Genomic DNA, 49,963 nt, shown 5'->3' on the forward strand with positions numbered 1-49,963 from the left:
CCCGGATTCGCGCGACCGGTCCGAATGGAACCCAGGTCGTCCTTCGCCACCGAGACGGCCTTCTCCATCTTTTCCTCGGCGTCGAAGAGCGCTTCTTCAATCACGGCGTTTCCTCCACAGCGTCATTCGTTCTTCTGGCGGTCACGAACGGACCAGCGTGCCGATCTTCTCACCGGCGACCGCACGGGCGATATTGCCCTTCGTCAACAAATTGAACACCAGCATCGGCATCTGGTTGTCCATACACAGGCTGAACGCGGTGGCGTCGGCCACCTTCAGGCCTTGTTCGAGCACCTCTTTATGGGTGATCTCGGTGAACATGGTGGCATTCGGGTCCTCGCGCGGATCGGCGTTGAACACACCGTCGACCGCCTTGGCCATCAGCACCACTTCCGCGCCGATCTCCAGCGCGCGCTGGGCGGCGGTGGTGTCGGTGGAGAAGTACGGCATGCCCATACCCGCACCGAAGATCACCACGCGACCCTTCTCCAGATGCCGCTTGGCGCGCAACGGGAGATACGGTTCGGCGACCTGACCCATGGTGATGGCCGTCTGCACCCGGGTGTCGATCCCCTGCTTCTGCAGAAAGTCTTGCAGCGCAAGACTGTTCATCACGGTGCCGAGCATGCCCATGTAATCCGAGCGGGCGCGTTCCATACCGCGCTCCTCGAGTTCGGCGCCGCGGAAGAAATTCCCGCCGCCGATGACCACCGCGACCTGGACGCCGTCCTCGACGACCTCCGCGATCTGCTCCGCAACCGCCTGCACCACATCGGGATCGAGACCGACCTTGCCACCACCGAACATCTCGCCACCGAGCTTCAGGAGCACTCGGCGATAGCCCTTGCGGTCGGGGGCCGTATCCGGGTCCGTCATCGGTCTCCTTGTCCTTCGCGGTGATGCGTAGCCACGCACATGAAAAGACCATCCCGGCGCACGAGAATCGCACGGGACGGCAACAAACTTCTGTCTATCCTGCACCACGCACGGTCACGACGGTGCGGCGACCCTCTATACCGCGTCCGAATTCGTGACATTCGGTGACGGCCGCGCGCGGGCCAGCAACGTTGCGATGCGCTGCCCCGACACCGCATCGCGCGGCACCTGCACCACCAACAGCAGACCCTGATTCTCGACCGGGCGCAATTGGAACAATTCCAACTCGATCACCCCGATACCGGCATGGCGCACAGCCACGCTCGCGGGACGGAAACGATGGATCGGGTACTCGGACCACCAGCCGCGGAACTCCGGACTGGCCTCGGACAAACCAGACACCAAGGCGGACAGCACCGGATCGCCCGGCCGCCGCCCCACCGCATCACGCAACTGACTCAGCACCGCCAGCGCCGCCGACTCCCAGCGCGGCATACGCGCTCGATTGTCCTTGTCGGTGAACATCATCCACATCAGATTGCGGCGGGACGGCGGCAATTCCAGCGGATCATGACGCACCAGCACGTACGCGCGATTCCACACCAGATAGTCGAAATCCGGGTCGTAGACCACCGCCGGATTCGGCATGGACGCGTCCACCAGGCGCTGCAAACGCTGCCTGTCCGCGTCCGGACGCGGTTCATTCGGTTCGGCCAGACCCGCCAGAAAACGCAGGTGACCGTGCTGATCCGGATCCAGCCGCAGGGTACGCGCCAGGGCATCGATGACCTGCGCGCTCGCCGCCACATCCCGGCCCTGCTCCAGCCAGGTGTACCAGGTCAGCCCCACCCCGGACAGTTCGGCGACCTCCTCGCGGCGCAGGCCCGGGGTGCGTCTGCGCGCGGGATCGCCGTACGCCACCAAACCCACATCCCCCGGTTGCAGCATCGCCCGCCGGGCCCGCAGGAACTCCCCCAATCGCGCCTGCCGCGCCGCCAGCGGACCGGGATTGCCGTTGCCACTTACCATTCCGACACCCCCCGTGCAGAGCCTCTGGGTAGCAGTATCGCCACCAGGACAGGGACGTGCACGAATTCGTAGCGTGATTACCGGTAGCAAATCCAAATCCGCAGGGAATCAAGGGAGTACGCCATGTCCGAGCACGACGCACCGATCCTGGTCATCGGCGCCACCGGCCGCCAGGGCGGGGCCACCGCCACCGCGCTACTCGAACGCGGCTGGCCGGTAAGGGCTTTCGTACGCGACCCGGAAGCGCCCGGGGCTGTCGCACTGCGGTCGGCGGGCGCGGAGCTCGCGGTGGGCGACCTCGACGATGAGGACTCACTGCGCAAGGCCATGGACGGCGTGCACGGGGTATTCCTCATGCTGACCATGATGGACGGGGTGAACATCAGCCTCGCAGCCGTCGCGGATGAGCAGCGGCGCGGGCGGCGCATTGCCGAACTGGTCGGCGAACTCGGCATCGACCACCTGGTGTACAGCTCGCTCAGCGGTGCGGGCACGGACTCCGGTATCGAGTACTACCGGTCCAAGGAACAGATCGAGGACCGCATCCGCGAACTAGGACTACCCGCTACGATTCTGCGCCCGGTGCTGTTCATGGACAATTTCGCCACCTACAACAAGCCCACCCGCGACGGCGACGACCTGGTGCTGGCCCTCGCGGTCGCTCCGGACATCCCGATGCCGCTCATCGCCATCGACGATATCGGCCGCTTCGCCGCCATCGCCTTCGACCGCCCCGACGAGTTCCTCGGCCGCACCCTGGTCCTGGCCGGAGACGTCCTGACACCACCGAAGATCGCCGAAATCCTCAGCCGCGCAGCCGGATTGACCCCGCGCACGGTACAGATCCCGATCGAACAAATCCGCGCCTTCGACGAACAGGTCGCAAAGATGTTCGCCCACTTCAACACCCACCCCCCGGCCCCCGTCGATCTCGTCGCCCTGCGCACGGCATATCCGGAACTGCTCGACCTGAACGGCTGGCTGCGCGCCACCAACTGGAAACTCTGAAGTGCGAAACTCGATCCCACATTGCGAAATTCAATCTGAAATATCAACTGTTCACTAATGTGGCGGGCATGAACATCAAGTACCGGGCCGGGGTGGCTCTAGCCGGTCTGATCATGGCAACCGCCCTGACAACGACCGCGGGCCACGCCTCGGCGGATATCCCGCTCACCCCGCCCGCCGACACCTCACCCACGGCCACGGTCGCGGACGCCCCCAGCGGTTCGGGTGCGGGCTCGGCCACCGGCTCATTCAATCTCCTCGGACCCCTGCTCAACTCCGAAAGCGGCTGGGCCCAAGCCAATCACCTGCCCGACTTCAGTTCGTTCAGCGCCGAGGCGGCGGGAAGTTCTGTCGTGCAGTTGATCTGGCCGCCGATTCTCTCGGCACTGCTGTCGGGGTCGGGCATCTGCACCACCTGCGCCAACAACCACCAAGGCGCGTGAGCCGTGCAATCCAAACGACGCGCGCTTCGTGCCGGCATCGCCGCACTCGCCATCACCGTTGGGCTCGTGACTACCGCAGGGTCGGCCGTCGCGGAGGTGCCGTTGGACGCCGCGCCCGTGATCACCGCTGACAACATCTACACATCGGGCGAGACCATCAACCTCGGCTCGGTGACCATCCCGCGCACCACCGATCTACTCAGCTCGATGAGTGCCGCAGCCTCGGACGTTCCGATCCTGGCCGCCATATGGCGGCCGTTCGGGACAATCCTCATGATCCTGATATGCGGTGGCATCAATGGCTGCGCGCATTCCTCCGGTCAAGGGTAATCAGCGCGGATCGTGGGCCGAATATATTTGAAGTTTAGATGTTTCAAATAATGTGCGGATCATGATCAGCAGCACACACCAAGGGATCCGAATCGGGTTCGCCATCCTGACGCTCACCACGGGAGTGATCGCCGCGGCCGGACAGGCCGCGGCGAATGTCGCACTCGAACCGATCGATGGCGCCTCGGCCGTCGCCATCACCCCGGCGACCGGAAGCGCGAGCGGGAGTAATGCTCTTCCGCCGGGGAGCTCGGGCGTCAACGATGCCTTCTGGACATTGTGGGGGAAGTTCGGCGACGTGTTCATCTATCCACTCTTCAGCGGGTCGTTGAATGCACATGGCCCCGGCGTTTCCTAGTCGGCCGACGACAGGGCCGCACCGCGCACCGAGATACGTCGCGGAGCGGGGCCGTGCGGAATTCGGCAGGCGCCCAACGGAATTGGGGGCACGGAAACTGATTGAAATGAATACATTTCAAATAGCATCGACAGCTATGACACGCTTCTCAACCCGGATCGCCTGCGGTGGACTCGCCGCGCTGGCACTCACCTCCGCACTCGGCATCGGCACCGCCGCGGCCGACATCACCCTCACCCCCGCCGCCGACACCTCGCCCGCCGCGGTCGCGGACTCGCCCAGCGGTTCGGGCGCGGGCTCGGCCACGGGCTCCGCCAACCTCCTCGGCCCGATCATCGGCCCGCTACTGAACGCGGAAAGCAGCTGGGCACAGGCGAATCACCTCCCGGACTTCAGCTCGTTCAGCGCCGAGGCGTCCGGAAGCGCGGTTATGCAGCTGATCTGGCCTCCGATCATCACCGCGATCCTCAGCGGTTCCGGTGTATGCACGACCTGCGCAAGCCACTGACCACGGTTATCACCGCTTGACGACAGCCCCGGATATGGAAAGGCCCCTCGCTCATCGAAAATCGATGGGCGAGGGGCCTTTTCGGTGTGTCAGGCGAATTACGCCTGGCCGACCTCGAAGCGGGAGAAGGCGGTGACAACGGCACCGGCCTCGTCCAGGAGCTGCTTCACGGTCTTCTTGTTGTCGGTGACCGACGGCTGCTCCAGCAGGACGACGTCCTTGTAGAAGCCGTTGACGCGACCTTCGGTGATCTTGGCGAGGGCGGCCTCGGGCTTGCCCTCTTCGCGCGCGGTCGCCTCGGCGATCGAACGCTCCTTCTCGACCAGCTCGGCCGGAACCTCATCGCGGGTCACGTACTTGGCCTTGAGCGCGGCGACCTGCATGGCGGCGGCGCGGGCGGCCTCGGCGGCCGCTTCGCTGTCACCGGTGTACTGCACCAGCACGCCGACGGCGGGGGGCAGATCGGTGGCACGCTTGTGCAGGTAGGTGGCGACGGGGCCGTCGTACGAGATGACGCGACGCAGTTCGAGCTTCTCGCCGATCTTCGCGGCCAGCTCCTGCACGGCCTGATCGGCGGTCTTGCCGCCCAGGTCGACAGCCTTGAGCGCGTCCAGGTCGGCCGGGCGGGCCTTGGCGGCGGCGGCGACAACCGCGTTGGCCAGTTCCTGGAACTCCGCGTTCTTGGCGACGAAGTCGGTCTCGGAGTTGATCTCGATCAGCACGCCGTCAGCGGCGGTGACCAGGCCCTCGGCGGTGGCGCGCTCAGCGCGCTTGCCGACGTCCTTGGCGCCCTTGATGCGCAGGGTCTCGACGGCCTTCTCGAAGTCGCCGTCGTTCTCCTCGAGCGCCCGCTTGCAGTCCATCATGCCGGAGCCGGTGAGGTCGCGAAGCTTCTTCACGTCAGCGGCGGTGTAGTTCGCCATGGCGGCGAGCCTCCTCAGTGTTGGTCTGTGGGTTTGTCACACCATGCCGCCCGCTTCCGAACAGGAAGGGGCGGCAGGGTGAACTAACTGCTTGTGACTCGGCTCAGAAATCAGCCGGGGTGGTGGCCGGGGGAACCTCGGCGACAGCGGCCTCGGCCGCGGTCTCGACGGGGGCCTCAGCGGCAGCCTCGGCGGCCGGGGTGGCCGACGACAGCAGTTCCTGCTCCCACTCGGCGAGCGGCTCGCCGGCTTCGGGCTTGGAATCACCGGCGGCACGCGAGGCACGAGCCTGCACGCCCTCGGCGACGGCGGAAGCCACAACGCGGGTCAGCAGCGCGGCCGAACGGATCGCGTCGTCGTTACCCGGGATCGGGTAGTCGACCAGGTCGGGATCGCAGTTGGTGTCCAGGATCGCGATGACCGGGATGTTCAGCTTGCGAGCCTCACCGACGGCGATGTGCTCCTTGTTGGTGTCGACGACCCAGATGGCCGAGGGAACCTTGGCCATGTCCCGGATGCCGCCGAGGGTGCGCTCGAGCTTGTTCTTCTCACGCGTGAGCATGAGGATTTCCTTCTTGGTGCGACCCTCGAAGCCACCGGTCTGCTCCATGGCCTCGAGCTCCTTCATACGCTGAAGGCGCTTGTGCACGGTGCCGAAGTTGGTGAGCATGCCGCCCAGCCAGCGCTGGTTCACGTAGGGCATGCCGACGCGAGTGGCCTCGGCCGCGATCGACTCCTGGGCCTGCTTCTTGGTACCGACGAAGAGGACGGTGCCACCGTGGGCGACAGTCTCCTTGACGAACTCGTAGGCCTTGTCGATGTAGGTCAGCGTCTGCTGCAAATCGATGATGTAGATGCCGTTGCGGTCGGTGAAGATGAAACGCTTCATCTTCGGGTTCCACCGACGGGTCTGGTGTCCGAAGTGCGCGCCGCTGTCGAGCAGCTGCCTCATTGTTACGACAGGCATGGCCCCGTAACCCTTTCATTGCTGGTTGACGCAGAAATCGGCGATCTCTGCCCTGGCGCCCACAGCCCTCGGAACCCGCCAATGAAAAATCTGGGGGACCAGCCGACGACCCTCGATGTGGGCGCGCGAAGTCGGATTGCGTTCAAGCAAACCGCTGGATCAGTTTACGGTGCCGTCACCCCAGGCCGAAATCGGCCCTAACAGAAGGGGGCTGACCTGGCAATACTTACTTCCCGAGGATCGCGTATTCCAGTGCCAGCACGAACGCCACGGCAACCACACCGCCGACCGCCACCGCGACCGCGGCGATACCTCGATCCCCCTTGTTCCACGCGCCTTTTCGATGCGAATGCAATACCTGGCCCCGGCGCACGCACACGGCCGTGACCACCAGCAATGCGATCGTGGCCATGAACGCCGCCACAGTCACCGGACGCCAATCACTGCTGAACGCGGCCTTGAGGAACAGCACCGCGTTGGCCATCGACGCGATCGCGGTGCGCCGCCAGGCCAGGGCGGTGCGCTCGGCCGCCAGACCCGCCTCCGGTCTGGTCACGACAGCAGTAGGCCGATGCCCGCGAGCACCGCGATGATCGCGATACCGGCGGCCAGAATCGGCACCATGAGCGTGCGCGGCATCTTCGCACCGGCCTGCATGGCGGCCTGCACATGCCGCCAACGGCCGTACGCGCCCAGCGCGATGATGCCCGCGAGCACGATGCAGCTCATCGCGACGGCGGAGCGAACGCCGTGGTGGCGAAAGGGTTTCACCAGTTCGTGCACGGCGACGCCGCCCGCGAGCAGGCCAAGAGCGGTGCGCATCCAGGCCAGGAAGGTGCGCTCGTTGGCGAGCGTGAAGCGGTAGTCGAGTTCGGACTCCTCGACCTCGATGAGCTCTTCGATCCGGGCTTCGGTGGCGGCGATCTCGTGTTCGATCGCGGCCGGATCCGCGTTGGCGGAATTTCCGGACGGCTCGGCGGAGCCCATGCCAATTCTCCTTTTTCCATACGAGGCTGCCAATGCGAAACACCTGGTCCAGCCGGTTTCGAGCATGTCAATCACGCAGTATTCACATCGCGTGGGCTATCCACATTCGCCATTCACGGTAGTCCGGCGGCGAGCGTCGGCGCGCACAGTGAACGCATGCGCCCGCTCGTGTCGATCATTCTCGGCCGGCTTCCGGTGCGACGGCTCGGGCCGATCGCTGTCGGCTGGTCAGCTATGCGGCGGCTCACACCAATCGCCGTCGGCGGGTTGGTCCTGCTGCTGGGGCCGATCGTCTTCGCGCCGTCGTGTTTCGCGGCGCCGGGCGAATTCGACTGGCCGCTGCGGCCGCGCCCGGCGGTCGTGCGCGCCTTCGACAAACCCGAGCGGAATTGGCTGCCCGGGCATCGCGGGGTAGATCTGGCCGGAACGCCCGGGCAGCAGGTGCTCGCGGCGGGCGGCGGCAGGATCGCGTTTGCGGGGGTGGTCGCCGGGAAATCGGTGGTGTCCATCGATCATCCCGGCGGGCTGCGCACCACCTACGAACCGGTGACATCGTCAATCCCGTTGGGCCGCACGGTGAATCGCGGCACACCCGTCGGCGTGCTGGAGCGCGGGCACGACGGTTGCCCGGTGGCGGCCTGCCTGCACTGGGGAGTGCGTCGCTCGCATGATTATCTGGACCCGCTGGGCCTGATTCATCGAACGCCCATCCGACTCAAACCACTCGAGGCCAACTGAGGCCAGGATGTAGGACATGCCGCACGAACCCGCCACCATCCCCTTCACCTATCCCGATGTCGGCGCGACCACCGGTGATTTTCCGAAGGGCTATCACCACTTCCGAATGCGCCGCCGCATCGGCTCCGGCCGGCCCATGTTCAACCATGCGGCCAGCCAGGTTCTCGAATACGAGATGCAGCGCGGAACCGGGATTTTCGTCGCGGCGGATACCCCCACCGCCGAACCGGGGACCGAAATCACGATTCGACTGGGCGGCGTAGGTCCATTCGGAATTACCGCCCCGGCCCGAGTCGTCTACATCCTCGACGAGCCGAATCAGCGTGGATTCGCGTACGGCACCCTGCCCGGTCACCCCTTGATCGGAGAGGAACTGTTCGCGGTCGAATACGACCCGACCGACGAATCGGTGTACGGGATTATCGCCGCGTTCTCCCGGCCGGGAGCCTGGTACGTCCGCGCGGGCGGCCCGGCGGTTCGGTTGATGCAGCGCTGGTTCGCATGGCGGTACATCATGACGGTCCGATCCTGCGATCGGGCAGCCAAGCGCAAACCGAAGCCGGAGCAGGGAACCACCGCACACTGACCACGTGCCCGATACCTGGTCCGGGGGCGGCCCCTGAACACGACCGACCCGACTGAACCGGGGCAGCACCGAACCCAAAGCGCGGCGCGGAGTGGACCTCGCGTAGCTAAACGCCTGCGGGAGTAGCCTTCTCGCTCTCGGCGAGGTCGGACTTCCAGCGGCGGAAGCCCTCTTCGGTGCGGCCGCGACGCCAGTAGCCGGAGATGGACGACGCCCATTCGGCGGTGACGCCGCGCTCCTTGCGGATGTAGGGGCGCAGATCGTGCATGACCGCCTGGGCTTCACCGTGGATGAAGACCTGCACCTGGCCGTCGAGCCAGGGTTCGGCGCGCACCGCGGCGGCCAGCAGTTCACCCGGGTCGGCGTCGCCACGGTGGATCCACGTCATCTTCACGCCTTCGGGGTATACGAAGGCGAGTTCATCGGCGGGACCGGCGACTTCGACGAATACCCGGCCCACCGCGTCGGCGGGCAGCGCGGCGCAGGCCGCGGCGATGGCGGGCAGAGCGGAATCGTCACCGGCGAGCAGATGCCAGTCGGCGTCCGGGCGCGGGGCGTAGGCGCCGCCGGGGCCGAGCAGGTCGATGGTGTCGCCGGGTTCGGCGGCGGCGGCCCAGGGACCGGCCACGCCCTCATCGCCGTGATAGACGAAATCGATGGCGATCTCCTGCGCGGCGGTATCGATCGAGCGCACGGTGTAGGTGCGCATGGTGTCGCCGTCCGGGCCGGGGAAGGCCAGTTTCACGTAGGCATCGGTGAACGCGTTCGGCTCGAACGCGGCGAAGCCGGGACCGCCGAGGTGGACGCGAATCAGGTGCTCGGACAGGCGAATGGTGTTCTGGACGACAAAGGTTGTGCGGGCGCGAGCCAAGGAGCCACCTCCATTATTAGGATTACCTAACTCAACGTAGCACGGCTAACGATAGCTCGTCGATAGACTTCGATATGGCGTCGATTACGAGAGTTCATCGATCAGCGCGGCCAGCGCGATCGCCAGAGGTTCCAGACCCGCTCCGGGCGGCCCACCGGGTTCGCTCATATAGGTGTCCCGCCTGATTTCCAGCATTAACGCGATGACGCGCGCATCTGTTCCATACCGGTCCAGGGGTACATAGGTCCCGGCGAACGGACTGTTCACGCCGACGCCGCCGAACTCCGCGAAAACCTCGGCGGCACGGGCTGTGAGCCATGACGGTGTATGAAAGTCGTCCGTACCCAGGCAGATCGGCGGCCGATCACCATCACCATGCAACTCATAGGGCAGCGGAACGGTCGGATACGAGTGCACATCGATGATGACCGCCCGGCCCGTGGCGGCCAGCCGATCCGCGACCACATCGGTCATCGCTCGCGCATAGGGGCGGAAATAAGCATCGAGCAGCGGTTCCGAATCGAAATCCGCCGGACGCAAAGCTTTCCGATGCGTAGTCCGGGCGTACACCGCCCCCATACCCGCCGCGAGCATCTCCTCGCGCTCATCGGGGAAGCGTTCCGGGTCGACGACCAGACGGGACAACCGATTCACGAACCGCCAAGGCGAAACCTGCGCACGCTCCGCCGCGATGGCGGCGAGCCGCTCGGTATGCGCATCGGTGATCCGATCCAGCTCATCCTCGAGCTCCCGCTCATCGAGCAGAATATCGACCCGAACAGCGGCCGGGATCACCCGCGAGGAATGCGGAACATGCAGAATCACCGGCGAATTCGCGGCCCCGGCCAGCAGCCCGACCGACTCGGGAACCGGATCAACAGTCATGCGCGCGAACCGCCGACATCACGCGCCCGCCCGAGGTTATCGGCGGTTGGCGGCGATACCGCGCGCCGAAGGCCGGACCGCTCATGGCTGGCAGTAGTTACGTGCGAAGGTGCGGGCGGGTCGATGAGTCGCTGGAGGTTGTAGGCCGTCATGCGCGGGGGTGGGCTTGGTCGTGGGCTTTCTTCAGGCGGTCGATGGAGACGTGGGTGTAGAGCTGGGTGGTGGCGAGGCTGGCGTGGCCGAGGATTTCCTGGACTATGCGCAGGTCGGCACCGCCTTCGAGGAGGTGGGTGGCGGCGGTGTGGCGGAAGCCGTGCGGGCCCATGTCGGGGGCGCCGGGGATCGCGGAAATCACTTCGTGGACAACGGTTCTGGCTTGGCGCTGATCGAGGCGGCGGCCGCGGCGGCCGAGCAGCAGGGCGCGGCCGGAATCCGGGATCGCGAGCAAGGCGCGGCCGTAGCGCAGCCAGGCGTCCAGGGCTTGATCGGCGGGGAGGCCGAACGGGACCGCGCGTTCCTTGTTGCCCTTGCCGAGTACGCGCACCAGACGACGTTCTCGATCCACGTCGTCGATATCGAGGCCGCAGAGTTCGCTCACTCGAATTCCGGTGGCGTACAGCATCTCCACGATCAGCCGATCGCGCAACGCCATCGGATCATGCTGGGCCGCACCGGATTCCGCCGCATCCATGGCCGCCCGCGCCTGCTCTCGGCCGAGTACCGTGGGCAGCACCCGATGCGCCTTGGGCGATCCCAGTCGCGGGCCCGGATCCACCCCCAGCTTCCCGGTATGCGTCAGCCACGCGGTGAAGGTGCGCGCCGAGGAGGTGCGCCGCGCCATGGTGGTGCGGGCCGCACCGCCCGTTGACTGCTCCGCCAGCCACGACCGCAGCAGTGCCAAATCCACTTCCGCCACACCGGAATCCGCCGCCCGCGCCACCAAATGCTCCAGCAGCGACCGCGCATCCCCCACATAGGCTCGCACCGTATGCTCCGACCGATTCCGCCCCAGCCGCAAATGCCGCCCGTACTCGGTCAGCAAGGCCTCCAGGTCCTCGGGCAGTCCACTCATCCCCCCACGTTCACCCTCCCCCACCCGCAAAGCAAGTTCCCGCGCCGCCTATCCGATACCACCCGGAGTCATCGCAGGCCACGAGCCCGGCAATCTCCAGACCGGACAGCGTCGCCCGAACCGCGGGCATCGACAGGCCGGTCTCCGCGACCAACGACCGCGGCACCCGCGACCCGACCGCGGGCAGCGCCGCATAGATCAGCGCCTCCTCATCGGACAGGTTGTCCTCCGGCGCGGACGGCACCTTCCCCGGCAGTGAAAGTCGCAGCGGCCCAGCCTCATCGAGAATGTCCGCCGCGCTGGCAACCAGAAACGCCTCCCCCTCCCGAATCATGCGATGACACCCGACCGATGCGGCCGAGGTGATCGGCCCCGGCACCGCGAGAGCCGGACGCCCCAGTCGCCGAGTCCATTTCACGGTATTGCGCGCCCCACTGCGCGCACCCGCCTCCACCACGACCACGGTGTCCGCCAAGGCCGCGATGAGTCGATTCCGCGCCAGGAAATGATGCTTTCGCGCCCCGGTCCCCGGCGGATACTCGCTGACCACCAACCCCGTGGCAGCGATCTCCGCGAGCAGCTGATCGTGCTGCACCGGATACGGCCGGTCCACCCCGCACCCGAGCACGGCGATGGTGCACCCACCCACCGCGAGCGCCGCCCGATGCGCCATCCCATCAATCCCGAAAGCCGCCCCCGACACCACCGTCCAGCCCCGCACCGCGAGTTCCCCCGCAATCTCCCCCGTCGCGTGATTCCCATACCCGGTGCTGCACCGCGCACCAACGACGGCCACGGCCCGCTCAGTGCACTCCAACAGGGACCGCGGCCCCCGCGCCCACAACACCAGCGGCACAGCGGCAGCCTCATCCTGCTCCGGATCCAACTGCCGCAATCCCAGCATCCGCCACGCGGGCCACTCCGCATCATCCGGCGTAATCACCCGCCCCCCAAGCCGATCCATCAACGCCAGATCCGCCTCGGCCTGCTCGACCCCCCGCCGCGCTTCGGTCGGCCCACGCAACACCTCCGGCAGCGCACACGTACGCACCGCCCGAGCCGCCTCCACCACCCCCACCGACTCGATAAGCGAACTCAATGCCGCACAAGGTCCTTCGACCACCCGCGACAAATAGATCCACGCCAAACGCCGCTCATCGTGGCTCCGGTCGGATTCGGCTGCGGCGCATTGCGGTTCAGATGAGGGATCCGGTCCTGGCTCGGCCGGACCGTGGAGACGGTGGTCGGTCATGCGGCACCTCGCTGGCGGAAGTTCAAGGCTTGCAGGATGTCCTGGGCCGTCGGCAGGTCGCCGCCGCGTAAGTCGCAGACGGTCCAGGCCACTCTGATTGCCCTGTCCGCTCCTCGGGCGGACATGCGGCCGTGGCGGAGGGCGTTTTCGACGGGGGCGAGGGCCTCGCGGGGGAGGCGGAATTTTTGGCGCAGGATATGGCCCGGGACTTCAGCATTGGTGGATAAGCCCAGGGCGGACCAGCGTTCGGCCGCCGCGTCTCGGGCCACGGCTACTCGGGCTCGGACTGCCTCGCTGCTCTCGACTTCCTCGCCGCTGAAGGCACCGGCGGATTGGGCGTGCATCTGGACCGCCAGGTCTATGCGATCGAGCAATGGTCCCGAGAGCTTGCCGAGGTAGCGACGGCGGGCCAGAGGGGCGCAGATGCAGTCGATATCGCGGGCGGGTGCGCACGGGCAGGGGTTGGCCGCCAGCACCAGCTGGAATCTGGCGGGATAGCGCGCTACGCCGTCACGACGGGCAATGCGAACTTCGCCCTCCTCCAAGGGAGTTCGAAGCGCCTCCAGCACCTTGGTACCACCAAAAGTTGGTAACAGGAAGCATAACGCACCCTCCCGCCAGGAGACCAACTATGAGCACCAAAGATGCTGCCCCACAACCGATTCCACTCGGAGCCGATAGGGAATACACCGCCTGGCTCGGTCAGATCGATCACCTTCTTCGGACCCGCTTCGGCCTGAAGTTCGACGCCATCACCTACGACTGGCGCACTGACTACGACCGTGGCCAGTCCCCCGTGACCGCCGCCGCAATGGCGGTGATGTCGCGATGACCTACGCCGAGCTGGTTCACACGCAGGCCGAGAACTGCGTACGCGCGACGTTCGAATACCACGGAGCCTTCAACCAGAAGCAATTCCGCGTGCACTTCGAAACCCTGGTGGACTTCGCCTATCGGGACGAGTTCGCCGCAGCGATCAAAGCAGAAGAGCGCCACAGCAGCATGATTGCCCTGCTCTTCGCATTCGAAGGGGCGAAGAAATGAATCTCTTCACCAACCTGGACCCCGCGCTCATGGCCTCCCGGTCCGTCGCAGTCATCGCGGATTACGGTGCCGATTACCTGGAAGAGCCGGAGTTCCGCGCCGACTTCGACAAGGTATGGGCGTCGGCCGTCGTGCCGCCGGAGTTCGCCGCGCGGGTAGTTGCCGCCGAGCAGCAGAACGACATCATCGGCTGGTACTTCCGGTGCCGCAAGGAATTCGAGGCGCTGTGATGTTGAAAGCCACTGAAGAGCAGCTGCACATCATGCTGGCGACAACGGACGAACTCGAAGCCGAATACGAGCGCGAGGTGAATCCAGCCCGGAAGCTCCGACTCGGCCGGGCGATGGACGAGCGCAAGTTCTATCCGTCCGAAGGGTGCCAGCGATGACCACCGCCACCGAATACCAGCTGTCGCCCCGGCGGACCCTCACGGCTGGCGTGGCGTGCTCGCTGAAGCACCTGCGCGGCGTCTGGAAGTTCGTTCACGTCAGCACGTCCACGCAGGGCGCAGTGAGCCTCACGTTCGTTGGCGGGCCAGCTGGGCACCGCGAATACCGCTCTGTACGGCCGGACCGAATCAAGGCGATTCACCGGACACCGCAATGAGACATGTGGCTATTCAGTCCACTACTCCTTTGGATACGGCTCTATTCCCCTAGCCCTCTTACGTTCAGTAACCCGAGGCTTAAAGTATTCAACCAAGAAAGGAATGCCGCCGAACGCAACAACTATCATTGCAATGCAACCTAGGCCGCCAGTAAAGGCAAATAAACCTCGCCCTTCCTCGGAAGTGACATCGAGAATAATCGATTCTGCACCCATGAACGCGAGAACGCATAATACTGTAGCAAAAAATTTCACCAACAGGATTCGCCGGTTCTTTCGGAAGACAAATCTATCCAGTTCCACTTCAATTCCGCCGCCTACGGCGATATGCGGAAGGTTCGACAGCTGTTCCGAATATCGAATTTCAGCAAGAACTACCTCGATGGACAATCGTATCGATTCCTTGCCTGGCATATCCTCGGGCCAGTCCTTCAGGGCGGTAATGAGTGACACTAGCCGCTCATGAGGAGTCTTCTTCACGGCGCGCAGGGACACCCTGCCACTTATCAATGCCGCGATGACAACTCCTAATGGAACCCCAAGTGCAAGGTAGGGGATCCACCAAGGGACATCTGCCTGGGATGTGGCCGCCTGAGCCATCTGCTCAATCACCCATCAATGCTCCCAGGAAGCAGTACCTAGCGGACAAACTTGCGCAACGCTAGCCAGCTGTATGCCGATAAACGGACATACGACCAGATACCAGACGGGAGGCGGCTCGATGAAGGTCACGGTTACTTGCGTCGAGTTCGCCACCGGCCGGGCCGAAGAACACATCGTGGAGGCCGACGAAGCCCTTCGGGAAATCGTCCGGCGCATCCCGTCCGCCACCACCAGCGAATACGTGTTCATGACGCTGGCAAACGGTCGCCAGGAAGTGATCGTGTTCGAGCCCGAGCGCCGGTATCAGTACGCCTGGACGGGGTGAGGCCAGGAAACCAGCTCCAACCGGCCGATGCTTTGTCTGATGCTCAGAGGTCGCGTACTATCGCCGGTGGCTGAAGTTGTAAGTGTCCGCCAACTCAGCCCGTTCTCGCACTCCATGGATGAAACCTTGGGGGCCTGTTCACCAGCTTGTACAGGGGCGACGCGAGCAAGATAACGGCATTTCGAACATCCACGACGAGACCCCAACGGGTGCCCAGATCCCCGCTATATATGAAAGCCGGTAGTCCTTCACGGTGAGGAAGGACGCCAAGTTCCTCCTGGCTGGAGGTCGAATCTTGGCTCAGATCAAGCACATCCATCATTTGTGGATGTGGCATTGGTCGAGCTGAGGTTCGCGAATGCCCTCTCCTCGACCACAACCGAGAGAGGAAGAGCCCCCAGTGGCGTTGACCGATTACATCGAACCCGTGCTGTACACCCTCGGTGGTGGAGCTGTAGCCACGGCCGCCACCAAGATCAGCATTGTGTGGCTCGCCCTGCGCGAAGACGGCGTGGATGCCGACAAGCGCAAGGAAATCCTGGACGGACTGTCCAAGCTCCTGAAGCTCCGCAAGCAGGCGTAGTTGTCGGCCACGGAGCCACCCAGTCGATAGGGTGGCTCCGTGGCCGGACGCAAGCCAGACCCGAAGGCCGAGATGGCTTGGGTGCTGGAGCAGATCGAAGCCAAGGCAGCCAAGGGCGAAGACACTGCCGAGCTGGAGCAGTACGCGAACCAGCTGCTGGACAAGCAGGCAGACGAGCAGCTTCGCCGCGGTCTGGAGATCCGAGAAGAGATGCGCCAGCGGCCCCAGCCCGAGCCGGACGAGCACCACCCCGGCAAGCTGTTTTAAAACCGTCCCGTCTGGAGGATAAAGGCCGCACGCTGCGCCAAGTACTCGGTGTTCGCGCCAGAGGGTGACGGATCGCCCCAATCGTCCGGCCGACCATCCGAGCAATAAGCCGTGAAAATCTCACCGCTCCAAGAGATTACGTGGTCGTATGCGGAAAACGCGTTGGAGAGGTACCAACCCTCGTCCGCCCTCCCGTTATGAGTGAAGCGGAAGTTTGTCGGTATTTGATGCTTACGCATCGTCTCGGCGAACTCGCGCGCGGCTTGTTCAGTCTCCCGATCCCGCTGTTCACCCCGTTGCCAAGCGGCTCTGTTCTGGTTCAAAGCATCCTCGAAGGCACTCATAGGTAACCAGTATCGGCACCCCACCTCGCTTTCATAGCCGTATGCGATGATTCCCCCGGCAGTTCGAACTTCTCTGGGAGGGGTGCGGGTGGGCGTCAAGGGCTGGGCCGCTTGGCCTGTCGTCATCATTGGAGCGGTCTCGCTGGCCGCCTGCGGTTCAGGCGCTGACGATGCGGCTACCACGCAAGACGCGAAGTTCCTCGCGGCGATCAAGCACGACGGCCTACCGCACGACAGCTCTATGAACGTCTGGTCGGCCGCGAAGAAGGTCTGCGAACAGATGGACCAGGGTCAGACCGCCGAGTACGAGGCCGCGGTGGTGGCAGCCGTCCCCCGCGATCAGGTGACTGTCAATGACGTTGCGGCCCCGTACTTTACGGCTGAACAGTCGCGGGAGTTCGTCAACGAGGCGATTGCGTTCTACTGCCCGAAGTACAAGGACCAGCTGCTGAAGTAGACCCCCGGACATGCGGAAGCCCCCGGGCCGGTAGTCGACCACCCGGGGGCTTCCTCTACCCCCTTCCGGCTGCACATCGTGGACTAGGCACCGGGCGGGGAAGTCTTCAGGCGGGGTCGGTCCAGATGTTCCAGGAACCCCTAAGGGACACAACGTTATTCGAGCTTCGAAGCGTACGAGACTCGCGGTCAAGGCGGGCGAACCGCTTCTCGAAATACGCTCGCGCGGAACAGTTCTCGTCGCAATCGGCGTGAGCAGCCCGCCCCCTGCGCGCGACTTCCAGGCTCATGACCGGGTAGTCCGGCGGCTGGTGGCTGATCACCATAACCTCACCGCATCTCGGTCGGGCGCGGGTTCTGTTGCACCGCATACATTCCCGCAATGGCCTTGCGTGCGGCAATCAGTTTCGCGACGGCTTGACGCTTCTTCGGGCAAGCCAGGATCGAGCAGCATTGATGAACTCGTACGACACCTCGCGCATAGCTGAGAGACATCGCCGTGACTGCTTCGTGGTTCTCGATTGGGATACCCAGCATTGGGCTGCCCCCTTCATGCGAGTTCGTTGACATTGCCTCATCGCCCCCGGTGCTGGCCCCGGTATAGCCAACCCACCCGCGTCCCCTGCGCGGTTGCGGTGATGTCCAGGTATCCGCCTTCGGTACTGGCAAATCTGAGAGACCGAACATCACCGGCCGGGGCGTCGTCCTGGAAGTAGCCCGAGTAACCCCAGGCAACGATTGCCAGCAAGAAAGTGATGAGCAGAGCGATGAGTACCACTGCGTCCCAAGACATTTCAAAATCCCCTTGATCAACCTATGGTGTGGATCTTGGCTTGAATGCCCAGCGGCGGCCCGTTCCCAGTCCCTTGTCGTCGCCAGGTGCGATGGGTCCAGTAGACACCTAAATCGTTGCGAATAACCCGCCCCGGGCGGACTCGTTACGAAATACAATGGGTGTCCGCCAGGGACGTGTCCCCCACGGACATAGTCCCCAACGGGCACCGTCCGTGACGGACAATCCACAGATAGCGAGGCTAACGAAAATGGCCGAATTGACGGTCTCTCGCATGGATTTCGGCAAGTTCATGCAAGGGCTTCGACAGAAGGCACCGAGATCTTCAATGACCACCGCCGCGCTTCACATCGAAGTGACCCGGCAGGTTCTTGACCGACTGGAGCGCGGTTCGCCAGTGAAGCTAGGCACCATGCACATCAACGGCCTTCTGGACCACTACGAGGCCACCCCCGAAGAGCGGTCGGCCGCGCTATCACTGTGGACAGAGATCAAAGAGCAGGACAAAGCGGCTAAGGCGCAGGGGAATTCGAAGGGCTTCTGGAAGGCATACTCCGATCAGGTCGTTCCAAACTTCGAACGCTTCCTCCGACTGGAGAAGGTCGCAATCGGAATCACCGCGCACCAGCCGGTCATCGTCCCCGGACTGTTGCAGACCCCCGACTACCGCCGTGCGATCCTTCGCATCAACGAAACCAAGAGACTGTCGGCCGTCGACCTTGAACGCCGCGTGGAACTCAACGAGAAGAGACAAGCCCGTCTCGGCGATCCAGACTTCCAGCTGGAGACCTATCTCTCCGAAGCTGTCCTGCGGAATCGCGCCGGGGCTCCGCCGGTTATGGCCGGGCAACTTCACTGGCTTGCGGAGGTCGGCGCGCGCGACAACGTACGCATTCGGGTGATCCCCTTCACGGCCGAACCGCACGCCGGGATGACGATGCAGACCTTCACCCTGCTGGAACTGCCGACCGGAACGAGCGGAGCCGCGCTGCCACCAGTGGTGTACGCAGAGGGCGCGATTGGGAGCGTTTTCCATGAGCACGAAGAGGAGGTCTACCCGTATCGACAGGCCATTGACGGTCTGCGCGCGGTAGCGTTGAGCGAGAACGACACCCGAGACTTTCTGTCTCAAGTTGCGAAGGAGTACGCGGCGTGAAGAACCCGGTAAGGGGCGAGTGGTACAAATCGAGCTGGTCGGACGCCAACAATCAGTGCGTGGAGATTTGCCACGACGAAGGCCGGACGGGCGTCCGCGACAGCAAGAACCCTGGCGGGCCTGAGCTGTACTTCACGTCCGACCAGTGGTCACAGTTCGTCCAGTTCGTCAGCGAGTAACACTCCAGCACCGGCAGGGGTTGTCCGACCAGCCCTGACCGATCGTGCCAATCAGCGGGGAGCTTGGGCGTGGTGCCTGGGCTCCCCGTTCGCATGTAACCAGTCTCTCCGGGGTGCGATACGCATTGCACATGATCAGCTAGACATCAGCTCGTCACAGGAGATGACACATGCAAGCTCGGTCAAAGGTTGTCGCCGGTGCCATGGCGGCCGGATTCTTCTTCGGCATCGCGTGCGGCGTTGCGAAGGCAGATGGGGATACGCAGTACTTCAACATCGGTGGATTCAACTGCTCCATCACTGGTGCCGGTGTCGTCGGCTGCGACGTGAACCCGGCCGCTTCGGTGATGTACGTCAGTCTCTCCGGCCCGCAAGGACAGCAGTTCCCGGTGCCGTACGTGCCCGCCGTGATCATCGACAACGGTTCATGGCCAGCACACCCTGAGTGGTCCGGCGGCAACGCGCACACCTTGCCCGGCGGCAACCCGGCCCTGCCATTCAGCGGCGACAACTTCACCCCGGCCCGGATCGATTACGCGGGCGCGACGTGCACCCAGGGCTACCGCGGCGCGGTTCAGTGCACGTCGATGGGCCACCAGTTCAACTTCAACTCCGGTCAGGTCTCCGGCAGCTGAAACCACGGAACATCGCTGAGTCAAAGGAGATTCGGTCATGGAAGAGGTCAAGTACGTCCCATTGATGGAGCCCCGCCGATTCCGACTCGGGCGATCTGACAAGACCATCGTTGAGACGCAACTCATCGGCCTGTGGAAGGTCTACGAGACCGACCCCGAAAAGTTCAGGCGCGGTGACAACCTGGTGGGCTGGAAGGTTCGACTGGACAACGGCCGAGAAGTCTCGGTGGCCGAACTCATGTACGAATGGGGCGAGACGACACTGAGCACCCCCGATATCAACGGGGCCGACTGATCACAAACGGTTTCTTGCCTGGAAATCCGTTGCCTCTCATAGACTTTGGGCATGGGTAAGCAATACCGACACAGCGTGCTGCACATCTACTATTCCACCACCCACATGGATCGTTACCTGGATGGATATCCACCCGGCAATAGGCACGCCCCGATTGATGAGCACATGCAGGAGTGGACAACAGCTGGATGGGAGCTTTTCTCAGTGACGCCAATTGTTGCGTCAATCGGAGCCGGTGCCGACACGCACGCTTTTCTGTTCATCTGGCAATGGCCCACAGGTAATTGATGGATGCACCAACACGAAAAACCCTGCCAGGCATGGCGTCCCGGCAGGGTTTTTCTGGGTAATCGACCAGTGCCGCATCATTGGATGACTCGGTAACCAGTCGCACGGATGCTATCGGATCAGGCGCTGAGCCCGGTCCACTGCGTTGCCACGTACGGTCGCGCACCGACTGTCCCGTTCCACTGGCTGATGATCAGGCACAGGTTCGAGGTGGAAGCGCTTCCTGGATGGATGTAGCCGCCGTACAGGTTGGGCTGCTGCGGCTTTCCCCAGTGAGCCGGGGGCCAGGTGTTGTTGCCGACGACTTGGATCTTCTCGGCCGACCAGGTGCCGGTAACCGAGCTGGCGGTACGGGTCTTGATGGAATAGTCCGTGCAATCGAGATAGCTCATGACCCAGGTAGAGCCGATCTTCTTCACGGAGAACTCGCCAAGGTCGTTGCCGCTGGCGAAGATTGGCGTAGCCGCCAGGGTCGAACTCCAGCCCCAGGTACTTCCGGTCTTGTGCCAGTTCTCGACGCTGGAGAACGTTCCGTTGTAGAAGTTCGTGGTGGTCATGCGCCACAGGATGATCTGCGAGTTGTCTGCGTTGAAGTTGTGCGAGCCGTTCCATGCCTTGCTGAAGATGTAGACGTACCCCGAGTCGATGCCCGCGAAGGTCCACATCTGATACAGGGAACCGTTGTGTCCCCGGTGCTCTCCGTCCCACTGGGTGGAGAAGTCGGTCCAGGTGTCCCCGTAGTCATCGGAGTAGGCCACCCCGGCGAAGCGCGAGCCGTCCACCGATGAGTTGCCTCCGACCCAGGTGTCTACCGATGTGTACTGGAGGAACGTCCGGCCGTTGTACTCGATGCAGTCGTTCGGGATGCGCGAGACTTCGTAGCCGTATCCGTTGTCCGCGTAGTGGTTGTACGAAAATAGCTGGGCCGCTTGCGGGTTGGGCTCTGCCCACGTGAACGAGATGGGAGTGTTGCCCGAGCTGTCGAAGGTGCCCTGGTCCAGCATGACCGGCGATCCGATGTAGTTGCCGCCCTGGTCCAGCCCGTCCCAGCTGTCACCCCAGACGTAGCCCCAGGTCGAATCGTGAACCCGCGCGTAAGGAATGCACAGGTCTCCAGATCCGACGCCGTAGTACTCGGCCGAGTCTCCGCTGTTGTCGCACAGCATTGTGCCACTCTGACTCATGAGGGTGTTCCTATCTTCAATGCACCACGGATGAATTCCCGTGGGAGGCTTGCTATCCGGCGCTCAGGCCGAGCAGTGGAATCCGAGCACCGGCAGCGATGACGCCGCGGTGACGAAGGTTGGAGTCGACGGGAGGGCGCCGGAGACCGATGCGACTTGCCAGCCCGCAAGACCGGTGGTGCCGAGCGCGATTGCCGACGTGCTGAAGCTCATGCCGCCGTTGGGCGGGTGCACGAAGTGAATGGCGGGATTACCAGAGCCGGACTGGGTTACGGCTACGACCATGTACATCTTCCCGTACTTCAGCGCCTGGGCTGTGCCGAGCGTGTACGTCTTCACGCCGGTGCTGGTGCTGGCCTGGGTGCCGCCATCGCTGAGTAGGGACGCGCTCATGGCGTTGTTCGTGTCGAAGGTGACCGAGTAGAGCCCGGCCCTGATGACCGACGTGACGCCGGTGGCAATGACGTTGACCGCCAACTGGTCCACCGTGCAGTCACGCGCTGGCACGATGAGCGTCCCGTACATCAGGTTCAGGGTCATGGTGGTCTGGATCGGCGAAGCGCCTGGAGTCCGGACCCATTCGCCGTTCTTGCACTGGCACATCAGGCCGAGCGTGTTCGCCCGGGTGATCTGGTCATTGATGTTCGAGGCTGGCGCGCCGAGATCCTGCTGAGCCATGGGCTAGCCGATCACTACGACTCGGTACGTGCTGGCGGTCGGCGCGGTGGCGAATGCCAGGGTGACCGTGTTCGTAGTGGCGTTCGTGGCGTCGGCCCAGACCTGCGCGCCGGTGGAGATCAGATAGACGCACACAACCACATCCTGAGTGCCCAGGTTGTGCGTGATGGTGTACGAGGTGGCCGACGTGCTGAGCGTCTGGGCATACTTCTTCGGGACCACCGAGAAGTCCACGCCGATACCGGAACCGCCCACAGTGATGCCGGTTGTGGCCACCGCGCTGACGACGTTCGAAGCGATGTTGATGCCATTACCAGCGGTGTACGTAGTGCCGCCGCCCACCTGAGCGAAGGCAAGGCTGGTGGTGCCTACGGTGATCGGGTCATTGGTGGTCAGAGTCCAGGCGGTATCGGAGTTGGCCGTGCCTTCCGAGACGAAAAACGCTGCGTTGGCAGTCAATTCGCCGGTCACTCCATCGACGGCCCGTGTCAGCGCTGAGCCTGAGCCGTTGAAGACGTATACGCCGTTCTCGCTGGCGGTGGTCTGGTTCTTTAGCAGCACGCGATCAGAGGTGTTCAGGGTGACGCCATCGATACTTGTACCGGGGCCGGACACCGTGACGTTCGCAGTGGATGCCACCCGGACATGCTGATGCCAGGCAACGCCGTTGATCAGGTTGTCCACGTAGTTCTTGGTCGCCGCGTCGGTGGAAACCGAAGGGTCAGAGACGTTTTGGATGCGCTGGCTCTGTAGGTCCAGGCCGTTCATGATTTTGTAGGCCATCGTCTTGCTTTCTAGGTGTAGCTCACAGAGCCGGTTGCCGGGGCCGCGAATGTGACCACGATTTGGTTGGCGGACGGCAGGATCACGTCAGGCTGGATCTCGGCTCCGGTGGCATCAAGCACCATGACGGAGAACGGATTACGGCCCAGGCCGGTGTTGATGGTCCAGGTGGCCGCCGGTGAGCCCTGCGTGTAGACGTAGCCCACTGAGCCGGCCGGACCTGGTGGGCCAGCTGGACCCGCTGGGCCGGGGCTGGCAACGACGAAAACACCTGAGCCAACCGGGGGTTGAAGGTGTACCTGCGGTGCGGTCGGTGCCTGGACGTAGATCCGGCTCCCGTTGCTCAGTGTCGGCATCGTCAGCTCACCCGTGTAACCGTTCCGGACATCCAGAGATCCGGCGCTGTGCCGTTCCCAGACTGATCGAGGTAGACCTGAACGAGGCAGCCGTCCGGAACCCCCGCGTTCTGCGAGACTGTCAGCGCCCAAGAGATATTCGGCCCGGTCACAGTGGCCGCGTAGCTGACCGAGAACGCCGGATTCGGTGGCTGATCGGTGAAGACGATGCTGGCCGTGGTCCCGGCGGGCCAATCCTCTAGTACGCCATTGGCATCCGTGCGCGTGATGGTCGGCCGCCACACTGAGCCCTGCTTCAGCTGGACCCAGACCGGTAGCGCGCCGTCGCCTAGGACAACCTGGTTCGTGAGGTTGCTGGCCGGAGGCATCAGCCCCATCCCTTCACGGCCGCTTCAACTTCTGGCGGCATCGGGGGCAGCTCAGGCACGGACTTGATGTATGCCACCAGCCCGGCCACCACCTTGCGCAGGTTGGTCAGCTCGGCTTCCTTGGCCTGGAGCATGGCCAGCGCCATCCCCTGAATGATCTGGGCCGAGCTGACTTCGGAGTTACTCGCCGCGGCCTGTGACTGATCAGCCTGAGCCTGAAGCTGTTTGCGCTGGGCGCGGTGCATGAAGACGAACTGGAGCCCGCCCACACCGACCACGCTGGCCAGGATGTAGGCGAGATTCGTCACCAGAGCGCCGTCCATGGATCAGCCCTTGCTGACTGGCTTGACCTGCGTCCGAGCGACTTCCGTGGCTCCGCCCACCAGGATCAGCCCGGCAATAGTGCCCACGAGGTTGCTCGTCAGGGTGTCCAGGTGGCCCGTCGCCACGAGGTAGGTCAGAACCAGACCGGTGATTGTGTAGCTGGTCGCCCGCAGCGGCTCGTTGCTCCAGGCAGACTTCAGGAATGCAAACATCTCACGACTTCTTCGAATAGGAGTTCTTGCCTCGAATTGATCCTATCGAGGACTATGCCGACTTCTTTTCTGTCTCAGTGCGCTTCAGCAGTTCCGCGAGCGCTTCGACAACGGTTCGATTGCCGAGCATCTCCCACCGCTTCCCGTCAATGCCGAAGTGCTGCTGCCAGATATCCCACACGCGGCCATCCGTGGTACCGGGGTCCGGAATTCCGGTGTCCTTCGGGGTGGGGGTCGTTTGTGGTGCGGACTCCCCTGCCAGGTGGATATTCCATTGCCCGAAATCAGGCTTACGGACTTCGTTTACGTCGCACTCACAGCCGCCAACCCAGGCATACCCGAGGTCGTTCCGCTGATAGAGGTGCACGGCGTCGAAGACCTGTCCGCCGGACCAGGCGAAGGTCTGCCAGAGGTAGACGGCCGGGTTCCATTGGTGGACACGCTGACACACATAGAACGACCCGTAGACGCCGACCGACTGGACGCCCAGGAAGTCAATGCAGGCTTGCAGATAGGCGTTGATCTGGTCCTGCTGCTCCGGCGACGCGTCGAAATCCGCGCTGAAGTAGATGACCGCGTTGTCCGGGCCGCCACACGCCTTGTGCTGAGCCCATGCAGCCCGAGCGTCAGCGTGTCCCCCGTCGTACCCGCGAAGCATCATCTCGGCTGTGGTTTCCCAGTTGGAGACCAGCGCCTGATCCGAATCGAGGTAAGACTGAGCCTCATCGGGCAAAAGGAGTTTCCCGGGTAGGCCAGAGCCGCCATCGGACAGATAGCGCACGATGCCGGAATAGATGGAGTTCTTGACGGCGGGGCCATACGGTCGGCTGGCGGCGTCGAGAATCAGCGGGAAGCTGTAACCATTGGGAATGAACATATCGACCATTTCGAGTTCCTCTCGCAGGTGAGAGTACTCAGTCGGTGGACAGCGATTCGCCAGCAATCAGACCACTGGGTATGCATTGACATACGGCTTGCGCCTGCCGTTCGGCCGCCCGACACTCGATACATGTCAGCCGGATCGTATGAGAGCCCAGCCGCGCAGTACGGATCAGACGCCGAGAGATACATCGCTTTGGATGCCAAGATTGATGATCTATTCGCCAAGTACAAAAGTACAGATCGATTGCCAGACCGCGGCCTTTTCGAACTGCGCGGCTTCATCGCATCCCTTGGCCTGCATCCGAGGAAATCAGAGGAGCACGCAATTTTCCGAGGAGCCCTCGGCTATGAGGTCAGGTTGGACTTGATCGAAGACCTCCACGGTCGAGCGATATACCTCAACGAACGCAGGGCGATTGACAAAATAGGGTTGAAATCACCTCCTCTCGAAGCGATTGTTCAACTCGCTTCACTTCCGATTCTGAGCCTGGCGATTCGAAACCTGGCCATGTACCCCGAGAAGATTGGAGCCTATTTCCCTTCTGCGATAGCAGGTTTCGTGAAGGGGCTGACTGCGCTCGAAGACGCGAAGCGTGAGCTGAAGGAGGCCAAAGCAGCTCGAAAAGCCGAGCTGGAGCAAGACGTTTCCGCCGAAGAGCTGCGCCTAAGGCAACAGATGAAATCCCTTAGACTCGAGTTTGAGGATGAGATAAGAGCTTCGAAAAGACGGAGGTACGAGATTCAGCTCCAGCTCGCCAGAGAAGAAGATGACCAAGCTCGGGCCGAACTCAATTCCCAGCTCACGCGAGCTGAAGATGTGCTCAACTATCAGATTCAGCTATATAGAGACCTTTGGTGACTGCGACCACTGAACTTGATTACCATAAGAGCTTCATTCACACGCTGGAGGTCTGGCCGCCTACCCATACGATCGAAAAGAACGATGCCTCACCGTGGTTGGCGGCGTAGTTGGTGGCCGTCGACAGCGAGCCGCCGGAGTTGTGCCAGCCCTCCATCTGCACCCAGTCGCCCGATATCGCGCCGATCAGCGTCCCCATATTCAGCGAGCAGTTCAGCGGCGATCCGGCCGGGGTGGTGGGAGCGGGTGAGCATTCCAGGCCGATGATGGTGGCGTAGTTGGTCCTCCAGCGCATGGCCCGGACGCCGGTTGCGTTGCCCGCGTAGTTGACCGAGCCGGACAGGAAGTACCAGCCCATCTGATTGAACGTGTATCGCCCTGTGGCCGCGTTGAATCCGCCCTCCGAGTCCGAATCGGTGGTGTCGTAGGTGATCGCGGTCCAGGTGCTGTTGCTCAGGGTGGTGGTGGCGCTGGCTTGGTGTGCGAGCAGCAGCGGCCGGGAGCTGGTTAGCCAGCTGATGCCGTTGGCGTGGTTGGTGAGATTCGCCGCGGTGAGTAGTTCGCTTGTGGCATAGACGTGTTGGGTCGGGAAGGTGCTCACGGCCTAGCCTCCGAAGTAGATGACATCGAGGTATGGGCGCTCGGATGTGGCACCTGAGTTGTTGGTGCTGACGGTCGCGCCGGTGTCCTGGAAGGCTTGCAGCTCCAGCTTGTCTGCCTTGGCCATGTAGACCATGCGCGAGATGGCTACGCCGGGAACCGAAGCGCCGTCGCTGGGGTACTGGTGCGAGGTCATTCCGGCAACCGGTGTCCCGTTGATGACGAGCCGGACGGCCGCGCTGACGCCAGCGATGGACTGTGCGGAGAAGACGACGCAGCCCATGATCATGTACCAGCCGGTCAGCTGAGCCGTGTAGATGTTGTTCGTGGTGCTCCAGCCTGACGCGTTGTCGATATCGACCGTGCCGAGCTTGATCTTCGTCCAGGTCTGGTTCGGCAGGGACGTGGTGCCCGAGCCGCCATCGTGGATTGCCGCGATCGGCCTGCCGCTGAATATGGCCGTGATGCCGTTGGGGATGTTGTTCAGCCCGGCCGCCGTGACCGTCTGTCCCACATTCCATGTCGGCTGAACGATGGTCGCCATATCAGCCCGCCTTGATCAGTAGGAGACTCATATATGTTGTCTCGCTGCGTGTTTGGCTGTTGAAGGGCTGGTAGTTCAGGATCGTGTTCATGGTGCTGTTCTGGTCCTGGAAGCCTTGGACCTGCATCTGGTCGCCGTTCATCATGTGCAGCAGGATGTTCACCTCACCGCCGTGGACGATGGACGGGGCCGCCGGAAGGATCGAGGTGCCCACTACCGCGGTGGTGTTCAGCACGAGCCGGGTTCCCCGGTTGCCGCTGCTGGGATTGAGCCAGGGCCAGGTGATGTTGCCGACGATGTAGTACCAGCCGGTGGTGCCGCAGTGGTAGGTGCCTTGGGAGTCCAGGCCGTTGTCTGCGTCGACCTCGACGGTATCGAATGCGATTGTCGTCCAGGTGTTTTGCTGCACGGTGGTCGTGTTCAGCGCCTGCCGGGCGTAGCAGTGTGGCAGCCCGGTGTTCAGGAAGTTCACGCCATCGCGGAGTTGGTTCAGGTCTTCGGCCTTCACGATGCCGTTGGTGGCGAAGGTCGGCATTACGGGAATGGTTGCCATCAGAATCCCAGGACGTTCGAAGAGTTGTTCAGGACGGAGCTGCCCGCCAGATCGGTTGTCAGATAGGTGGTTGTGTCAGCCGGGGATAGGTCCATGCCGATCGTGAACGAGGTGGGGGTGATGGTGTAGCTCAGCGACTCCACCCAGACCTTCATGTTCACCGCGTTTCCGCCGAGCGGAGTGTGTTGGATGGTCAGCATCTGGTTCAGCTCCAGCGCGCTCAGTCCGGCGGCTCCGGTGACCAGGCTCATGATGTTCTGGTTCGATCCGGCGTCCAGCACCACTTGCTCAATGCGGGTGGTCGGCGCGCCGTAGCGCTGAGAGATGAACTGCGCCTGGGCGAAGCAATGATTATCGGTGAGCACGCCTTCGCCGGTGATCTGCTTCGACCAGACGCCGAACTGTGCCTGGGCGGTGGTGTTGTTGACTACGAACGTGTTCCCGTTGGTCCGGCCGACCTGCGCTTGCGTGGCCAGCTGAGACGTGTCGTAGGACAGCGCCAGCCCGCCCACCGGATAGTTGGTGCCGTCGCCGATGGTGAGCGATGAAGCCTTATTGAGCCGGCCCGACCGCGGTGAGAAGACCAGCTGGCCGTCACCCCTCGAAAAGACCAGCCCACCTTCCCATTTCGCGGCATTGATGATCAGCGTTGCCGCATCCGATCCACCTATCTGAGCCTCTTGGAACGTGGTGTTGCCGGTGCCCAGCGAGGTGAACTTGCTGCCATAGCCCGCCAGGGTCATCAGCGATTGAATGCGGGCGTCGGTCTTCTGCCCTGACCAGCCGTTGATCATCGCGTTGGGCAGGTTGGTGGAGCTGCCACCCGAGAAGGCTCCGGAGGTGATCAGGTTGCCCGAGAACCAGCAGACTTCGGAGATGGTCCCCTGGAAGCTGTTGCTGGCGTTCTGATTTGCCGCCCAGAGTCCACCGATGGCCATGTTTGTGAGCTGGTCCCAGCGCCAGCCGAACGAAGTGTTTCCCGAGTTGATCACCGCAATGCCCTGGTTGTCGATGCTGGCGTACATCGTCGGAACCAGGCCGTCTGGCCGTTGCCATGAGGGCTGTCCGGCGGTGGGGGTGGATAGCTCGATGCTCAGGAAGTGCGGGTTACCGTCTGCGATCTGTGCATTGAACTCCAGGTTCAGTATCGCGTTGTCCTGGTCTACGACAACCACCTGAAGGTTCCCGCGCGGAGTGACCAGGAAGAAGAGCTGCTCTGAGAAGGTGTGTGTCGCGTTGTTGCCGCCGCTGTCCAGAAAGGCCAGGAAGCTCATCGCGTTGTAGTTGGTCGCCAGCGCCGGGCGGGTCTTGGTTTGAATCGTCAGACACAGAGTCCACGGAGCGGTAGGGAATGCGAAATACGTTCCGTCCCTTGGGATTTCCATCTTTACGACGCTCATGCTGGACGGGTAGCCGTATCCGGGATTAGTCGGCGTGAAGTTCGCACCACCGGAGCCTTCGAGCCCTGGCGCTGGATTCGGGTAGGGGCTGTTGCCGAAGGTGACCTGTTGATTCCCTCCGAACGTGGCGATCTGACCGTTCTGAACCCCCAGCGTCTTTTCGGGGGTGAAGGTTCCCATGGCGCTGGTCATGGGCCACCAGTTGTTCACCGGCCCTTGCTGGTTGATCATCTCTTCCGCCAGGGGCAGGAAGGTCTTCTGCTTCAGTGCGCCGAAGATGTCGACAGCCCCCAGTGCGGAGACCTGCCAGTTCCCGGCATCTCGGTACGCTTGCGGCCAGCGCTCGACGTATCCGAACCAGATCGTGTTCGTGAAACTTCCGTTCGTGCATATGATCCGAATACCCTTATACAGCAGCACATTTGGGAAGTACGGGCTGCTGGCGTTGGTCGGGTCGAATCGGCCGTCTCGGTTCTCCAGCTGGATCTTCAGCGTCCCCGCGCGGGGCTCGTCCAGCTCGTATTGCCTGCCTCGTTTGGCTTCGATGGCCTGCACGTACGCGGTGACATCGGTCCAGGTCGACCCGCTGAAATTGATCTGCACCGAGATGGTTGCCCAGAAGCTTCCGGCCACGGCTCAAACTCCAACAGTCAGGGAGCCGGAGAAGCCGAGCGTGCCGCGCTGCTGCATCCGCAGGAACTGACTCCAGAGCTGTTCTGCGACAGCCTCCATGCCGCCTTGGCCGAACACTGAGCCGCTGACGGTCAGGTGGTAGTGCACTTCCCCGCCTCCGCCGCTCAGCACTCCGGCCCGGCCGAGTCCGCCGCCGACACCGCCGCTCAGTCGCATATTGGCGGGGTTCGTGGCGTCGGTCAGCTGGTCACTGACGAGCCCCTTTGATGATGCGATACCGGCGGCGATGCCCTGCATGATCGGGACGCCCACGCCGACGTTGAACAGCAGTGACGGGGACTTGATGCCGAGTGCGCCGAGTGCTGCGTGATAGATGCTGGACATGGCACCAGTCACTGCGCTGATGGCCGCGCCGATGGCGGACTGGATGCCCTGGATCAGACCCATGATCAGGTTGTAGCCCGCGCCGAGAAAGCCTGGGACGAAGCCGAGCACGGTGGCGATGGCCTGCGCGCCCATGGCGGCCAGCCGTCCGGCGACTTCTGGAATGAGCCGTTCGACGCCCGAAATGATCTGGGCGACAGCTTCTATGGCTCGTTCCTTCAGCTGGTCGAAATGTGCTCCCGCGTACTCGATTACCGAAGAGAGCCCGGTCAGCTTCAAGGCAGCGCCGCCAAGGATCTCAATCAGCCACGCCAGCGCACCACCGAGACCGGCCGTCGAGTTCTTCAGATCGTTGAAGTGGCGAACGATGATGATGATTTCGATGACCAGGGCGGCGATGATCAGGATGACCCAGGTAATCGGATTCGCGAGCATCGCGACCGTCCACGCCCAGGTTGCCGCCGCCGCTTCGAGCAGGGCCGGGACCACGGCTACTCGAATCGTGGTGCCAAGAGTCCGCAACCCCCCGATTGCCGACTCACCGGCGACGACGGCCAGGCCATACGCCCACCGCGCGGTTGCGGCCACAGCTTCCACAATCGCCGGAATCAGTGTCAGGCGAATGAAGTTCGCGAGCGCGGTGATAGCCACATCCAGCTTCAGCGCGGTGGCAAGCGTCCCCAGGCTTCCGATTAGGCTGCCAATCTTCAGTATCAGGTTGGCCATCGCCGCGGCGGCCAGCACCCCGAGCGCGATGCCGAACAAGTCAGCCGCGGTCTTGTTGTGGTCCAGGTAGTCCGCGAACCTCACGAGTGCGTCAGCCACCTTGGTCACAGTCGGTAGCAGGTGGTCACCCATCTTGATAGCCAGGTCTTGAAGATCAGCGGATAGCTGCTTGGACTTGAAGCCGAGTGTCTCGGTCACGTCGCCCCAGCCCGTTACGTCGGTGCCGCCGGTGTGGAATGCCTCAGATACCTTGTCCACGTTGGACTTGAAGTCATCGAGGTTCTTGCCGGTCAGGCCGAGGATGACGCCAAGGTTTCGAGAACCGCCCATAGCATCACCTAGTGCTGCAACGTACGACTGAATCGCGGTGGGAGCCTTGCCCATCGCCACTGCGAAGTCGTCAAGGTTGCCCTTGCTTTTCTTCAGCGCTGTTTGCAGGTAGACCAGGCCATCTTCGCCCAGGTGGTCCTTAATGGCTTGCTGCACAGTCGAAATCGCGCCCACCAAGCCTTCAGGCGATGCAAGCTGCTGCTGGAATTGCTGAACATTGATACCGAGCCCTTTGAGTTCGGCCGTCATCTTCGGGGTATCCCCGGCTAGGTGGTTGATCGCGGTGGACAGCAGGGTCTCGGCCTGCGCGCCCTGCATACCCTCACGGGTCAGGGTGGCCAGCGCACCGGCGGTCTGGGAGAAGTTCAGCCCGAGCGCATAGGCGGTCTGATCCACGCGGCCCATGTTCTGAGCGAGTTCCTGCATGGTCGTGCCGGAGAGCGCGAGCATCTCGCGGAAGGCGTTGCCGTAGCTGGTGGCCTCCGAGGACTTCGCACCGTAGTCGTGCATGGTGGTGACGAGTGCGCGGGTGGTATCGGTGAGGTCGGCCTGGTCTTCAATCGAGAGCTGAGCGGCCGTGTGCATGATGGTGGAGACCTGATCCCACTGGTAGCCCTCCGAGAGCACGTAGTAGGACGCGTTCGCCAAATCCGTTGCACTGGTGGCTACTTGGGTCGAAAGCTCTTCGAATTGCTGCCCGAGTTCCTGTACGTGCGCCTTCGGCAGATCGGCCGCCGTGACCAGGTGGGTCATTGCCGTCTGGAATTCCGTTGCGGCATGGACGGATTCGGCCGCGAACACACCGACCGCGGCGACTGTACCCACACTCAGCGTGGTTGCGAGCCTGGACATTGCCGCCGCTGTCGCTTCACCCCTATTGGCCATGCCGAGCAAGGCGACTTCAGCCGACTTCATCACCGAGAAGAACGCGCCAGCCGTCGCCCCCAGGCTCACCATCACCGGAATGGCCATTACGCGAACCTCGCTAGCACCTTGGCCTGCGCCTTGGCGAAAATGTCGGCCATCTGGCCTTCGATCACGCTTCGCGCCGGTGCCATGTACGGGCTCAGGGCTTCGATCTTGCCGGAGTACCGGAACACCGGTGAGCCGTGCGGACCTACCGACAACTGGAACGAGTGGTGGCCCGTCTCGCGGATACGCCGGGAATTCGAAATGGACTTCTTCAGCCGCCCTGTAAGCACCGGTACTTGCTTGCGCGCGGAGCTACGAATCTGGCGGCCAGCCTCACGGATCGAATACATGCAAGCCCGGTCTACCTGCTTTTCCATGTACTCTTCGGCAGCAAGGAATGCGGCAATGTCAACTCCGAACATTTCCCGCCGCCTTGTCGTTCTCATCTTTGACCACGCGGTTTATCACGTCATCAACTGCCAGTATTGCATCCAGCTCGAACGTCGGAATTCGCTCTTGCTCGGTCAGCGATATACCTATTTCGAGCAATCGCCTGCGACGCTGCGCCCGGCGTACCCATGCCGGTATCTTCGAGTGGTCGACCGAAAAGCCCTTGAACGCCTGCTCTAGCCTTCCAAGGGCGGCATAGGGGAATTCGGATCAGGATTCGGCTCCGCATTGATTTTCGGGCCGCCAGTCGCCTTCACTACCTTGCTTATCTGATCGAACAACGCAGCCACGTCGACGCTTGGCAGTTCTTCGAGTAGGACTTCCTCGGTGACCGCGCCGTACGACCATTCGGAGACATAGACCAGGATCGTTTCCCACTTCATCTCGCGCATCGCCTTCGCGCCTTCACGGCCCAGCGAGCGAATCTGTTCCAGCGGCGAGAGATCCTGAATGTGCTCGAAGTCGGCCGGATTGGCGATGTGCTCCATGGCGGCCAGCTGCGCGTCTTCGAGCCGTGCTGTCTGGCGCTCGTTCAGCGTGCGGGGGTCACGGATGTCGGCCCAATTGCCTTCGGACAGTGTTACTTTCACGATTCCTCTTACTGATAGGTTCCGCTGGCGACACCGTTGCCCAGGAAGACCTTGCACGGGCTGTATCCGCCGGTGGCCCCGGCATCGGTGATGTTGCCTACGCAGGTGAATTCCGCGCTCAGTTCCACGTAGTCCTTGCCGCGTGTCGGGTGGTCCTTGTCGTAAACCACATTCGACATCTGAAAGACGATGGTGTTGTTCCCGGCCGAGAACGCCAGCGCGTAGACATCGGCCGAGCCGGACGCCGAGCTATTGCCGATCTTGGCCAGGATCGGGTCCGACGCCAGAAGCACGCTGGTGAACTTGCCCGAGACCGCCAGCGCGCCGCTGAACAGCGCATACGGGTCTTGGGTGCCCTGGACGGTCTGGAGGAACTCCACCTTGCGCTTCAGGCTGATGTCCGCGCTCTGGATGGTGGCGACCTTCGCGCCGTTGACCATGAACTGGCCGGTGTACGCGGCGATGGGCAGCACGGTGGAGTAGCTCGGGGTAGGCGTGGACAGCACCACGGACGCCCAGCTGGATACCTTCGTGGTGAAGGTCAGCAGACCGTCAGCCGAGAACTTGAATTGCAGCTCACCAACTTTCGAGCCTGCGAATGCCCGGGTGTTGTCCCCGTCGAAGTCCGAGAACGTGAAGCTGATGGGCTGGCCATCGGCATTGTTCTTGCAGCTGAAGGTGTGCGCGGTCGCCGGTGCCGAAGACGAGCCGGGAACCGTTGCGGCCGTGCCCGCTGCGCCGGTATCGGTGAACGCGCCAACGGGGCCGACCGTGCCCACCAGGACGTTTTCGGCGCCCGCCGAAGTGCCGCGATAGACGTTGTAGCCCGACGCCCCGGCCGAAGTGGTCCAGGTGAGAGCAACCTTCTGACTGGCGGTGACGGCCAGGGAGAACTCAGAACTGCCTGCGGTCTCGCCGGTGCCGAATAGCGCGGTGACCTTCCAGTAGTAGGTTGCCGCGGTGAACGTGCCGCCGGAGCTGGCTGTACCGGTCAGGCCGGTAGGGGCTGCGGTGGCCGCGCTGGTGAGGTCCGGCAGCAGGGAGCCCAGGAAGTAGCCGATGGTCGCCGGATTGACGTTGCCATCCAGTGAGAGTTCACCGGTGCGCATCGCCGGAATCTTGGCGTAGGTCTCGACGGCCGAGCCGCGAAAAGACTTGTCGTCCAGCTTCTTATAGGTGTCCATCGCCTTCGGGTCGGTGGTGATGGTGATGTAGTCGGTGGCAGCCACCGCAGTGCCGGGCGTGTTCTCTTTGGCCACCCCGACAAACGTCCTGAATGTTGCGATTGGCACCGCCGTTATCCCTTCTCTTCGTCCGCCGAAGTGGGTTCGGTATCGGCAGCCTTAACGCGCTTTTTGGTCTCTTCGATGGGGGTCCATCGGCCGTCTTCTGGGTCGAATGGCAAATCGTGCACTTCCCCGCTCTTCGGTTCGATTCCGAATTGCGGATAGACACGTTCGGGGTCGCCCACATACTTCAGGCGCATGGCGTTACTCCCTAAATCTGGGCCATTACTTGGATGATAATCTCGACTTCGACCACGCGGCCCTTGCGTCCGGGCTCCCAGAGCGAGGTATCCGACGAATCCCGTGGGTGTGCTTGGATGACAAATCCGCCGCACGTCGGGTCTGATCGAACAACCGATTCGACAATGCCCGCGAGACTCCAGGCACGACGATATGGCCAACTCTGGTCAGGGCCGCCCCGGAATACCGAGACCAATACGTGAAGGTCGTATGTTTCCAGAATGGAGCCCGCGCCCATTGTGCCGACCATCTGATAGACCTCGGTCTTCCGATGAACGTGCGTCACGGCAATGATGTCCTCGGGCTTCTGCGGGCCGGGGTCATCCAGGCACACCACGAGGCCATAGCCGGGCTCCCTGGTGACGTTGGCCAGGATGGCGCCCTGAAGCCACACCTTCACATCGGGGACGGTCGCCACGGGGATAGCGGGAACGGGCGGGTCGATGCTCATGCGATGCTCTGCGTCCGACGCCGGTTTTCGACCATGGCGGCCAACCGGGGGAACAGGTGCATGGGGCCGATGGTCCAGCCGTCTTCGCCCGGATTCTCTCCACCCCACCGGGGCCGGCCACCGTTGTGCGCCTGATCCCAGAGCGCTCGAATGTCCTCCAGCACCGCCAGTTTCACGTCAGCCGGTACTGCACTGAGACCCGCCTGATAGGTGACCTGAAGCCACACACCGATAAACGGGGTCTCCAGTCCTGCGCTGGACATGCGGACCAGGGTTCCAGCCTCGGGCCGCTCGATGAAGAATCCATAGTTGTCAGCGGTGGAGCCCGGCGGCTGCTCGGTGAGCGAATACGCCGTGATGCCAACGTATTCGACGCATGAGCTGACCGAGCCGGGGACGACGGGGACGTTCCGCAGGACGATTCGGGTCATGCCCGCGCACGGGTAGGTCTCGCTGTACGTGGTCTTGTTGATGGGGCCGGTGATGTATTCGACTATCGGCGTAGCTGCGTCGATGTAGCGCTGAAGCTCGGTCTGGTAGGTGGTCTCACCCTTGGGCAGGCTCAGGTGATCCAGCACATCGGACATGCGCACGAGTTCAAGGGGATTGGCCATCGTGGTGCCTTCGAATTGCGAGGAACCCCGGCCCGAGAGTTGGAATCAGGCCGGGGAATCTCGTTGTGTCAGTTCACGGTTACGGTCACATTGACGCCCGCAGGAACCGCGAGCCCCGAACCGTTCTGAACCAGTTGCACATCCAGCACGTCCCCGACATTCAGGCTCACGCCGGTGCCAGGGTTGGTGTCGATGTCCAGCAGCACCCGGGGAACCTCTACAACGAGGTTGGCACCGGCCGCCGCGGTGAAACTGGCCACCGTACCCACCGGAGTGCCCGCGCGGAGCTGCCTCACGTTCAGCGTGAAGTTGTTGGTAGCCGCGCCGGTGACGGCCGCTGGACTGGTCACGGACACTCGGGTTACCCCGAAGCCAGTGCCGTCTTCGCGACCGAACTCACCGAGCAGGGTTACCGACGTAGCACCACCGGCCGACTGAGCCGGAAGATTCGCGATGAATTTCATTGTCTTGCTTCCTCTCTCAGATCAGAAGGTCGGAGGGAACGACAGACCGGAACCGCTGATCTGCACGATGGACGAGCCGTAGCGATCCGGAATCTGAGCCGCATAGCCCATCATTCGGTAGAGCACACCGGCCGAGTCCGCGTACGTCGCGGTGAAGGTCTCGGTATTGGGCTCCGACTCCCACAGCTTGATGTCACTACGGATGTAGACGTAGATCGGATCTTGGTTGCCCACCAACGGAAGTGACGGGTCCACGAACACAGCCAGTCCCGCGATCTGCCCCACCGAGCCCTCTGCCACGTTCAGGTCAGGGTTCGAGCTGATCGTGTTGAACGGGTTGTTGGCCTGCGGCAGAACCACGGGCCGGTTGGTCGTGTCGAACCGCGACGCGATCCAGCTCCAGCGCTCAGGGCGCATCAGGATCGAATCGGGACGACGGAAACGGTTCGCGTGAATCGTGGCCGACGCCTTCATGATCTGGGTGTAGAGCTTGCCCGCGCCCACGAAGTCCGGAGACGCATCGGTGTAGGTCTGGAGCACCATGCCCACTGCCGAGCTGAGCCCGCGCAGATGGCCGTTGGTGCCCGAGCCGCCGAGACCCTCGGTGTTGATGTTGTTGGCATAGGCCATCGCCAGGTCTTCCAGAAGCACCCGGTCGAAGGGGATGGCCGACTGGTTCAGCAGCTGGAGCGAAACGAGCTGCTTGCCGCCAATGGTCGTGATGCCACTGGTCACTTCGTCGGTGGTGATGTCCCGCTCCGGAAGCGGGGTCAGTTCACCGGCCGACTGCAAACCGGTCAGGGTGCCCGCGGTGACTCGCGGAAGGTTGATAGACGAAACACCGGACGGCAGAGGCATCTTGTCGAACGTGTCCACGCCGACTCGGCCGGGCCGGGCCAGCTTCACGTACTGATCGATGAGCCAGGCCGGAGGCGCGAAGACGCCCGCATTGCCGCTGGGGATGCCGCCGGGGGTCGAAACGGTGCCCACGGTGTTGCCGCCAGCACGGCGTTCGGACTCGATGGCCGCGTTCCGGCCGAGTCGACCCATGGCCGCAGCGTCGCCTTCGACCTTGGCGCGGAAGATGTCTCGGAAGTACGAGGCGTCGCGCTGGTTGTCCTCGCGGTAGATCGGCGCTTCGGTGACCTGTGCTCCGCCGGTCTGGCGGCGGGTCTCGGCCGAATCGGATGAGCGCTGGGCGTCGGCTTCAAGCTCGCGCAGTCGCTCTTCGAGCACCGGAAACTCAGCCTTCAAGGCCGTGCGGCGTTCGGTGAGGGTGTTGTATTCGTTGTGCTCGTCCTGCGTCAGCTGGCGCGCTTCCTGAATGGCCTTGTCAACGAGTGCATTTCGCTTCTCTTTGACTTCGCCGGATTCGGTGCGGAGCTGTTCCAGGCGACCACGAACGACAGCAATGGCGTTCATTGGATATTCCTCGACAGTTGGGAAGTGAATCGGCCCAACGGATTGCGAGTAGGCAAACTCCGTGAGGCAACTTCGGCCGGGAGTATCCAGACGCCAAGGTCTTACAGGGAACTACTTTACTTGCTGCTTCGACAACGCCATTCGCTTCATCATGTGCCTATTCAGGGGCACGAATCCATTCGGTTCTTCGGGAGCTGACTTCATCGGCGTAGTCGCCTGCACATTCGAGCGAACATCGCCATCGGAGGCCGCCCGGTCAAGCACCTGGGCCAGAGCCCGGCGCGATTGGGGTGAAAGGTCGCCGGTACGCAGTTCATTGGCCAGATCGTGCATCCGCGCGGCGTCAACGGTATTGAACGCGCGCTGAACTGCCGTGATCGAAGTGTTGGGATTCGCTCCGTAGTTAACCGCGCTCACGTCGCCGCGCTCCAGGTTGATGTCCACCAGGCTGCGTTCGTCGTAGTCCGGGCTCCACTTCTGGAGGTCCACCCGGAAGCCCATGCTCATCTCGTCCACGTCGCCGCGCTCGATAGCCAGCATGAGGTCTTGGGCATCACTGCGCCGCGTATCGAGGATGGAACTCGTCAGCAGTCCGCCAGAGTCCTCCGACAGCTTCAACGTGCCGTTCTTGGTCCGGGCCAAGGTGAGGCCGCCGTGGTTGGTGAGGAAGTTCGTATCTGGGGACGTTGCCAGAGTCTTCGAAAACGCACCGGCGCGAACGACTTCGGTGTATTCCCCGAACATGTCGTACATCTTGTAAGGCTGCTCGGTGGTGGAGGCGTAGCCGGTCAGTTCGAACTTGTCGTTGCCCATGGAACGAACCTCGTACTGGGCCGGGAATGCCCGCACTTCCCGGACGCCGAGCACAGCGCCACGGCTGGCCAGGTCCGCGAATGTCGCGGTGTCGCCGCTGATCTGAACGCCGTGGTTCGCCGCGGCCGTCCGGAACTCCGCACGGATGTTCTCCAGCTGCTCAGCCGTATACCCGCGCTGATTCTGCGGCAGCCCCAGATACGACCAGCCGCCCATGACGTGAGCCTTCGTATCCAGCGGGAATCGGTGCACACCATCGGCCAGGTAGCCGGGGTCCGCGTAAGCAACATCGCCGTACGGCTTCAGATTCTTGGTCATCGCTATTTCTCGTCCTCACCGGGAGTCGGCTCAGCAGGTTTGCCGGTATTCGACGGATTCGCGACGCCGGGATTCTGCATTTCGTTGTAAGTATTGTTGACCTTGACGCCGAGTTTCGAGCCGCCGATGACATTCATATCCAGCGGAACGAGGTTGATTTCTTCCTTCTGTTCCTCGGTCATCTCCGGAAGATTCAAGTCCTGCTCACGAATCTCGGTCGGCGTGCGCAGCTTTCCGGCCAGCTCTTGAAGTCGAATACTCGCGGCCGTCATCGCATCCGTGCGCAGCAGCTCGTTCGGCTCGAACTTGACGAACTGTTTTCCGGGCAGCAGCTGATACAGCGCGTCTTCGATACGCCGGAGCCAGAAGCCGACGCAGTACTTCAGGAAGTCGAGACTCCGCTGTTCCTCGTTCGCATACGTCATGCTGTGCCCGGCCGGGTACCCGAGCATTTCCGGCGCGACCGAGAAGAACCGGCAGACCTGCGCGCCAGTGACCCCCTGAGTCTCCAGGAATTGAGCCTCATTCGGCTTGATAGTGATGGGGACGAACTTCAGGCCGGCTCCCAATACGATCGGCGCCCGGCCCTGCATCGACGCCGTTATACGGTCCTTGATGGTCTGGGCTTGGCTCTGGTTGACCTCTTGGTCTGTCTCCAACACGGCCTTCGGCATCTGGGAGCCCTCGAAGAAGTTGCCCGCGAACTCACGGGAATTCACGTCCACACCCAGCGTCAGGGCGGCATAGGCGATGGGAGACAGGCCAATCGGGATACCGGGCATCATCATGCCGCGCATGTGCCAGATATCCGCGTTCGCCAGCCCCGAGCGCCACTCGTGATGAACAGCGCCGGGCTTGCCGCTCGGGTCGGTAAACCGGTACTCGACTACGCCCGTCTCCCGGTTGACGCTGATACCCACAGTGTCCGGATTCAGCAGGTTCACGCTATTCGGGTATCCCCGGCTGTCGAACCCGCCGATCTGGCCAAGAGTGTTGCCCCGCAGCAGCACCGAGACCATCGCGGCGTGAATCCACTCCGAGAGAGTCAGATCCGAGCCAGGCTTCTGGAGCAGCGGCGGGTCATCGGCGCGAAGGGCAACGCCGCGGTCATTCTTCTTTTTGAAGGTCTCCAGCGGGAGCATCGAAATCGTGTTCGCGATGAGCGCGACGCATCCCCACACCGCAGGAATAGCCATCGGGGAATCGATGCTGGCGAGATTCATTCGCTGAGCCGTAGTCGGCGCTCCAGGGAAGGGCGGTACAGGCGGCTCCGGAAACGCTTGCCGATATTCGAAGAAGGGCGGGTTAGTCCGGTGACCGGGGTCGATGTCCGGGCGATTCCCGAATAGCCATCCCATCAGATCACCTTGTCAGCCAGGATCAGCGCTCCGGCAACGATAAAGGCCGCCGGGAGGTAAATCATCCCCACACCAACGCTTATCAGTGCCAGGGCCACGATACCTTCGAGCGATCCGACGTTTCGGCGCACAAGAGCGCGCATCTGCTTCATATCGCCTACCAAACGTTCTGAGCTACGTCGACGTAGCCGCTGATCTTCATGCTAAATCCCCACGTGGCGTTCGTAATCGCTACCAGCCCGGTGATATCCGTCTTCACGTCGCGCGTATCCCAAGCCAGGCCATCCCCGATTCGCCGCGTGGTGGCATCCAGCAGCGCTTCGTTGATACTCGGCTGGTCCGGGTGCCGAATAGTCTTCGTCTGCGTGCATTTGTCGTAGAACATCGAAAATGCTTGGGCCACCTGAAGCGCTTTGATCTCCTCCAGGGGAATCTTCGCCTTCAGCAATTCGTCTTCCAGGGACGCCGAAGCGGTGCGCCGGTCCCATATCACCGCGAGCGGGCTCCAATTACCGCATCGGGTAGTCAGGTAGTCGACTACCCACCTTGTCCCCTTGCCGTACTTGATGACTTCGGCGTGAAGAAGCCCATCAGCGTTCAGGCCGCAGACGGCTACAGCCGCTTGCTTGCCGTACGGGGCGATATCCAGCGCGAACACCCGCTTGCCGACGATTTTGGAAGTCGGGTCCAGCAGTCCGTTCCACTGGTCAACCGTGATCACTCCCCCGTCATCGTCGGGCGGGAAGTAGTCGCCTACGCCGAGATGCTCTTGCCCGAAGGACTCCAGCGACATCAGGTCTCGTTCGGATTGAAGAGCCCCGAGCATGTCCGGCCGGTAGTCCCACCCCGGGTTCGACATCTTCCACCAGAACACATCGTCATATTCGAGCTTCGACAGCTCTTCGGGCACAGACCATTCGAAGAAGGCCAGACGCTCAGCGTTCGTACCCGTGAGGCCGCGGTGGCGGATCTTCGAGAGCGTCTTGCCGTTCGGGTGCTTGTTCTTGTTCACGGCCGAGCTGGTGAACCACGCCTGACCATCCGGCGCGGCCGTCAGGGTCGGCATGATGTCCTCGATCTCGGTTTCAGACAGGTCGTACGCCTCATCGAACACGGCCTTTTTGGCGGGGAAGCCACGGCCGGAGCCGCCCGCGCGGGCGATGAACTTGTACTGGGGGCCATCGCATTTACACGTCGCTGAGCCGGACAGGCAATCGGCCTCGTGTAGCTCGATGCCCTCGTGGCCGTGAGAGTCGTTGAACTTCTTCACCATTGCCCGGAGTTCGGGAACACGTTTGATGCAGCGCTTCAGCCGTCGATACGAGTCCGCGCAAGTCTTGAACTGATGGGCGCTGTGAAGTACCAGCTCCTCGCGGGTGATGAACAGCCAGCCGAGCCCAAGCGCGACGAGAATTTCCCCTTTCCCGTTCTGCCTCTGGCACACGATGCCGATCTGCTTGGCAATCAGCCGCGCGGTCTCTGGGCTCACCCGGTGGGCCACCTCGATGACGAACTTCTCCCACGGGTCCAGATAAAGGCCGCAGAGTTCGGCCAGCGCAATGACCCGCTTGCCGGTGCTGATCGTGCTGAATGGCGCGGTGAAGATCCGAGGAAGCTGGTTGTCATAGGTGGCGAACTGCTCGACAAGCGTTCTCGCGGAATCCTTTTCGGGGGTCCAGAGGATGCGCGTCAGCGGCTGGCCGTCAGAGTCCAAGAATGCGCTGGAATTGCTCATTGAACGAGTTCCCCTGTGATGCCAGCTGATCTTCGAGCTTGCCGACGCCGAGCTTATGGAGCAGCTGCATCAGCGCCGTGGACTGTTGCCGAGCCTCGGCCAGCACCGAGTCCACGGTGACAGTGATCTTCACGGCGTCCGGGCCGAGCTGGGATTCCTCGGCAATCCGAATCCAGGTCTTATTGCTCTTCAGGGCTGCTTCGAGCCGGTCCAGCCGATCCACCAGGCGACAGACCTGGAGCACCAGAACGCGGGTGCTGGCGTCCAGCTTGTACCCGGCGTCGATGGCATCCCAGACCGAGCGACCGTGGGCGGCCAGCCGTTCAACCTGCGTCTGGATTTCGTCTATGTGCTCGGACATACTCGGCTGCCTGCTCTAGTAATTCGGGACGGTCCTTGAACTGACCCAGCCCCATATTGCAGTTGTGACAAATCAACGCCCGAATGCATTCAGGACAGCCATGCCGCCCGGGACAATGAGCGTGGTCATGATCGATTGCGAATTTGGAGCCGCGCCCGCCAGGCTTCTTCGTGCCGCATACCGCGCACTTTCCGCGCTGTCGCCGAAGTAGTCGCCGGTACTCCGCCGCATCGACTCCATGCCGTCGTCCGTTGTATTCGCGGTAATACGCGAGCCGGTCGCGAGTCGGCTTTCCATCCGTAGAGCCCATGGAAAACCTCCGAAAACCGTGCGATCTGCTGCGTAAATGCCGATACCCCCGTCGAAACGGCCCAGAAACGGCCCAAATCGGACACGTTCAGCCTCATTTCGGAACGAGGGGGGGAGCGGACAAGCGCGGGCCGGTGGCCTGCCGGGCGTCCAAAAACGCAGTGAGTCACACGTATACCCCCCACAGGTAATGCCCCTACCCCACCTGGGTACCCCCACCCACCAGCCCGGCCGGACCGTGCCCTGGACCGATCGGCGGGCACGACGACACGAGCATGAGGTGAGTAGGTAGTACACATGGGTAGTGACCAGGTGCGCATGGCTCGGCCCTACCACTGCTCGGTCTGTGTGTCAGTGGGATACCTGGGCACATACCGGCCGGGCTCGTCGCATATACCGCCGGACATACCGGCGCGCTTAGCCCGCTTGCGAGCGTGGCCCAGGGCAGAGCCAGCCATACGGTTGCACCGGCTGTGTTCCCACCTACGCGGACCATCGGCCCCACCTAGGGCTACGTCTTGCACATGGCCTAGGTCCAGCCCCTGTTCCTTGTACATGGGACGCCTGCACCGGGGACATGGCTTGCCGGTTGGGTCGGGCAATATATCGGCCCAGCGCCTATGTCGCCGCCCATATATCTGGTTCTTCGTAGGCTGCTGATTGCGGGACTTCACCGGGATTCCCACCATTCGACAACCAGGCTCACGAGGAATACGAAGGCCACGCCTGCGATACCACCGAGGAATCCGAATCCGAATGCGGCCATGTGCGAATCTCCTGCATTGTTCTGGTGGCCAGCATAGATAGACCATCCGTGCTGTTTCTTCCGCGATACGAACAGCTGAGAGAGCCGCACGGCAATTGCCTCGTGCGTATCGGATACGTATTCACGGAGGGTACGAATCGAATATTCGGTGGTCACTGATACCACGTCCCGCTATCCCCGTCGCCATAGTCGTAGGCGTTGAAGTCGTAGCGGCCATGCGCGCCGCCGAAGAGATATCCCCACCACCCGGCCGACGTGTCGCATATCTGGTCATCCCGGTTGCAGATCTCCAGGACGGGGAACCCGCCGAACCAATCATCGACCCCGGCCAACGGGTAGCCCAGGAAGCCGCCAGCGACAGATAGTCCATCCCAGCCGGAGCCGTCGCCAGCCCGCTTCGGATCTGCGATCAGCACGGCGTTGGCGTTGTCTACGTCCTGGTGGGCGGTGACCCAGGCGTGTGCGATGCCAGCACCTTCGGAGTGGGCCACGATGCGGATGTGGTCTCCAGGGCATTCGCCGCGGTGAGACCAGAACAGCCGATCGAGTTCGTTCAGGCCGGAGTACGGATCAGCGGAGTTGTAGCCGATGCGCTGATCTCCAGCGAGGTAACTGGAGTCTTCCCCGGTGAGTCCGGGACCGGACAGGGTGAATCCGCCCATGACGATGGACCAGTCTCCGTTGCACTGATCGGCATTTGCGGGCGTTGCAGTTCCACCCGCGAAGGGAAGGAACGCAGCGAAGAGTAATGCAGCGGAAAGCGCCGTTGCTTTGCGCATGGTCGTGCTTCTTCTTTTGTGCCACCGAGTCTCGCCCGGATCTGTGTCTGAGTGCCTCGCATCCGGATTCGACAGCCGGAATGTGCCCGCCGGATTTCGACCGGACTCACGGAATGCGAGGCAGTTAGAACGCTACTCAGCGTTCGGTAACGGAATTACCTGGTCTGATAACACTTTTTGGGCCGGAGGGAAACGAAGATAGTGAAACGCGCGATAGAACGCATCGGCTTCGTCTCTCATGCGGCCAACCATGTCATTGCACGGCCGACACAGCAGACCGCGAACCGATTCACGCCCGGGCGGCAGTTGGTGATTGTGGTCCACAGAGAGCATCCGGGTTGCACCGGTCGCCCGCTTGCACACCGCACACTTTCCGCCCTGTATCCGCAGGATGGCTTCGTACTCGGCCGCGGTGATGCCGTAGGTCTTCTCGATCCGGGCCGCCCAGGCGTTGCGCTTGTGTCGCTTGGTGAACTCGCGCATGTGAGTGGCGCAGCGTGGCCCCGGACGCCGGGCTGGACGCTTCGATCCCTCTGGGCAATCAGTGCAGCGCAGAGGCGCGATTGCCGGGGCTGTGAGCGATTCTGGGCCGCTTGCAGGGCTGGCCGGCTCAGGTTGCATCAGGCGCTCAGCTCTTCGACTTCAGCGGCGATTGCGGCGTATCCGGCCATGTCCACGCATGAATCTGGCTTGTGGCCGTTGGCCTCGCGCGCGACCTTGCTCAGCACCATCATCAGGGCCACATCCCGGGCGCTGATCGGCCTGCCGAGATAGGTGGACCAGTAGCTGGCGATGCGGCCAAGGTTGTCGATGGGTTCGCCGTACTGCTCGTTCCGATCGCTACAGATCAGCTGGTCGGCTTCGAGCAGGATTTGATGACGGGTGGGATTCGTGTTGCTCATGGCGTTTCTGTTCTTCGGTTCGGTGTACAAGGCCACCCGGTCAGGGCTCGGAATCTGGACTGGCGAAGCGTGCGGGTGACCGGGATGATGTCGACATGATCGGGTGGGGAGCAGAAGCGGCCGGAAATAGCCCTAGCGCATTTACGGCTATGTTGGCGGCATTGGCACCAATAGGCGTTATCGCTGCTGCTTTGATTACTTCACATGTAACACGTATCAATGCCAGGAAGTCTTCGAGCGACTTGCAAGCAACCTTGGCTACCCTTACCAAGACACTTGCCGATCTGCCGTTGGGTGCGCACGGACGAGAATCCGTAAAGGCTGCCGTCACCGATCTGCAAACCCAGATTGCGCGAGAGAAGGCCAAGACGCTGCATCGCGAAAAGAGGTTCGAAAGCCTGCGGATCTGGCTCTCGATCGGAGTGGTGGGCTCGGGCATTACGACCGTCCTAGTAGTCGCCCAACACGGAACAAGCGCGCTTTTCACACCAGAGTTGTACTACGTGTTCGCCATAGTGTTCGCGGTCATGTTCGTCGCCTGGCTAGTGGAAGGGCTCTTTCAGAATCCGGGGTGATCGGAAGGCCGCGGCGGCGGTAGTGCGAGCGCTTCACCTGTCGGGGCCGATAATCCGCACCGGTGTTCGCGGAGGATGTATCCCAGTCTCGGAAATGGCTCGTCACGGATTGCGAAGCTGTTGCGCCGATAGATGTGGGGATAGACGATGTGCCAGGTTTTCAGCCGGAGCAGCAGCGCCATTAGTTCGCCGGTCTGGCTCAAATGCTCGACATCCAGAGCCAGCGGCAAAGCGTCGTAGCGCGCTGCCATTACGTCGGCCCGGCAGGACGAGCAGCGAGCCTTCGTGGGCGCTTTCTGACTGCCCATCGCCGGATATGAATAGGGCGCTTTCGCTCTCATGGCGCTTTACCTGATCGTTGTATGAATCGCCTGTTTTCGGGTGGCGAGAATTTCACTTCGGTGATTAGGCTCCGGGGTCAGGCCGCTGGCGCGTCTCCCCCTTCGGAAGCCTAAGCAGTGCTGAGACGTTAGACGGAATTGCAAAGCCCCAGCTCACGGGGCATTTTTTATGCCTTCCAGCGAAAACGTCTCACCGATCGCGTGCGTGAGACGTTTTTTGAGACGTTCTGAATCCGCAGGTCAGAGCCACATTCGGAGCGTTCTGAGAAGGAAACGTCTCACGGGTTTTAGTGGAATGAGACGTTTTCATTTGCCCAGCACCCGAATCTCATAGCTCGGACGCTGCTCGGTGCCGTGCTCCACGATGCGGCCGGACTCGGCCAACTGCTTGATGGTTCGGTATGCGGTCGCCCGGGTGAGCCCGTGTTCCATGGCCATGTCCCGGAGTTCCGAACGCGTCAGCCGCCCAGAGTTCCGCAGGATGCCCAGGATGGTTTCCTCGTTGCCGTCGCGGCCGTCCGGGACGTAGTGCGCCACCAGCAGCGTGTTGCGGCTGAACTGGTCCTGGTCCGGTGCCAGTGGCATCAGCTTGGGCGAGACGGTGTGGTGGACCAGTTCGAAGTCCAGCGTCATCCCGGCCGGGGCATCCTTGTGCTTCTCCACCTCCAGGTGCAGCACCGGGGCGGCCATGGTGTCTTCGAAGCGCTCAGCGGTGACTCGAAGGTCACTCCACAGCGCGCCATCCCATGCCGACGAACCGCGCCCGGCCGTGCCTGAGCGAGATGAGTGATGGACCATCAGCACCGTGGCACCGGTGGCTACGCGCAGGCGTTCGGCCGCCTCGATGGCCTCGCTCTGCTCGGTGGCACTGTTCTCTTCCAGGTCCAACGTGCAGCGTGCCCGGGTGTCGAAAACGATCAGCTTCGCCCTGATTTGCTGCGCGGTTACGGTGAGTCTCGCCATGGCCAGCCGAGAGCCCAACTGCACGGGTTCGGGATAGACCAACAGCGGCAAGTCGCTCGGGTCGACATCGTTGGCTTCACACCAGGCCAGGATTCGGGGACGCATCCCGTTGGCACCTTCAGCGGCGATGTAGAGGACCGGGCCGTGAGCCTTCACCGGGTAGCCCTCCCACCTGTCTATAGGGCTGGACACAGCGCACGCCCATGAGAGAGCCAGGAATGTCTTGTAGGTGCCCGGCTGCCCGGCGACTTGCGCCAGAGTGCCCGCGTAGAGCAGTCCTTCGATGAGTGGGGCCGCCGGTGTCAAGGCAGCTAGATCGGAGATGGTCAGCAACGGCAGAAGGTCTTCGTCTTCCGGTGCTGGTGTGCTCTCGATGGGTTGCACGGGTCCGCGTCCCAGCACTGCGTCAACGTCTCTGGATCGGTCCGGCTGAGCGTCGGCATGATCGCCCGCTGGCGGATCTGTCGCGGGCGCGGTGGTGGGTTCGTCGCAGACTGCGGAGTCGTCCGAATTGTCGAACTTGTAGCCGGTGTCCGTTGTTCGCTGCGAATTCTCGAACTCGAGGCGGTTGGGCCGATCCAGCCCAAGCAGGTTCGCAGTGGACGGAGTGGAGGCGATGAGGTTGTGTCCGTTCTGCCCTGTCACCATCCGATCGAACTCCAGGGCCGCTTCTTCGATGCTCGCTCGGTCGGACACGTTCGTGCAGTAGTTGATTCGCAACGCATCGATGGCCAGACCTACCCCGGGTTCGCCTTCCTCGGCCAGGCGCAGCAGCCGAAGCACGTTGTCCCGGGTGTTGTCGTGGCGCGAGCCGGTCCCGTCGTGCAGCTGCTGAAGCGCCTTGTGCAATGAGCGCTCGACGGAAACGGACATGTAGCCCTGCGGCAGATTGGCCAGCACGGCTTGCACGTCTGCCTGCACGCTCACAAGCGGCTCGGGCACACGAAGCGCGTCCATCCATCGAACGGGCAGTTCCGGAATCGTGGACCACCCGGGGAGCAGGTCCAGACCCGCCGCGGTTCCTTCTCTGCGCCAGCTGTATTCGTTGCCGGTCTTGTGGATCGAAGGCCATGCCATGACGAAGCGGTGATGGAACTGGCAGATCTCGATATCCCCGAGTTCGGGGCCGAAGTTGATGCGGTCGCGCAGCCTGACGTTCTCCGGGATGGCGAAGAGCCTTATGCCGCTGACACCTTCGGTTCGGGCCGTCGAGATCCAGGTGTTCGGGAGCGGACCCCAGCGGCTCTCTGCTTCGGCCAGTGTCGCCGCGCCGTTCTTCTCGTCGTAGTCGTCCACGTCGATGCCGACCATGCCGCGCGGGAGCCGAAGCGCCAGATTCCAGTCCGGCTTGTCCTCGCACCAGGCTTGAATGTCCGGATAGGACGGCATGATTCCGGCGTTCCCGGTGTAGCCGTCCGGCGGCGGGATTTTGCGGCGCGGCGGAATGGGAATCACTCCACGCCAGCCGAGATTCCAGTACTCGTGTGCTGCCCGGCCGTAGATGGGCTCAGACATCGGCATCTACCGTCTCGCTGAGTCCGGATTCCGTCTCGTGCCCGCACCGGTGGCATGTCTCCGTGGGCGCCGGGAATTTCCAGGGCGGCGGCCATGCCCAGCTGTACCGCTTGCGCCAGCACGCCGTACAGATCGGCCGGTGAATCAGATCCGGATACAGCTCCAACGGCTTGGGCGATGGCTGCGCGGACCCGAAGGGATTGCCGATCGGGTAGCCGAAAATGGGCATGGCTCTACAGCTTTCGGGGATTGGACACAATGTCCTCGGGGCCGCCTATGCGCTTCTTGCACTGAGCGCAGCGCAGCGGGTACGGCAGATTGAGCAGAGCCTCATAGCAGCGCAGACACAGGAACGCACTGCGGTAGGAAGTCTTTCGGTGCGTGTGGACCAGCTCGACGCTGTACCGGGAGGGTAGGCCGCACTGCTTGCCGGTCTTGGCGTTCAGGGCATCGCAGGGTGGCTTCGACTCGGATTCGTACTCGGCCAGCGCTGCCAGATCATCGTCACTGGTTGTCATCTCGATGCCTCGGCCAGAATCCAGGGCACGTGATGCCGTGCCGACGATAGAGGTTCATGCCGTACTGCCGGGCGGCTGCGAGCGCAATCCCGCTGAGCACCAAAGGCTGACCCGACATGATGGCGTACTGCGCATAGACGGTCCGGCCGCCGTGCTCCCTGTCGCCGGGCGCGAGATCAAACGTCATCGCTCCCACGCTAAGAACGGGCTCACCACATCTCGGGCATAGACCGGCGTTCATTGCCGCGCCCGGCGGTGCGCCCAGAACACGGCCTCACGGTGGCTGTCGAATGACTCGTAGATGCCGTGCCCGATGGCGGCCCATCGCGGAAGACTTCCGAGCTTGCGCACTCGGAGTTTGCCCAGCCAGTCTTCGAGCACGGTTACCGGCAGCTCGATATCCGAGTACATCGCGAAGTCACCGGAGCAGTGGGTTACCTGACCTTCACCCTTCGCAGTGAACTCGTGTCCCTGGGAGTCGATGAATCGTGTCTCCGGTCGCAGGTTGTAGATTTCGTGCCAGCTGTAAATTGTTCTCGCGGTGTGCATTTGGTGCCCTTTCTGACAGTCGTCGGCCCCACACCCGGGCAGCCGCGAACGGATGCGATCCGGGTATGAGACCCGCGAGGTCAGAAGTCGTCGCCGCCGCGGTCTTCCCATCGATCGAGTAGCCACAGCAGCCCGACCGACATGCCGATGACGCCAAAGGCCGCCCCGCTGAGCAGGATCACCAACACGGCGACCAGAGTCAGCGCCGTCATCACTTCTTCTGGTTCTTCAGCGCCTGGAGCAACTCCGGCTGAACGTCTTCCGCGTTGTCCGGAAGCATGGCCGCCAGGTTCTCGTCCAGCCCGTTCTCACGGAGCAGATCGCGAGTGCTCTTGGGCTTGCTGTCCTCGCGCGTTTCCTTCCGGGCGGGTTCTTCCTTGGCCCTCTCGGAACGGTCGCCCAGGGCGATGTCCGCAGAGTTGAACTCAAAGCGGAATAGGTGCTCGGGGCTGGCTCCCTTGAAGGGCTTCGGGCCGTCCGCGATTCGCTCGATGGTCAGCCGCGAACCG

At 62.8% G+C, this 49,963-nt stretch carries 74 protein-coding genes and 1 pseudogene (2 of these 75 cut by a window edge); 22 read left to right on the forward strand and 53 right to left on the reverse strand.

What is annotated here, in order from left to right; all coding sequences use genetic code 11:
* From frr to ACFVUS_RS12270, 3 genes are all read right to left on the reverse strand, one after another.
* Positions 1 to 104: the beginning of a ribosome recycling factor gene (gene frr / locus ACFVUS_RS12260; RefSeq protein ID WP_387764299.1), read on the reverse strand. 454 nt of this gene lie to the left of the window's left edge; the window shows 104 of its 558 coding nt (coding positions 1–104); its start codon is at positions 102 to 104; its stop codon lies off the left edge, out of view.
* A 37-nt stretch (positions 105 to 141) separates the two neighbouring features.
* On the reverse strand, positions 142 to 876 hold the full coding sequence (pyrH, locus tag ACFVUS_RS12265; protein ID WP_067567919.1) for a UMP kinase: 735 nt from the start codon (positions 874 to 876) through the stop codon (positions 142 to 144).
* Positions 877 to 1,011: 135 nt separating this feature from the next.
* Complete coding sequence (locus tag ACFVUS_RS12270; protein WP_387764302.1) at positions 1,012 to 1,905, reverse strand: helix-turn-helix transcriptional regulator; 894 nt, start codon at positions 1,903 to 1,905, stop codon at positions 1,012 to 1,014.
* A gap of 123 nt (positions 1,906 to 2,028) precedes the next feature.
* Between ACFVUS_RS12270 and ACFVUS_RS12275 the strand changes: the two genes are divergently transcribed.
* From ACFVUS_RS12275 to ACFVUS_RS12285, 3 genes are all read left to right on the forward strand, one after another.
* Positions 2,029 to 2,913 carry an NmrA/HSCARG family protein gene (locus tag ACFVUS_RS12275; protein WP_387764303.1) on the forward strand — a complete coding sequence of 295 codons (885 nt, stop codon included), beginning with the start codon at positions 2,029 to 2,031 and terminating at the stop codon, positions 2,911 to 2,913.
* A gap of 68 nt (positions 2,914 to 2,981) precedes the next feature.
* The gene (locus tag ACFVUS_RS12280) at positions 2,982 to 3,356 is read left to right on the forward strand and encodes a hypothetical protein (protein ID WP_387764305.1); all 375 of its coding nucleotides are present in this window, start codon (positions 2,982 to 2,984) and stop codon (positions 3,354 to 3,356) included.
* Between the two features lie 66 nt (positions 3,357 to 3,422).
* A complete protein-coding gene (locus ACFVUS_RS12285; RefSeq protein ID WP_387764307.1) occupies positions 3,423 to 3,686 on the forward strand; it encodes a hypothetical protein in 264 nt (87 codons plus the stop codon).
* Here the strand turns inward: ACFVUS_RS12285 and ACFVUS_RS12290 are convergent, their stop codons facing one another.
* On the reverse strand, positions 3,687 to 3,992 hold the full coding sequence (locus ACFVUS_RS12290) for a hypothetical protein (RefSeq protein ID WP_387764312.1): 306 nt from the start codon (positions 3,990 to 3,992) through the stop codon (positions 3,687 to 3,689).
* Between the two features lie 188 nt (positions 3,993 to 4,180).
* On the opposite strand from ACFVUS_RS12290, the gene ACFVUS_RS12295 reads away from it, so the two are divergent.
* The gene (locus ACFVUS_RS12295; RefSeq protein ID WP_387764314.1) at positions 4,181 to 4,552 is read left to right on the forward strand and encodes a hypothetical protein; all 372 of its coding nucleotides are present in this window, start codon (positions 4,181 to 4,183) and stop codon (positions 4,550 to 4,552) included.
* Between the two features lie 98 nt (positions 4,553 to 4,650).
* Here ACFVUS_RS12295 and tsf read toward each other — a convergent pair whose 3' ends face one another.
* From tsf to ACFVUS_RS12315, 4 genes are all read right to left on the reverse strand, one after another.
* Positions 4,651 to 5,475, reverse strand: coding sequence for a translation elongation factor Ts (gene tsf, locus ACFVUS_RS12300; protein ID WP_387764316.1), 825 nt, complete (start codon positions 5,473 to 5,475; stop codon positions 4,651 to 4,653).
* A 103-nt stretch (positions 5,476 to 5,578) separates the two neighbouring features.
* Positions 5,579 to 6,442 (reverse strand): 30S ribosomal protein S2, encoded by an 864-nt coding sequence (gene rpsB / locus ACFVUS_RS12305; RefSeq protein ID WP_364630636.1) that lies wholly within the window; start codon positions 6,440 to 6,442, stop codon positions 5,579 to 5,581.
* A 226-nt stretch (positions 6,443 to 6,668) separates the two neighbouring features.
* Positions 6,669 to 6,998, reverse strand: a complete 330-nt coding sequence (locus ACFVUS_RS12310) for a DUF202 domain-containing protein (RefSeq protein ID WP_387764319.1) — start codon at positions 6,996 to 6,998, stop codon at positions 6,669 to 6,671.
* Positions 6,995 to 7,429, reverse strand: a complete 435-nt coding sequence (locus ACFVUS_RS12315) for a YidH family protein (RefSeq protein ID WP_387764321.1) — start codon at positions 7,427 to 7,429, stop codon at positions 6,995 to 6,997. The genes ACFVUS_RS12310 and ACFVUS_RS12315 overlap by 4 nt, the downstream gene beginning before the upstream one ends.
* Before the next feature lie 234 nt (positions 7,430 to 7,663).
* Between ACFVUS_RS12315 and ACFVUS_RS12320 the strand changes: the two genes are divergently transcribed.
* Together ACFVUS_RS12320 and ACFVUS_RS12325 are read left to right on the forward strand one after the other, a co-directional pair.
* Entirely contained in the window at positions 7,664 to 8,167 is a 504-nt protein-coding gene (locus tag ACFVUS_RS12320) for a M23 family metallopeptidase (RefSeq protein WP_387765538.1), read from the forward strand.
* Between the two features lie 16 nt (positions 8,168 to 8,183).
* Complete coding sequence (locus tag ACFVUS_RS12325; RefSeq protein WP_387764323.1) at positions 8,184 to 8,753, forward strand: DUF1990 family protein; 570 nt, start codon at positions 8,184 to 8,186, stop codon at positions 8,751 to 8,753.
* A gap of 106 nt (positions 8,754 to 8,859) precedes the next feature.
* On the opposite strand, the gene ACFVUS_RS12330 is transcribed toward ACFVUS_RS12325, so the two are convergent.
* The 5 genes and pseudogenes from ACFVUS_RS12330 to ACFVUS_RS12350 all read right to left on the reverse strand — a co-directional run.
* Positions 8,860 to 9,624 carry a siderophore-interacting protein gene (locus ACFVUS_RS12330; RefSeq protein ID WP_387764325.1) on the reverse strand — a complete coding sequence of 255 codons (765 nt, stop codon included), beginning with the start codon at positions 9,622 to 9,624 and terminating at the stop codon, positions 8,860 to 8,862.
* A gap of 84 nt (positions 9,625 to 9,708) precedes the next feature.
* A complete protein-coding gene (locus ACFVUS_RS12335) occupies positions 9,709 to 10,509 on the reverse strand; it encodes an N-formylglutamate amidohydrolase (RefSeq protein ID WP_387764327.1) in 801 nt (266 codons plus the stop codon).
* A gap of 148 nt (positions 10,510 to 10,657) precedes the next feature.
* Entirely contained in the window at positions 10,658 to 11,581 is a 924-nt protein-coding gene (locus ACFVUS_RS12340) for a tyrosine recombinase XerC (protein WP_387764329.1), read from the reverse strand.
* 10 nt (positions 11,582 to 11,591) lie between these two features.
* Positions 11,592 to 12,680 (reverse strand): DNA-processing protein DprA, encoded by a 1,089-nt coding sequence (gene dprA / locus ACFVUS_RS12345; protein WP_387764331.1) that lies wholly within the window; start codon positions 12,678 to 12,680, stop codon positions 11,592 to 11,594.
* Positions 12,681 to 12,829: 149 nt separating this feature from the next.
* Positions 12,830 to 13,411, reverse strand: a pseudogene (locus tag ACFVUS_RS12350) (ATP-binding protein); the annotation flags it as partial.
* A 53-nt stretch (positions 13,412 to 13,464) separates the two neighbouring features.
* On the opposite strand from ACFVUS_RS12350, the gene ACFVUS_RS12355 reads away from it, so the two are divergent.
* Genes ACFVUS_RS12355 through ACFVUS_RS12375 form a run of 5 tightly spaced genes read left to right on the forward strand, consistent with a single transcriptional unit; the run spans position 13,465 to position 14,483 of the window.
* Complete coding sequence (locus tag ACFVUS_RS12355; protein WP_387764333.1) at positions 13,465 to 13,665, forward strand: hypothetical protein; 201 nt, start codon at positions 13,465 to 13,467, stop codon at positions 13,663 to 13,665.
* On the forward strand, positions 13,662 to 13,877 hold the full coding sequence (locus ACFVUS_RS12360; RefSeq protein WP_387764335.1) for a hypothetical protein: 216 nt from the start codon (positions 13,662 to 13,664) through the stop codon (positions 13,875 to 13,877). The genes ACFVUS_RS12355 and ACFVUS_RS12360 overlap by 4 nt, the downstream gene beginning before the upstream one ends.
* The gene (locus ACFVUS_RS12365; RefSeq protein ID WP_387764337.1) at positions 13,874 to 14,107 is read left to right on the forward strand and encodes a hypothetical protein; all 234 of its coding nucleotides are present in this window, start codon (positions 13,874 to 13,876) and stop codon (positions 14,105 to 14,107) included. The genes ACFVUS_RS12360 and ACFVUS_RS12365 overlap by 4 nt, the downstream gene beginning before the upstream one ends.
* Positions 14,107 to 14,265 (forward strand): hypothetical protein, encoded by a 159-nt coding sequence (locus ACFVUS_RS12370; protein WP_387764339.1) that lies wholly within the window; start codon positions 14,107 to 14,109, stop codon positions 14,263 to 14,265. Before ACFVUS_RS12365 ends, ACFVUS_RS12370 begins: the two co-directional genes overlap by 1 nt.
* The gene (locus ACFVUS_RS12375) at positions 14,262 to 14,483 is read left to right on the forward strand and encodes a hypothetical protein (RefSeq protein ID WP_387764341.1); all 222 of its coding nucleotides are present in this window, start codon (positions 14,262 to 14,264) and stop codon (positions 14,481 to 14,483) included. Before ACFVUS_RS12370 ends, ACFVUS_RS12375 begins: the two co-directional genes overlap by 4 nt.
* A gap of 21 nt (positions 14,484 to 14,504) precedes the next feature.
* Here the strand turns inward: ACFVUS_RS12375 and ACFVUS_RS12380 are convergent, their stop codons facing one another.
* Positions 14,505 to 15,095: a hypothetical protein gene (locus ACFVUS_RS12380; protein WP_387764343.1), complete on the reverse strand. Its 591-nt coding sequence runs from the start codon at positions 15,093 to 15,095 to the stop codon at positions 14,505 to 14,507.
* A gap of 109 nt (positions 15,096 to 15,204) precedes the next feature.
* On the opposite strand from ACFVUS_RS12380, the gene ACFVUS_RS12385 reads away from it, so the two are divergent.
* From ACFVUS_RS12385 to ACFVUS_RS12395, 3 genes are all read left to right on the forward strand, one after another.
* Positions 15,205 to 15,411, forward strand: coding sequence for a hypothetical protein (locus tag ACFVUS_RS12385; RefSeq protein ID WP_387764345.1), 207 nt, complete (start codon positions 15,205 to 15,207; stop codon positions 15,409 to 15,411).
* Positions 15,412 to 15,811: 400 nt separating this feature from the next.
* Entirely contained in the window at positions 15,812 to 15,994 is a 183-nt protein-coding gene (locus tag ACFVUS_RS12390) for a hypothetical protein (RefSeq protein ID WP_387764347.1), read from the forward strand.
* A 39-nt stretch (positions 15,995 to 16,033) separates the two neighbouring features.
* Positions 16,034 to 16,261: a hypothetical protein gene (locus tag ACFVUS_RS12395; RefSeq protein WP_387764349.1), complete on the forward strand. Its 228-nt coding sequence runs from the start codon at positions 16,034 to 16,036 to the stop codon at positions 16,259 to 16,261.
* Here the strand turns inward: ACFVUS_RS12395 and ACFVUS_RS12400 are convergent.
* Positions 16,258 to 16,605: a hypothetical protein gene (locus tag ACFVUS_RS12400; protein WP_387764351.1), complete on the reverse strand. Its 348-nt coding sequence runs from the start codon at positions 16,603 to 16,605 to the stop codon at positions 16,258 to 16,260. The genes ACFVUS_RS12395 and ACFVUS_RS12400 overlap by 4 nt on opposite strands.
* A gap of 88 nt (positions 16,606 to 16,693) precedes the next feature.
* Here ACFVUS_RS12400 and ACFVUS_RS12405 point away from each other — a divergent pair, with 88 nt between their 5' ends.
* The gene (locus ACFVUS_RS12405) at positions 16,694 to 17,062 is read left to right on the forward strand and encodes a DUF732 domain-containing protein (protein WP_387764353.1); all 369 of its coding nucleotides are present in this window, start codon (positions 16,694 to 16,696) and stop codon (positions 17,060 to 17,062) included.
* Between the two features lie 329 nt (positions 17,063 to 17,391).
* Here the strand turns inward: ACFVUS_RS12405 and ACFVUS_RS12410 are convergent, their stop codons facing one another.
* Positions 17,392 to 17,598, reverse strand: a complete 207-nt coding sequence (locus ACFVUS_RS12410; protein WP_387764355.1) for a hypothetical protein — start codon at positions 17,596 to 17,598, stop codon at positions 17,392 to 17,394.
* 506 nt (positions 17,599 to 18,104) lie between these two features.
* Here ACFVUS_RS12410 and ACFVUS_RS12415 point away from each other — a divergent pair.
* From ACFVUS_RS12415 to ACFVUS_RS12435, 5 genes are all read left to right on the forward strand, one after another.
* Positions 18,105 to 19,010: a DUF5753 domain-containing protein gene (locus ACFVUS_RS12415; RefSeq protein ID WP_387764357.1), complete on the forward strand. Its 906-nt coding sequence runs from the start codon at positions 18,105 to 18,107 to the stop codon at positions 19,008 to 19,010.
* Positions 19,007 to 19,189 (forward strand): DUF397 domain-containing protein, encoded by a 183-nt coding sequence (locus ACFVUS_RS12420; RefSeq protein WP_387764359.1) that lies wholly within the window; start codon positions 19,007 to 19,009, stop codon positions 19,187 to 19,189. Before ACFVUS_RS12415 ends, ACFVUS_RS12420 begins: the two co-directional genes overlap by 4 nt.
* 203 nt (positions 19,190 to 19,392) lie before the next feature.
* Positions 19,393 to 19,824, forward strand: coding sequence for a hypothetical protein (locus ACFVUS_RS12425; RefSeq protein ID WP_387764361.1), 432 nt, complete (start codon positions 19,393 to 19,395; stop codon positions 19,822 to 19,824).
* A 37-nt stretch (positions 19,825 to 19,861) separates the two neighbouring features.
* Positions 19,862 to 20,119, forward strand: a complete 258-nt coding sequence (locus ACFVUS_RS12430) for a hypothetical protein (protein WP_387764363.1) — start codon at positions 19,862 to 19,864, stop codon at positions 20,117 to 20,119.
* A gap of 51 nt (positions 20,120 to 20,170) precedes the next feature.
* Positions 20,171 to 20,407 carry a hypothetical protein gene (locus ACFVUS_RS12435; protein WP_387764365.1) on the forward strand — a complete coding sequence of 79 codons (237 nt, stop codon included), beginning with the start codon at positions 20,171 to 20,173 and terminating at the stop codon, positions 20,405 to 20,407.
* A gap of 119 nt (positions 20,408 to 20,526) precedes the next feature.
* On the opposite strand, the gene ACFVUS_RS12440 is transcribed toward ACFVUS_RS12435, so the two are convergent.
* From ACFVUS_RS12440 to ACFVUS_RS12475, 8 genes are all read right to left on the reverse strand, one after another.
* Positions 20,527 to 21,573, reverse strand: a complete 1,047-nt coding sequence (locus ACFVUS_RS12440; RefSeq protein ID WP_387764367.1) for a DUF4185 domain-containing protein — start codon at positions 21,571 to 21,573, stop codon at positions 20,527 to 20,529.
* A gap of 81 nt (positions 21,574 to 21,654) precedes the next feature.
* Positions 21,655 to 22,269, reverse strand: coding sequence for a hypothetical protein (locus tag ACFVUS_RS12445; protein WP_387764370.1), 615 nt, complete (start codon positions 22,267 to 22,269; stop codon positions 21,655 to 21,657).
* 3 nt (positions 22,270 to 22,272) lie between these two features.
* A complete protein-coding gene (locus ACFVUS_RS12450; protein WP_387764372.1) occupies positions 22,273 to 23,052 on the reverse strand; it encodes a hypothetical protein in 780 nt (259 codons plus the stop codon).
* A gap of 11 nt (positions 23,053 to 23,063) precedes the next feature.
* A complete protein-coding gene (locus ACFVUS_RS12455; RefSeq protein ID WP_387764374.1) occupies positions 23,064 to 23,258 on the reverse strand; it encodes a hypothetical protein in 195 nt (64 codons plus the stop codon).
* 152 nt (positions 23,259 to 23,410) lie between these two features.
* Positions 23,411 to 23,776 carry a hypothetical protein gene (locus ACFVUS_RS12460; RefSeq protein WP_387764376.1) on the reverse strand — a complete coding sequence of 122 codons (366 nt, stop codon included), beginning with the start codon at positions 23,774 to 23,776 and terminating at the stop codon, positions 23,411 to 23,413.
* The gene (locus ACFVUS_RS12465; RefSeq protein WP_387764378.1) at positions 23,776 to 24,099 is read right to left on the reverse strand and encodes a hypothetical protein; all 324 of its coding nucleotides are present in this window, start codon (positions 24,097 to 24,099) and stop codon (positions 23,776 to 23,778) included. Before ACFVUS_RS12465 ends, ACFVUS_RS12460 begins: the two co-directional genes overlap by 1 nt.
* 3 nt (positions 24,100 to 24,102) lie before the next feature.
* On the reverse strand, positions 24,103 to 24,312 hold the full coding sequence (locus tag ACFVUS_RS12470; RefSeq protein ID WP_387764380.1) for a hypothetical protein: 210 nt from the start codon (positions 24,310 to 24,312) through the stop codon (positions 24,103 to 24,105).
* A 52-nt stretch (positions 24,313 to 24,364) separates the two neighbouring features.
* Positions 24,365 to 25,198: a DUF1906 domain-containing protein gene (locus ACFVUS_RS12475; protein ID WP_387764382.1), complete on the reverse strand. Its 834-nt coding sequence runs from the start codon at positions 25,196 to 25,198 to the stop codon at positions 24,365 to 24,367.
* A 123-nt stretch (positions 25,199 to 25,321) separates the two neighbouring features.
* Between ACFVUS_RS12475 and ACFVUS_RS12480 the strand changes: the two genes are divergently transcribed.
* Positions 25,322 to 26,053 (forward strand): hypothetical protein, encoded by a 732-nt coding sequence (locus ACFVUS_RS12480; protein WP_387764384.1) that lies wholly within the window; start codon positions 25,322 to 25,324, stop codon positions 26,051 to 26,053.
* A 37-nt stretch (positions 26,054 to 26,090) separates the two neighbouring features.
* Here ACFVUS_RS12480 and ACFVUS_RS12485 read toward each other — a convergent pair whose 3' ends face one another.
* From ACFVUS_RS12485 to ACFVUS_RS12590, 22 genes are all read right to left on the reverse strand, one after another.
* Positions 26,091 to 26,654, reverse strand: coding sequence for a hypothetical protein (locus tag ACFVUS_RS12485; RefSeq protein ID WP_387764386.1), 564 nt, complete (start codon positions 26,652 to 26,654; stop codon positions 26,091 to 26,093).
* Positions 26,655 to 26,657: 3 nt separating this feature from the next.
* Entirely contained in the window at positions 26,658 to 27,197 is a 540-nt protein-coding gene (locus tag ACFVUS_RS12490; protein ID WP_387764388.1) for a hypothetical protein, read from the reverse strand.
* 1 nt (position 27,198) lies between these two features.
* Complete coding sequence (locus tag ACFVUS_RS12495; protein WP_387764390.1) at positions 27,199 to 27,732, reverse strand: hypothetical protein; 534 nt, start codon at positions 27,730 to 27,732, stop codon at positions 27,199 to 27,201.
* A gap of 17 nt (positions 27,733 to 27,749) precedes the next feature.
* Complete coding sequence (locus tag ACFVUS_RS12500) at positions 27,750 to 29,783, reverse strand: hypothetical protein (protein ID WP_387764392.1); 2,034 nt, start codon at positions 29,781 to 29,783, stop codon at positions 27,750 to 27,752.
* A gap of 3 nt (positions 29,784 to 29,786) precedes the next feature.
* Positions 29,787 to 32,195, reverse strand: coding sequence for a phage tail tape measure protein (locus ACFVUS_RS12505; protein WP_387764394.1), 2,409 nt, complete (start codon positions 32,193 to 32,195; stop codon positions 29,787 to 29,789).
* Positions 32,195 to 32,557 (reverse strand): HK97 gp10 family phage protein, encoded by a 363-nt coding sequence (locus ACFVUS_RS12510; protein WP_387764396.1) that lies wholly within the window; start codon positions 32,555 to 32,557, stop codon positions 32,195 to 32,197. Before ACFVUS_RS12510 ends, ACFVUS_RS12505 begins: the two co-directional genes overlap by 1 nt.
* 204 nt (positions 32,558 to 32,761) lie before the next feature.
* Positions 32,762 to 33,175 (reverse strand): hypothetical protein, encoded by a 414-nt coding sequence (locus tag ACFVUS_RS12515; RefSeq protein WP_387764398.1) that lies wholly within the window; start codon positions 33,173 to 33,175, stop codon positions 32,762 to 32,764.
* 8 nt (positions 33,176 to 33,183) lie between these two features.
* Positions 33,184 to 34,434 carry a phage tail tube protein gene (locus ACFVUS_RS12520; RefSeq protein ID WP_387764400.1) on the reverse strand — a complete coding sequence of 417 codons (1,251 nt, stop codon included), beginning with the start codon at positions 34,432 to 34,434 and terminating at the stop codon, positions 33,184 to 33,186.
* Positions 34,435 to 34,472: 38 nt separating this feature from the next.
* Positions 34,473 to 34,661, reverse strand: coding sequence for a hypothetical protein (locus tag ACFVUS_RS12525; RefSeq protein ID WP_387764402.1), 189 nt, complete (start codon positions 34,659 to 34,661; stop codon positions 34,473 to 34,475).
* Between the two features lie 11 nt (positions 34,662 to 34,672).
* Positions 34,673 to 35,152 (reverse strand): hypothetical protein, encoded by a 480-nt coding sequence (locus tag ACFVUS_RS12530; protein WP_387764404.1) that lies wholly within the window; start codon positions 35,150 to 35,152, stop codon positions 34,673 to 34,675.
* The gene (locus ACFVUS_RS12535) at positions 35,149 to 35,766 is read right to left on the reverse strand and encodes a hypothetical protein (RefSeq protein ID WP_387764406.1); all 618 of its coding nucleotides are present in this window, start codon (positions 35,764 to 35,766) and stop codon (positions 35,149 to 35,151) included. Before ACFVUS_RS12535 ends, ACFVUS_RS12530 begins: the two co-directional genes overlap by 4 nt.
* Positions 35,767 to 35,834: 68 nt before the next feature.
* Positions 35,835 to 36,230: a hypothetical protein gene (locus tag ACFVUS_RS12540; RefSeq protein ID WP_387764408.1), complete on the reverse strand. Its 396-nt coding sequence runs from the start codon at positions 36,228 to 36,230 to the stop codon at positions 35,835 to 35,837.
* Between the two features lie 21 nt (positions 36,231 to 36,251).
* Positions 36,252 to 37,652 carry a phage major capsid protein gene (locus ACFVUS_RS12545; protein WP_387764410.1) on the reverse strand — a complete coding sequence of 467 codons (1,401 nt, stop codon included), beginning with the start codon at positions 37,650 to 37,652 and terminating at the stop codon, positions 36,252 to 36,254.
* A gap of 111 nt (positions 37,653 to 37,763) precedes the next feature.
* Positions 37,764 to 38,783: an HK97 family phage prohead protease gene (locus ACFVUS_RS12550; RefSeq protein WP_387764412.1), complete on the reverse strand. Its 1,020-nt coding sequence runs from the start codon at positions 38,781 to 38,783 to the stop codon at positions 37,764 to 37,766.
* A gap of 2 nt (positions 38,784 to 38,785) precedes the next feature.
* On the reverse strand, positions 38,786 to 40,006 hold the full coding sequence (locus ACFVUS_RS12555; RefSeq protein ID WP_387764414.1) for a phage portal protein: 1,221 nt from the start codon (positions 40,004 to 40,006) through the stop codon (positions 38,786 to 38,788).
* A gap of 134 nt (positions 40,007 to 40,140) precedes the next feature.
* Positions 40,141 to 40,293 carry a hypothetical protein gene (locus ACFVUS_RS12560; protein ID WP_387764416.1) on the reverse strand — a complete coding sequence of 51 codons (153 nt, stop codon included), beginning with the start codon at positions 40,291 to 40,293 and terminating at the stop codon, positions 40,141 to 40,143.
* A 5-nt stretch (positions 40,294 to 40,298) separates the two neighbouring features.
* Complete coding sequence (locus tag ACFVUS_RS12565; protein WP_387764418.1) at positions 40,299 to 41,876, reverse strand: hypothetical protein; 1,578 nt, start codon at positions 41,874 to 41,876, stop codon at positions 40,299 to 40,301.
* Entirely contained in the window at positions 41,845 to 42,237 is a 393-nt protein-coding gene (locus ACFVUS_RS12570; RefSeq protein WP_387764420.1) for a hypothetical protein, read from the reverse strand. The genes ACFVUS_RS12565 and ACFVUS_RS12570 overlap by 32 nt, the downstream gene beginning before the upstream one ends.
* Positions 42,200 to 42,547 carry an endonuclease domain-containing protein gene (locus ACFVUS_RS12575; RefSeq protein ID WP_387764422.1) on the reverse strand — a complete coding sequence of 116 codons (348 nt, stop codon included), beginning with the start codon at positions 42,545 to 42,547 and terminating at the stop codon, positions 42,200 to 42,202. The genes ACFVUS_RS12570 and ACFVUS_RS12575 overlap by 38 nt, the downstream gene beginning before the upstream one ends.
* Positions 42,548 to 43,464: 917 nt before the next feature.
* Positions 43,465 to 44,091, reverse strand: coding sequence for a hypothetical protein (locus ACFVUS_RS12580; protein WP_387764424.1), 627 nt, complete (start codon positions 44,089 to 44,091; stop codon positions 43,465 to 43,467).
* Positions 44,092 to 44,223: 132 nt separating this feature from the next.
* Positions 44,224 to 44,574 (reverse strand): endonuclease VII domain-containing protein, encoded by a 351-nt coding sequence (locus ACFVUS_RS12585; protein ID WP_387764426.1) that lies wholly within the window; start codon positions 44,572 to 44,574, stop codon positions 44,224 to 44,226.
* Between the two features lie 137 nt (positions 44,575 to 44,711).
* Positions 44,712 to 44,993 (reverse strand): DUF6378 domain-containing protein, encoded by a 282-nt coding sequence (locus ACFVUS_RS12590; RefSeq protein WP_387764428.1) that lies wholly within the window; start codon positions 44,991 to 44,993, stop codon positions 44,712 to 44,714.
* 95 nt (positions 44,994 to 45,088) lie between these two features.
* Here ACFVUS_RS12590 and ACFVUS_RS12595 point away from each other — a divergent pair, with 95 nt between their 5' ends.
* The gene (locus ACFVUS_RS12595) at positions 45,089 to 45,568 is read left to right on the forward strand and encodes a hypothetical protein (protein WP_387764430.1); all 480 of its coding nucleotides are present in this window, start codon (positions 45,089 to 45,091) and stop codon (positions 45,566 to 45,568) included.
* Here the strand turns inward: ACFVUS_RS12595 and ACFVUS_RS12600 are convergent.
* From ACFVUS_RS12600 to ACFVUS_RS12630, 7 genes are all read right to left on the reverse strand, one after another.
* Complete coding sequence (locus ACFVUS_RS12600; protein ID WP_387764432.1) at positions 45,553 to 45,819, reverse strand: hypothetical protein; 267 nt, start codon at positions 45,817 to 45,819, stop codon at positions 45,553 to 45,555. The genes ACFVUS_RS12595 and ACFVUS_RS12600 overlap by 16 nt on opposite strands.
* 396 nt (positions 45,820 to 46,215) lie before the next feature.
* On the reverse strand, positions 46,216 to 48,393 hold the full coding sequence (locus tag ACFVUS_RS12605; RefSeq protein WP_387764434.1) for an AAA family ATPase: 2,178 nt from the start codon (positions 48,391 to 48,393) through the stop codon (positions 46,216 to 46,218).
* 227 nt (positions 48,394 to 48,620) lie between these two features.
* A complete protein-coding gene (locus ACFVUS_RS12610) occupies positions 48,621 to 48,905 on the reverse strand; it encodes a hypothetical protein (protein ID WP_387764436.1) in 285 nt (94 codons plus the stop codon).
* Entirely contained in the window at positions 48,892 to 49,092 is a 201-nt protein-coding gene (locus ACFVUS_RS12615; protein WP_387764438.1) for a hypothetical protein, read from the reverse strand. Before ACFVUS_RS12615 ends, ACFVUS_RS12610 begins: the two co-directional genes overlap by 14 nt.
* 50 nt (positions 49,093 to 49,142) lie before the next feature.
* Positions 49,143 to 49,454: a hypothetical protein gene (locus ACFVUS_RS12620; RefSeq protein WP_387764440.1), complete on the reverse strand. Its 312-nt coding sequence runs from the start codon at positions 49,452 to 49,454 to the stop codon at positions 49,143 to 49,145.
* An 80-nt stretch (positions 49,455 to 49,534) separates the two neighbouring features.
* Complete coding sequence (locus ACFVUS_RS12625; protein WP_387764442.1) at positions 49,535 to 49,666, reverse strand: hypothetical protein; 132 nt, start codon at positions 49,664 to 49,666, stop codon at positions 49,535 to 49,537.
* Positions 49,666 to 49,963, reverse strand: partial view of a hypothetical protein gene (locus ACFVUS_RS12630; protein WP_387764444.1) — the 3' portion only. Its footprint extends 362 nt past the window's final position; only the last 298 of its 660 coding nucleotides appear in the window; its start codon lies beyond the right edge, outside the window — the gene reads right to left on this strand; it ends in the stop codon at positions 49,666 to 49,668. The genes ACFVUS_RS12625 and ACFVUS_RS12630 overlap by 1 nt, the downstream gene beginning before the upstream one ends.

The organism is Nocardia sp. NPDC058058 (assembly GCF_042885355.1).
Lineage (GTDB): Bacteria > Actinomycetota > Actinomycetes > Mycobacteriales > Mycobacteriaceae > Nocardia.

Coding starts and splice junctions, on each gene's coding strand:
- ACFVUS_RS12445 (WP_387764370.1), bottom strand. CDS start 22,269: ATGGCTCAGCAGGATCTCGGCGCGCCAGCCTCGAACATCAATGACCAG.
- ACFVUS_RS12615 (WP_387764438.1), bottom strand. CDS start 49,092: ATGACGTTTGATCTCGCGCCCGGCGACAGGGAGCACGGCGGCCGGACC.
- ACFVUS_RS12440 (WP_387764367.1), bottom strand. CDS start 21,573: ATGCTGTGCGACAACAGCGGAGACTCGGCCGAGTACTACGGCGTCGGA.
- ACFVUS_RS12530 (WP_387764404.1), bottom strand. CDS start 35,152: ATGAGCATCGACCCGCCCGTTCCCGCTATCCCCGTGGCGACCGTCCCC.
- ACFVUS_RS12410 (WP_387764355.1), bottom strand. CDS start 17,598: ATGCTGGGTATCCCAATCGAGAACCACGAAGCAGTCACGGCGATGTCT.
- ACFVUS_RS12560 (WP_387764416.1), bottom strand. CDS start 40,293: ATGAAGCAGATGCGCGCTCTTGTGCGCCGAAACGTCGGATCGCTCGAA.
- ACFVUS_RS12270 (WP_387764302.1), bottom strand. CDS start 1,905: ATGGTAAGTGGCAACGGCAATCCCGGTCCGCTGGCGGCGCGGCAGGCG.
- ACFVUS_RS12460 (WP_387764376.1), bottom strand. CDS start 23,776: ATGCCTCCGGCCAGCAACCTCACGAACCAGGTTGTCCTAGGCGACGGC.
- ACFVUS_RS12355 (WP_387764333.1), top strand. CDS start 13,465: ATGAGCACCAAAGATGCTGCCCCACAACCGATTCCACTCGGAGCCGAT.
- ACFVUS_RS12465 (WP_387764378.1), bottom strand. CDS start 24,099: ATGGACGGCGCTCTGGTGACGAATCTCGCCTACATCCTGGCCAGCGTG.
- ACFVUS_RS12600 (WP_387764432.1), bottom strand. CDS start 45,819: ATGGCAGCGCGCTACGACGCTTTGCCGCTGGCTCTGGATGTCGAGCAT.
- ACFVUS_RS12475 (WP_387764382.1), bottom strand. CDS start 25,198: ATGGTCGATATGTTCATTCCCAATGGTTACAGCTTCCCGCTGATTCTC.
- ACFVUS_RS12570 (WP_387764420.1), bottom strand. CDS start 42,237: ATGTCCGAGCACATAGACGAAATCCAGACGCAGGTTGAACGGCTGGCC.
- ACFVUS_RS12545 (WP_387764410.1), bottom strand. CDS start 37,652: ATGAACGCCATTGCTGTCGTTCGTGGTCGCCTGGAACAGCTCCGCACC.
- ACFVUS_RS12370 (WP_387764339.1), top strand. CDS start 14,107: ATGTTGAAAGCCACTGAAGAGCAGCTGCACATCATGCTGGCGACAACG.
- ACFVUS_RS12620 (WP_387764440.1), bottom strand. CDS start 49,454: ATGCACACCGCGAGAACAATTTACAGCTGGCACGAAATCTACAACCTG.
- ACFVUS_RS12590 (WP_387764428.1), bottom strand. CDS start 44,993: ATGAGCAACACGAATCCCACCCGTCATCAAATCCTGCTCGAAGCCGAC.
- ACFVUS_RS12495 (WP_387764390.1), bottom strand. CDS start 27,732: ATGCCGACCTTCGCCACCAACGGCATCGTGAAGGCCGAAGACCTGAAC.
- ACFVUS_RS12625 (WP_387764442.1), bottom strand. CDS start 49,666: ATGACGGCGCTGACTCTGGTCGCCGTGTTGGTGATCCTGCTCAGCGGG.
- ACFVUS_RS12565 (WP_387764418.1), bottom strand. CDS start 41,876: ATGAGCAATTCCAGCGCATTCTTGGACTCTGACGGCCAGCCGCTGACG.
- ACFVUS_RS12610 (WP_387764436.1), bottom strand. CDS start 48,905: ATGACAACCAGTGACGATGATCTGGCAGCGCTGGCCGAGTACGAATCC.
- ACFVUS_RS12290 (WP_387764312.1), bottom strand. CDS start 3,992: ATGAACACGTCGCCGAACTTCCCCCACAATGTCCAGAAGGCATCGTTG.
- ACFVUS_RS12555 (WP_387764414.1), bottom strand. CDS start 40,006: ATGAATCTCGCCAGCATCGATTCCCCGATGGCTATTCCTGCGGTGTGG.
- ACFVUS_RS12415 (WP_387764357.1), top strand. CDS start 18,105: ATGGCCGAATTGACGGTCTCTCGCATGGATTTCGGCAAGTTCATGCAA.
- ACFVUS_RS12505 (WP_387764394.1), bottom strand. CDS start 32,195: ATGGCCATTCCGGTGATGGTGAGCCTGGGGGCGACGGCTGGCGCGTTC.
- ACFVUS_RS12480 (WP_387764384.1), top strand. CDS start 25,322: ATGTCAGCCGGATCGTATGAGAGCCCAGCCGCGCAGTACGGATCAGAC.
- ACFVUS_RS12605 (WP_387764434.1), bottom strand. CDS start 48,393: ATGCCGATGTCTGAGCCCATCTACGGCCGGGCAGCACACGAGTACTGG.
- ACFVUS_RS12275 (WP_387764303.1), top strand. CDS start 2,029: ATGTCCGAGCACGACGCACCGATCCTGGTCATCGGCGCCACCGGCCGC.
- ACFVUS_RS12385 (WP_387764345.1), top strand. CDS start 15,205: ATGAAGGTCACGGTTACTTGCGTCGAGTTCGCCACCGGCCGGGCCGAA.
- ACFVUS_RS12335 (WP_387764327.1), bottom strand. CDS start 10,509: ATGACTGTTGATCCGGTTCCCGAGTCGGTCGGGCTGCTGGCCGGGGCC.
- ACFVUS_RS12580 (WP_387764424.1), bottom strand. CDS start 44,091: ATGCGCAAAGCAACGGCGCTTTCCGCTGCATTACTCTTCGCTGCGTTC.
- ACFVUS_RS12470 (WP_387764380.1), bottom strand. CDS start 24,312: ATGTTTGCATTCCTGAAGTCTGCCTGGAGCAACGAGCCGCTGCGGGCG.
- rpsB (WP_364630636.1), bottom strand. CDS start 6,442: ATGCCTGTCGTAACAATGAGGCAGCTGCTCGACAGCGGCGCGCACTTC.
- ACFVUS_RS12280 (WP_387764305.1), top strand. CDS start 2,982: ATGAACATCAAGTACCGGGCCGGGGTGGCTCTAGCCGGTCTGATCATG.
- ACFVUS_RS12430 (WP_387764363.1), top strand. CDS start 19,862: ATGGAAGAGGTCAAGTACGTCCCATTGATGGAGCCCCGCCGATTCCGA.
- ACFVUS_RS12510 (WP_387764396.1), bottom strand. CDS start 32,557: ATGTTCGGAGTTGACATTGCCGCATTCCTTGCTGCCGAAGAGTACATG.
- ACFVUS_RS12375 (WP_387764341.1), top strand. CDS start 14,262: ATGACCACCGCCACCGAATACCAGCTGTCGCCCCGGCGGACCCTCACG.
- ACFVUS_RS12360 (WP_387764335.1), top strand. CDS start 13,662: ATGACCTACGCCGAGCTGGTTCACACGCAGGCCGAGAACTGCGTACGC.
- ACFVUS_RS12365 (WP_387764337.1), top strand. CDS start 13,874: ATGAATCTCTTCACCAACCTGGACCCCGCGCTCATGGCCTCCCGGTCC.
- ACFVUS_RS12450 (WP_387764372.1), bottom strand. CDS start 23,052: ATGGCCTACAAAATCATGAACGGCCTGGACCTACAGAGCCAGCGCATC.
- ACFVUS_RS12575 (WP_387764422.1), bottom strand. CDS start 42,547: ATGGGCTCTACGGATGGAAAGCCGACTCGCGACCGGCTCGCGTATTAC.
- ACFVUS_RS12540 (WP_387764408.1), bottom strand. CDS start 36,230: ATGAAATTCATCGCGAATCTTCCGGCTCAGTCGGCCGGTGGTGCTACG.
- ACFVUS_RS12525 (WP_387764402.1), bottom strand. CDS start 34,661: ATGCGCCTGAAGTATGTGGGCGACCCCGAACGTGTCTATCCGCAATTC.
- ACFVUS_RS12585 (WP_387764426.1), bottom strand. CDS start 44,574: ATGCGCGAGTTCACCAAGCGACACAAGCGCAACGCCTGGGCGGCCCGG.
- ACFVUS_RS12295 (WP_387764314.1), top strand. CDS start 4,181: ATGACACGCTTCTCAACCCGGATCGCCTGCGGTGGACTCGCCGCGCTG.
- ACFVUS_RS12490 (WP_387764388.1), bottom strand. CDS start 27,197: ATGGCGACCATCGTTCAGCCGACATGGAATGTGGGACAGACGGTCACG.
- ACFVUS_RS12315 (WP_387764321.1), bottom strand. CDS start 7,429: ATGGGCTCCGCCGAGCCGTCCGGAAATTCCGCCAACGCGGATCCGGCC.
- ACFVUS_RS12435 (WP_387764365.1), top strand. CDS start 20,171: ATGGGTAAGCAATACCGACACAGCGTGCTGCACATCTACTATTCCACC.
- ACFVUS_RS12325 (WP_387764323.1), top strand. CDS start 8,184: ATGCCGCACGAACCCGCCACCATCCCCTTCACCTATCCCGATGTCGGC.
- ACFVUS_RS12535 (WP_387764406.1), bottom strand. CDS start 35,766: ATGGCCAATCCCCTTGAACTCGTGCGCATGTCCGATGTGCTGGATCAC.
- tsf (WP_387764316.1), bottom strand. CDS start 5,475: ATGGCGAACTACACCGCCGCTGACGTGAAGAAGCTTCGCGACCTCACC.
- ACFVUS_RS12320 (WP_387765538.1), top strand. CDS start 7,664: ATGCGGCGGCTCACACCAATCGCCGTCGGCGGGTTGGTCCTGCTGCTG.
- ACFVUS_RS12595 (WP_387764430.1), top strand. CDS start 45,089: ATGATCGGGTGGGGAGCAGAAGCGGCCGGAAATAGCCCTAGCGCATTT.
- ACFVUS_RS12340 (WP_387764329.1), bottom strand. CDS start 11,581: ATGAGTGGACTGCCCGAGGACCTGGAGGCCTTGCTGACCGAGTACGGG.
- ACFVUS_RS12425 (WP_387764361.1), top strand. CDS start 19,393: ATGGCGGCCGGATTCTTCTTCGGCATCGCGTGCGGCGTTGCGAAGGCA.
- ACFVUS_RS12550 (WP_387764412.1), bottom strand. CDS start 38,783: ATGACCAAGAATCTGAAGCCGTACGGCGATGTTGCTTACGCGGACCCC.
- ACFVUS_RS12400 (WP_387764351.1), bottom strand. CDS start 16,605: ATGAGTGCCTTCGAGGATGCTTTGAACCAGAACAGAGCCGCTTGGCAA.
- pyrH (WP_067567919.1), bottom strand. CDS start 876: ATGACGGACCCGGATACGGCCCCCGACCGCAAGGGCTATCGCCGAGTG.